The 54,568-nt window shown below is 64.2% G+C and carries 57 protein-coding genes and 1 pseudogene (2 of these 58 running past the window's edge); 36 read left to right on the top strand and 22 right to left on the bottom strand.

Going from position 1 to position 54,568, the window contains the following annotated elements:
• Both FFS12_RS06650 and FFS12_RS06645 read left to right on the top strand, forming a co-directional pair.
• On the top strand, positions 1–268 hold the final stretch of the coding sequence (locus tag FFS12_RS06650) for a site-specific DNA-methyltransferase (RefSeq protein ID WP_137886110.1). 1,334 nt of this gene lie to the left of the window's left edge; only the last 268 of its 1,602 coding nucleotides appear in the window; the start codon falls outside the window, past its left edge; it ends in the stop codon at positions 266–268.
• A 12-nt stretch (positions 269–280) separates the two neighbouring features.
• Positions 281–2,887: a DEAD/DEAH box helicase gene (locus tag FFS12_RS06645; protein ID WP_137886109.1), complete on the top strand. Its 2,607-nt coding sequence runs from the start codon at positions 281–283 to the stop codon at positions 2,885–2,887.
• A 229-nt stretch (positions 2,888–3,116) separates the two neighbouring features.
• Here FFS12_RS06645 and FFS12_RS06640 read toward each other — a convergent pair whose 3' ends face one another.
• From FFS12_RS06640 to trpB, 4 genes are all read right to left on the bottom strand, one after another.
• Positions 3,117–4,076 (bottom strand): HlyD family secretion protein, encoded by a 960-nt coding sequence (locus FFS12_RS06640; RefSeq protein WP_137886108.1) that lies wholly within the window; start codon positions 4,074–4,076, stop codon positions 3,117–3,119.
• Positions 4,077–4,079: 3 nt separating this feature from the next.
• Positions 4,080–4,448 (bottom strand): DUF3302 domain-containing protein, encoded by a 369-nt coding sequence (locus tag FFS12_RS06635; RefSeq protein ID WP_137886107.1) that lies wholly within the window; start codon positions 4,446–4,448, stop codon positions 4,080–4,082.
• A gap of 397 nt (positions 4,449–4,845) precedes the next feature.
• The gene (gene trpA, locus FFS12_RS06630) at positions 4,846–5,655 is read right to left on the bottom strand and encodes a tryptophan synthase subunit alpha (RefSeq protein ID WP_137886106.1); all 810 of its coding nucleotides are present in this window, start codon (positions 5,653–5,655) and stop codon (positions 4,846–4,848) included.
• Positions 5,652–6,866 carry a tryptophan synthase subunit beta gene (gene trpB, locus FFS12_RS06625; RefSeq protein ID WP_171011832.1) on the bottom strand — a complete coding sequence of 405 codons (1,215 nt, stop codon included), beginning with the start codon at positions 6,864–6,866 and terminating at the stop codon, positions 5,652–5,654. Before trpB ends, trpA begins: the two co-directional genes overlap by 4 nt.
• 193 nt (positions 6,867–7,059) lie before the next feature.
• Between trpB and FFS12_RS06620 the strand changes: the two genes are divergently transcribed.
• The 4 genes and pseudogenes from FFS12_RS06620 to FFS12_RS06605 all read left to right on the top strand — a co-directional run.
• Positions 7,060–7,956 (top strand): LysR family transcriptional regulator, encoded by an 897-nt coding sequence (locus FFS12_RS06620; RefSeq protein WP_137886104.1) that lies wholly within the window; start codon positions 7,060–7,062, stop codon positions 7,954–7,956.
• 271 nt (positions 7,957–8,227) lie between these two features.
• Complete coding sequence (locus FFS12_RS06615) at positions 8,228–8,443, top strand: dodecin (protein WP_137886103.1); 216 nt, start codon at positions 8,228–8,230, stop codon at positions 8,441–8,443.
• A 179-nt stretch (positions 8,444–8,622) separates the two neighbouring features.
• A complete protein-coding gene (locus FFS12_RS06610; RefSeq protein ID WP_137886240.1) occupies positions 8,623–8,847 on the top strand; it encodes a DUF1161 domain-containing protein in 225 nt (74 codons plus the stop codon).
• 136 nt (positions 8,848–8,983) lie between these two features.
• Positions 8,984–9,115, top strand: a pseudogene (locus tag FFS12_RS06605) (LLM class flavin-dependent oxidoreductase); the annotation flags it as partial.
• 28 nt (positions 9,116–9,143) lie between these two features.
• Here the strand turns inward: FFS12_RS06605 and FFS12_RS06600 are convergent.
• Positions 9,144–9,569, bottom strand: coding sequence for a hypothetical protein (locus tag FFS12_RS06600; RefSeq protein WP_137886102.1), 426 nt, complete (start codon positions 9,567–9,569; stop codon positions 9,144–9,146).
• A 46-nt stretch (positions 9,570–9,615) separates the two neighbouring features.
• Positions 9,616–10,038 (bottom strand): hypothetical protein, encoded by a 423-nt coding sequence (locus FFS12_RS06595; RefSeq protein ID WP_137886101.1) that lies wholly within the window; start codon positions 10,036–10,038, stop codon positions 9,616–9,618.
• A gap of 289 nt (positions 10,039–10,327) precedes the next feature.
• Here FFS12_RS06595 and FFS12_RS06590 point away from each other — a divergent pair, with 289 nt between their 5' ends.
• A complete protein-coding gene (locus FFS12_RS06590) occupies positions 10,328–11,401 on the top strand; it encodes an aminopeptidase (RefSeq protein ID WP_137886100.1) in 1,074 nt (357 codons plus the stop codon).
• Positions 11,402–11,541: 140 nt separating this feature from the next.
• Complete coding sequence (locus tag FFS12_RS06585) at positions 11,542–11,772, top strand: DUF1161 domain-containing protein (RefSeq protein ID WP_137886099.1); 231 nt, start codon at positions 11,542–11,544, stop codon at positions 11,770–11,772.
• A 143-nt stretch (positions 11,773–11,915) separates the two neighbouring features.
• On the opposite strand, the gene FFS12_RS06580 is transcribed toward FFS12_RS06585, so the two are convergent.
• A complete protein-coding gene (locus tag FFS12_RS06580; protein ID WP_137886098.1) occupies positions 11,916–12,458 on the bottom strand; it encodes a gamma carbonic anhydrase family protein in 543 nt (180 codons plus the stop codon).
• Positions 12,459–12,593: 135 nt separating this feature from the next.
• Between FFS12_RS06580 and prlC the strand changes: the two genes are divergently transcribed.
• From prlC to FFS12_RS06565, 3 genes are all read left to right on the top strand, one after another.
• Positions 12,594–14,642 carry an oligopeptidase A gene (prlC, locus tag FFS12_RS06575; protein WP_137886097.1) on the top strand — a complete coding sequence of 683 codons (2,049 nt, stop codon included), beginning with the start codon at positions 12,594–12,596 and terminating at the stop codon, positions 14,640–14,642.
• Complete coding sequence (locus FFS12_RS06570; RefSeq protein ID WP_137817606.1) at positions 14,639–14,926, top strand: YheV family putative zinc ribbon protein; 288 nt, start codon at positions 14,639–14,641, stop codon at positions 14,924–14,926. The genes prlC and FFS12_RS06570 overlap by 4 nt, the downstream gene beginning before the upstream one ends.
• 102 nt (positions 14,927–15,028) lie before the next feature.
• On the top strand, positions 15,029–16,087 hold the full coding sequence (locus FFS12_RS06565) for a PA0069 family radical SAM protein (RefSeq protein WP_137886096.1): 1,059 nt from the start codon (positions 15,029–15,031) through the stop codon (positions 16,085–16,087).
• Positions 16,088–16,124: 37 nt separating this feature from the next.
• Here FFS12_RS06565 and FFS12_RS06560 read toward each other — a convergent pair whose 3' ends face one another.
• Positions 16,125–16,784 carry a hypothetical protein gene (locus tag FFS12_RS06560; RefSeq protein WP_137886095.1) on the bottom strand — a complete coding sequence of 220 codons (660 nt, stop codon included), beginning with the start codon at positions 16,782–16,784 and terminating at the stop codon, positions 16,125–16,127.
• 373 nt (positions 16,785–17,157) lie between these two features.
• On the opposite strand from FFS12_RS06560, the gene coxB reads away from it, so the two are divergent.
• The 4 genes from coxB to FFS12_RS06540 are packed head-to-tail and all read left to right on the top strand — an operon-like array spanning position 17,158 to position 21,361.
• Positions 17,158–18,282 (top strand): cytochrome c oxidase subunit II, encoded by a 1,125-nt coding sequence (gene coxB, locus FFS12_RS06555; RefSeq protein ID WP_137886094.1) that lies wholly within the window; start codon positions 17,158–17,160, stop codon positions 18,280–18,282.
• 11 nt (positions 18,283–18,293) lie between these two features.
• A complete protein-coding gene (gene ctaD / locus FFS12_RS06550) occupies positions 18,294–19,910 on the top strand; it encodes a cytochrome c oxidase subunit I (protein WP_137886239.1) in 1,617 nt (538 codons plus the stop codon).
• A complete protein-coding gene (locus tag FFS12_RS06545) occupies positions 19,910–20,458 on the top strand; it encodes a cytochrome c oxidase assembly protein (protein WP_137886093.1) in 549 nt (182 codons plus the stop codon). The genes ctaD and FFS12_RS06545 overlap by 1 nt, the downstream gene beginning before the upstream one ends.
• Before the next feature lie 15 nt (positions 20,459–20,473).
• Entirely contained in the window at positions 20,474–21,361 is an 888-nt protein-coding gene (locus FFS12_RS06540) for a cytochrome c oxidase subunit 3 (protein WP_137886092.1), read from the top strand.
• Between the two features lie 63 nt (positions 21,362–21,424).
• Here FFS12_RS06540 and FFS12_RS06535 read toward each other — a convergent pair whose 3' ends face one another.
• Positions 21,425–21,628: a twin transmembrane helix small protein gene (locus tag FFS12_RS06535; protein WP_137886091.1), complete on the bottom strand. Its 204-nt coding sequence runs from the start codon at positions 21,626–21,628 to the stop codon at positions 21,425–21,427.
• A 76-nt stretch (positions 21,629–21,704) separates the two neighbouring features.
• On the opposite strand from FFS12_RS06535, the gene FFS12_RS06530 reads away from it, so the two are divergent.
• The 6 genes from FFS12_RS06530 to FFS12_RS19875 all read left to right on the top strand — a co-directional run bounded on the left by FFS12_RS06530 (position 21,705) and on the right by FFS12_RS19875 (position 26,201).
• Positions 21,705–22,433, top strand: coding sequence for an SURF1 family protein (locus FFS12_RS06530; RefSeq protein ID WP_137886090.1), 729 nt, complete (start codon positions 21,705–21,707; stop codon positions 22,431–22,433).
• The gene (locus FFS12_RS06525) at positions 22,430–23,011 is read left to right on the top strand and encodes a hypothetical protein (protein ID WP_256657289.1); all 582 of its coding nucleotides are present in this window, start codon (positions 22,430–22,432) and stop codon (positions 23,009–23,011) included. The genes FFS12_RS06530 and FFS12_RS06525 overlap by 4 nt, the downstream gene beginning before the upstream one ends.
• A gap of 9 nt (positions 23,012–23,020) precedes the next feature.
• Entirely contained in the window at positions 23,021–24,052 is a 1,032-nt protein-coding gene (locus FFS12_RS06520; RefSeq protein ID WP_137886089.1) for a COX15/CtaA family protein, read from the top strand.
• Positions 24,053–24,135: 83 nt separating this feature from the next.
• A complete protein-coding gene (gene cyoE, locus FFS12_RS06515) occupies positions 24,136–25,035 on the top strand; it encodes a heme o synthase (protein ID WP_137886088.1) in 900 nt (299 codons plus the stop codon).
• A 28-nt stretch (positions 25,036–25,063) separates the two neighbouring features.
• Positions 25,064–25,699, top strand: coding sequence for an SCO family protein (locus FFS12_RS06510; RefSeq protein WP_137886087.1), 636 nt, complete (start codon positions 25,064–25,066; stop codon positions 25,697–25,699).
• A 325-nt stretch (positions 25,700–26,024) separates the two neighbouring features.
• The gene (locus tag FFS12_RS19875) at positions 26,025–26,201 is read left to right on the top strand and encodes a hypothetical protein (protein WP_171011831.1); all 177 of its coding nucleotides are present in this window, start codon (positions 26,025–26,027) and stop codon (positions 26,199–26,201) included.
• Between the two features lie 197 nt (positions 26,202–26,398).
• Here the strand turns inward: FFS12_RS19875 and FFS12_RS06505 are convergent, their stop codons facing one another.
• A complete protein-coding gene (locus tag FFS12_RS06505) occupies positions 26,399–27,778 on the bottom strand; it encodes a PLP-dependent aminotransferase family protein (protein ID WP_137886086.1) in 1,380 nt (459 codons plus the stop codon).
• A gap of 126 nt (positions 27,779–27,904) precedes the next feature.
• On the opposite strand from FFS12_RS06505, the gene FFS12_RS06500 reads away from it, so the two are divergent.
• The 7 genes from FFS12_RS06500 (at position 27,905) to FFS12_RS06470 (ending at position 35,884) form a co-directional block, all read left to right on the top strand.
• Positions 27,905–28,675, top strand: coding sequence for a transporter substrate-binding domain-containing protein (locus FFS12_RS06500; RefSeq protein WP_171011830.1), 771 nt, complete (start codon positions 27,905–27,907; stop codon positions 28,673–28,675).
• Positions 28,676–28,736: 61 nt separating this feature from the next.
• On the top strand, positions 28,737–29,852 hold the full coding sequence (locus FFS12_RS06495) for a succinylglutamate desuccinylase/aspartoacylase family protein (RefSeq protein ID WP_137886084.1): 1,116 nt from the start codon (positions 28,737–28,739) through the stop codon (positions 29,850–29,852).
• A gap of 44 nt (positions 29,853–29,896) precedes the next feature.
• Positions 29,897–32,158, top strand: coding sequence for an arginine/lysine/ornithine decarboxylase (locus FFS12_RS06490; protein ID WP_218568964.1), 2,262 nt, complete (start codon positions 29,897–29,899; stop codon positions 32,156–32,158).
• Positions 32,159–32,310: 152 nt separating this feature from the next.
• The gene (locus tag FFS12_RS06485; protein WP_137886083.1) at positions 32,311–32,997 is read left to right on the top strand and encodes an ABC transporter permease; all 687 of its coding nucleotides are present in this window, start codon (positions 32,311–32,313) and stop codon (positions 32,995–32,997) included.
• 2 nt (positions 32,998–32,999) lie between these two features.
• Entirely contained in the window at positions 33,000–33,710 is a 711-nt protein-coding gene (locus FFS12_RS06480; RefSeq protein ID WP_137886082.1) for an ABC transporter permease, read from the top strand.
• 31 nt (positions 33,711–33,741) lie between these two features.
• Positions 33,742–34,506: an ABC transporter ATP-binding protein gene (locus FFS12_RS06475; protein WP_137886081.1), complete on the top strand. Its 765-nt coding sequence runs from the start codon at positions 33,742–33,744 to the stop codon at positions 34,504–34,506.
• A 58-nt stretch (positions 34,507–34,564) separates the two neighbouring features.
• Entirely contained in the window at positions 34,565–35,884 is a 1,320-nt protein-coding gene (locus FFS12_RS06470) for an OprD family porin (RefSeq protein ID WP_137886080.1), read from the top strand.
• Positions 35,885–35,933: 49 nt separating this feature from the next.
• On the opposite strand, the gene FFS12_RS06465 is transcribed toward FFS12_RS06470, so the two are convergent.
• The 7 genes from FFS12_RS06465 to zur all read right to left on the bottom strand — a co-directional run bounded on the left by FFS12_RS06465 (position 35,934) and on the right by zur (position 41,722).
• Positions 35,934–36,728: a MetQ/NlpA family ABC transporter substrate-binding protein gene (locus tag FFS12_RS06465; RefSeq protein WP_137886079.1), complete on the bottom strand. Its 795-nt coding sequence runs from the start codon at positions 36,726–36,728 to the stop codon at positions 35,934–35,936.
• A gap of 61 nt (positions 36,729–36,789) precedes the next feature.
• Complete coding sequence (locus FFS12_RS06460; protein WP_137817619.1) at positions 36,790–37,464, bottom strand: methionine ABC transporter permease; 675 nt, start codon at positions 37,462–37,464, stop codon at positions 36,790–36,792.
• Positions 37,464–38,471, bottom strand: a complete 1,008-nt coding sequence (locus tag FFS12_RS06455; protein ID WP_137886078.1) for a methionine ABC transporter ATP-binding protein — start codon at positions 38,469–38,471, stop codon at positions 37,464–37,466. Before FFS12_RS06455 ends, FFS12_RS06460 begins: the two co-directional genes overlap by 1 nt.
• A gap of 217 nt (positions 38,472–38,688) precedes the next feature.
• On the bottom strand, positions 38,689–39,546 hold the full coding sequence (locus FFS12_RS06450) for a PA5502 family lipoprotein (protein ID WP_137886077.1): 858 nt from the start codon (positions 39,544–39,546) through the stop codon (positions 38,689–38,691).
• 103 nt (positions 39,547–39,649) lie between these two features.
• Complete coding sequence (gene znuB, locus FFS12_RS06445) at positions 39,650–40,438, bottom strand: zinc ABC transporter permease subunit ZnuB (protein ID WP_137886076.1); 789 nt, start codon at positions 40,436–40,438, stop codon at positions 39,650–39,652.
• Positions 40,431–41,240 carry a zinc ABC transporter ATP-binding protein ZnuC gene (gene znuC, locus FFS12_RS06440; protein WP_137886075.1) on the bottom strand — a complete coding sequence of 270 codons (810 nt, stop codon included), beginning with the start codon at positions 41,238–41,240 and terminating at the stop codon, positions 40,431–40,433. Before znuC ends, znuB begins: the two co-directional genes overlap by 8 nt.
• Complete coding sequence (gene zur / locus FFS12_RS06435) at positions 41,237–41,722, bottom strand: zinc uptake transcriptional repressor Zur (protein WP_137886074.1); 486 nt, start codon at positions 41,720–41,722, stop codon at positions 41,237–41,239. The genes znuC and zur overlap by 4 nt, the downstream gene beginning before the upstream one ends.
• A 63-nt stretch (positions 41,723–41,785) precedes the next feature.
• On the opposite strand from zur, the gene FFS12_RS06430 reads away from it, so the two are divergent.
• The gene (locus FFS12_RS06430; protein ID WP_256657288.1) at positions 41,786–42,703 is read left to right on the top strand and encodes a zinc ABC transporter substrate-binding protein; all 918 of its coding nucleotides are present in this window, start codon (positions 41,786–41,788) and stop codon (positions 42,701–42,703) included.
• A gap of 131 nt (positions 42,704–42,834) precedes the next feature.
• Here the strand turns inward: FFS12_RS06430 and FFS12_RS06425 are convergent, their stop codons facing one another.
• Both FFS12_RS06425 and FFS12_RS06420 read right to left on the bottom strand, forming a co-directional pair.
• On the bottom strand, positions 42,835–43,785 hold the full coding sequence (locus tag FFS12_RS06425) for a homoserine kinase (RefSeq protein WP_137886072.1): 951 nt from the start codon (positions 43,783–43,785) through the stop codon (positions 42,835–42,837).
• Positions 43,786–43,816: 31 nt separating this feature from the next.
• Complete coding sequence (locus FFS12_RS06420; RefSeq protein WP_137886071.1) at positions 43,817–44,101, bottom strand: DUF2782 domain-containing protein; 285 nt, start codon at positions 44,099–44,101, stop codon at positions 43,817–43,819.
• Positions 44,102–44,175: 74 nt separating this feature from the next.
• Between FFS12_RS06420 and polA the strand changes: the two genes are divergently transcribed.
• A complete protein-coding gene (gene polA / locus FFS12_RS06415) occupies positions 44,176–47,028 on the top strand; it encodes a DNA polymerase I (protein WP_137886070.1) in 2,853 nt (950 codons plus the stop codon).
• Positions 47,029–47,309: 281 nt separating this feature from the next.
• Here polA and yihA read toward each other — a convergent pair whose 3' ends face one another.
• Positions 47,310–47,945, bottom strand: coding sequence for a ribosome biogenesis GTP-binding protein YihA/YsxC (gene yihA, locus FFS12_RS06410; RefSeq protein ID WP_137886069.1), 636 nt, complete (start codon positions 47,943–47,945; stop codon positions 47,310–47,312).
• A gap of 194 nt (positions 47,946–48,139) precedes the next feature.
• Here yihA and FFS12_RS06405 point away from each other — a divergent pair, with 194 nt between their 5' ends.
• The 6 genes from FFS12_RS06405 to FFS12_RS06380 all read left to right on the top strand — a co-directional run bounded on the left by FFS12_RS06405 (position 48,140) and on the right by FFS12_RS06380 (position 53,011).
• Positions 48,140–48,430, top strand: a complete 291-nt coding sequence (locus FFS12_RS06405; protein WP_137817632.1) for a cytochrome c5 family protein — start codon at positions 48,140–48,142, stop codon at positions 48,428–48,430.
• A 45-nt stretch (positions 48,431–48,475) separates the two neighbouring features.
• A complete protein-coding gene (locus FFS12_RS06400; RefSeq protein WP_137886068.1) occupies positions 48,476–49,081 on the top strand; it encodes a cytochrome c in 606 nt (201 codons plus the stop codon).
• Positions 49,082–49,254: 173 nt separating this feature from the next.
• Positions 49,255–49,887, top strand: a complete 633-nt coding sequence (locus FFS12_RS06395; RefSeq protein WP_137886067.1) for a thiol:disulfide interchange protein DsbA/DsbL — start codon at positions 49,255–49,257, stop codon at positions 49,885–49,887.
• Between the two features lie 6 nt (positions 49,888–49,893).
• On the top strand, positions 49,894–50,778 hold the full coding sequence (locus FFS12_RS06390) for an endonuclease/exonuclease/phosphatase family protein (RefSeq protein WP_171011829.1): 885 nt from the start codon (positions 49,894–49,896) through the stop codon (positions 50,776–50,778).
• Positions 50,779–50,860: 82 nt separating this feature from the next.
• Positions 50,861–51,613 carry an N-acetylmuramoyl-L-alanine amidase gene (locus FFS12_RS06385; protein ID WP_372239452.1) on the top strand — a complete coding sequence of 251 codons (753 nt, stop codon included), beginning with the start codon at positions 50,861–50,863 and terminating at the stop codon, positions 51,611–51,613.
• Between the two features lie 171 nt (positions 51,614–51,784).
• On the top strand, positions 51,785–53,011 hold the full coding sequence (locus tag FFS12_RS06380; RefSeq protein ID WP_137886065.1) for a nucleoside recognition domain-containing protein: 1,227 nt from the start codon (positions 51,785–51,787) through the stop codon (positions 53,009–53,011).
• Here the strand turns inward: FFS12_RS06380 and FFS12_RS06375 are convergent.
• Together FFS12_RS06375 and FFS12_RS06370 are read right to left on the bottom strand one after the other, a co-directional pair.
• Positions 52,993–54,051 carry a DUF5924 family protein gene (locus tag FFS12_RS06375; RefSeq protein WP_137886064.1) on the bottom strand — a complete coding sequence of 353 codons (1,059 nt, stop codon included), beginning with the start codon at positions 54,049–54,051 and terminating at the stop codon, positions 52,993–52,995. The two genes, FFS12_RS06380 and FFS12_RS06375, sit on opposite strands and share 19 nt — an antisense overlap.
• Before the next feature lie 161 nt (positions 54,052–54,212).
• Positions 54,213–54,568, bottom strand: the 3' portion of a protein-coding gene (locus FFS12_RS06370) for a Na/Pi cotransporter family protein (protein WP_137886063.1). The gene runs 1,303 nt beyond the window's last position; the window shows 356 of its 1,659 coding nt (coding positions 1,304–1,659); its start codon lies beyond the right edge, outside the window — the gene reads right to left on this strand; it ends in the stop codon at positions 54,213–54,215.

The raw sequence follows: 54,568 nt of genomic DNA, 5'->3' as shown, positions 1-54,568 counted from the left end.
CTATCAGGAATGCATTCCGGCCGAGGCCCGCGCGGCGCTGGACAACCCCCGGCATCGCTACTGGTTGGGCGAGGCCAATGGCCAGCGGGTGTTCTTCTGCTACGAGCCCGCGCGCATCACCGCCCTCGATCTCGACCTGCTCGCCGAGCTGATCCAGAGCCCAGGGCCGACGCTGATCTATGCCGACCAGTTGGCGTTGGGCGAAGACTTTATGCGCCGCCACAACCTGCGCTTCAAGAAAATCCCCCGCGATATCACCCGGCTCTAAGGACGCATACGCATGGAACTGAATGCCTACCAGAGCCAGGTAATCGCCGACCTGGAAACCTATCTGCGCCGCTGGCGCGCCTGTGACGACCCGCAGTTGGCCTACCGCGTGCACTGGGACGACCAGGGCGCGCTGAACATGCCGGGTTATCGCAAGGCTCTGCATAACGCGCCGCAGGTGTGCGCCAAGGTGCCAACGGCCGGCGGCAAGACCTTTATCGGCCTGCACGCGCTGGCCAGCATCTTCACCGCGCTGCAACGTCGGCGTGGCGATGCGCGCCTGTGCCTGTGGCTGGTGCCCTCCCTGTCGATTCTCGAGCAGGTGTTGGGCGCCTTGCGCCAGCCCGAGCATCCCTATCGGCAAGCCTTGAACCGCCTGTTCGAGGGCCGGGTGACGGTACTGGACAAGCGCGATCTGCTGGCCGGCGGGCAGTTCTCCCTGGATGAGGCGCAGGACGGCGTGGTGATCGCGGCGCTGACCTACGACAGCCTCAAGGCCAAGAACAAGGACGACCGCAAGCTCTATCAGGAGAACTCCGCGCTCAGCGATCTGGCCGATGGCGCGCTGGCGCTAGACGACAAGATCGATCCGTTTTCGGTACTGGCGGCCATGGCCGGGCTGAATCCGGTGGTGATAGTCGACGAGAGCCACAACGTCACCAGCGGCCTGTCGCAGGACATGCTGCGCCACCTCAACCCGGCCTTCGTCATGGAGCTGACGGCGACGCCGCGCGAAGGCGCCAATATCATCAGCTTCGTCGATGCCATGGCACTGCGCGATCAGCACATGGTCAAGCTGCCGGTGATAGTGCGCAACCTGCCGGATCAGGATTCGGTGCTCAGTCACGCCATCGACCTGCGCGCCCGCCTGGAGGCCGAGGCCCTGGCCGAGCAGGCGCAGGGCGGCGCCTATATCCGGCCGATCGTGCTGCTGCAGGCAGAGAGCAAAACCAAGGATGACGCGCGAACCTTCGAGCGGGTCAAGGCGGACCTGCTGGAGCGTGGCATCGCCGAAGACTGGGTGAAGATCAAGACCGCCGAACGGGATGAGCTGAAAGGCTTGAACCTGCTTTCCCGCGACTGTCGGGTGCGTTTCATCATCACCGTCAACGCCCTCAAGGAAGGCTGGGACTGCCCCTTCGCCTACATCCTCGCGACCCTCGCCGACCGCTCCGCGCCGGTGGATGTGGAGCAGATTCTCGGGCGCATCCTGCGTCAGCCTTACGTTCGCCCGCATGGCCAGGAGCCGCTGAACATGAGCTATGTGCTCACGGCTTCCAGTGTATTCGGCGCCACCCTGGAAAAGATCGTGGCCGGGCTGAACCGGGCCGGTTTCAGCCGCCACGACTTCCGCACCCCGGATGAGCTGGCCGCGCAGGAAACGCCAGAGCCTTCCACCCCGTCGCCTGGTAAAGAGCCGCCGGCACCAAGCCTGCCGCTGTTTGCGGCAACCGGTTCGGCTTCGAGCAGCCCGCCAGGCGCTACTGTCGGCGCGCCGGCCAGCCCGCTCGACAGCGTGGCTAGCACCCTCGGTTTCGCCGCGCAGGCGCAAGCCGAACTGGCCGAGGCCAGTGCCAGCTTGCAAGGTCAGTACCGGCCCCCGGAAGTGAGAAACGCCATGGACCTCTGCCCCGTACGCCCCGTCTTTGCCGATGAGCTTGCTCAACTGCGCTTGCCGCAGTTCTTCCGCCAGGCGCCGGCCGGGCTGGTGTTCGCCGATGAAGACGGCGCGGTGTTGCTGGAGAAGGAGCAGCTGCTCGATCAGGAATTTCGTCTGGCCGACTGCAACGTCAATGACTTCGCCTTGGCGCCGGCCAGCGGCGATCTGATCAAGCTCGACCTGCTGCGTGTCGGTGAGGCGCCGGGGGATTACGAGCCCACTCGTATCCGGCTTAAGGAGCAGGAAATCCGCAAGCTGCGCGATTACCTGGCGAACCTCGACGTGGAGGCCAAGCGTCGTCAATTGACCGGCCTGGTCGGCAACTGGCTCGGCAAGATGCCGCCGCTGGCCGAAAGCGACCTGCGGGCTTATATCGAAAAAATCCTCAAGCGCCTCAGCCCCGCCGAGCTGGATGCGGTGGTGGAACAGCAGCATGCCTACGTGGACAGCATCCGTCAGCGGGTGAAGCGGGAGATGCTCAACTTCGCGCGGCGGCGTTTCCAGCAGTGGATCGACCTACGCAAGATCGACAGCAAAGCCAGCTTCCGCCTGCCGCTGGAAATCAGTCCGCGCCACAAAGCGGCATTTGCCGCCGACAACAGCCTGTATCTGCGTGAGGAGCGCGGCAATGGCCTGGAGGAGCGCATGGCCGACTTTCTGGCCGCGGCCGATAACGTGCACTGGTGGCACCGCAACCCGACGGGCAAAGGCTTCTTCCTCAACGGGCCGATCAACCACTACCCGGATTTTATCGTGCGCCTGCAATCCGGCGTGATCGTGCTGGTGGAAACCAAGGGCGGCGACCGCGACAACTCCGATTCGGAGGCCAAGATCGAACTGGGCCGCCTGTGGGAAAGGTGTGCGGGTTGGGATTACCGCTATCTGATGGTGTTCGAGGGCGCCGCGCCGGAAGGCGCCTATGCCTGGGCCGAGGCCTGCGAACAACTTCGCGGCCTATAAGCTGCTACAGAGTTGGCGCATAGCGGCTAGTCCGCCGTTGACGGTGTAGCGGTGGACAAGGCTTTGCCCTGTCCACCCTACGGCCTGAAGCCCCCCCTACGCCGTCACAACGTTGGGCATCGCTTAATAGGAAAAGGGGTGCAGACAAGACGCCTCCAGACAAGAAAGCCTCGGGTCTCGGCTAAAACGCAAAAGGCACCAAACGGCGCCTTTTGTTCAATCGCAATACTCAGTGGAACGGGAAGATGTAATTCATCCAGGCCGCCATGCGCAGGAGGATCTTGCGCATCACCGCCACATGGTGGAAATGCCGACTGTAGAGCGCCGCCTGCCCGTAGGCGCCGCCCGGCATCAGCTTGCTGTACTGCGCGTATTCGGGGTCGGTGATCTCGATGATTACCGGTACCCGCCCCGGCGGTGGCGAGCCGGTGTAGCTGAGCAGCGTGCCCGAGGGCTGGACCTGCCCTTCGCCGATCACCGCGATCACGTTCTTAACCTTGCCCTTGAACACCTTCCCGGGGATGCCGTCGAAGGCGACTTCGGCCTCGTCGCCCGCCGTCAATCGCAGCTGGCTGTTCTGGCGCATCCAGGCTGCGAAGTAGTGACCCTCATCGGGGATGAAGACCATGGAAGGCCGTAGCGGTAGCTTGGTCGCCATCATCCCCGGGCGCAGCGAGACGTGGGTGACGAAGCCCTTGCTTGGCGCTCGCACCACGGTGTGGTCCAGCTCGAACTGGGCGATGTTGAGCTGTGCCTGTAAGTCCGCCACACGAGCGGTAGCAATATCTTGATCACGGCGGTTGCCGACGTTGCGCTTGAACAGCTCGCTGGCGCGGAAAAGATCAGCCCTGGCCGAGACCATCTGCGCCTTGAGCGATTTCACGCGGTTATCAAAAGGAGTCGGGTCGATGTGAAACAGCACATCGCCCTTCTCCAGTGGCTGGTTGGGTTGCACCGGAACCTCGATTACCAGGCCGCTAACCGCCGGAATCACGGGTACCGAAACGAAATACGAACGCGCCACCTCGGAGTATGGGTGGTTGTAGTTCATGGTGAAGATCAACGCGCCGATGAGCACTACGCCACCGAGGACGGCAGTGGGTACCGTCCACTTGTTCAGCGGGATACGGAAGATCTTGAAGATGGCGATGCAGAATGCTGTGTACGTGAGGATCAGCAAGAGGTCCATGGTTTATATCCCCTCGCCCTGAGTCGGTTCTGCGGGTTCCTGCGGTAGCCCCACGCGCCCTTCAAGCCGGTCCAGGCGCTGCTGTAGCTCAGCCACTTGCTGTTCCAGGTGCATAACATGGTTTTGCGGGGACTTGCCGTCTCCAAACCCCCAGCCACGGTCCTCGCGGTACAACATTGCCCAGATCCACAGGAACGGCCAGATGGCATGCAGGGTGAACAGGCTGACCCAGCCAGCGGCATGGATAGCATCCTGGTGCGGATGATTGCGGTGCACGGCGATTTCATAGGGGATGTCGTGTAGCACGATGATCCCGTAGAACAGTACCAGCCCAACGAAAATCAGCAGACCCAAGGCGAAGTAATCAAGCATGAAAGCTTCCTTTTTCGTTGCTTAAGCTTGAGTGCGTTTCCAGCGACAACGCAGCCACGGCACGACTGACTCCGTGCAGCGTCACTTTTTAGGTATATGGGAAGTCTTCATTATTGCCACTGGAAGCTAAGCATTAATTCATTGGAAACGAACGTCGTTTCACGAGAAAAGAAATAAGTCGTTTGGCTATCAATAACCGCCTGGTAGTTCCAGACATAGCGAAAATGCCCCGACGGTGAAGGAAGCTTCGCCTAGAAATGGCCTCAGGAGAGGCAATGAAGAGCAGATTTTTAACTAACTGAATGTCCTTGGGTCGACTCCAGCCATTGCGGCCAACAAAAAACCGCTGCCCCCTCCCGGGAGCAGCGGTTTTTTTCTGACCTGTGCAGCTAAGCGCTTATACCCGAGCGTTGCGCACACCTTCGGCCAGCGCCGCGCACAGGCTCAGCACGCCCTCCACCGCCTGCTCCGGCGACTCGGCGTTGGCGATCTGGTCGATCAGCGCCGAACCCACCACTACGCCATCCGCCAGGCGGGCGATGGTCGCCGCGTGTTCCGGGGTGCGGATGCCGAAGCCGATGCTGATCGGCAGGTCGGTATGCCGGCGCAGACGGGCGACGGCCTGTTCGACGTGCTCGAGGGTCGCCGAGCCGGCGCCGGTCACCCCGGCCACCGACACGTAGTAGACGAAGCCGGAGCTGCCGTTGAGCACCTTCGGCAGACGCGCATCGTCGGTGGTCGGGGTGGTCAGGCGGATGAAGTCGAGGCCGGCGGCCTGGGCCGGGTCGCAGAGGTCGGCGTTATGCTCCGGCGGCAGGTCGACCACGATCAGGCCGTCCACGCCCGCTTCTTTCGCCTCGGCGATGAAACGCGGCACGCCGTAGTGGTGGATCGGGTTGAAGTAGCCCATCAGCACCAGCGGGGTGTCGCTGTTGCCGGCGCGGAACTCGCGCACCATTTGCAGGGTTTTCGCCAGGTTTTGCTTGGCCGCCAGCGCGCGGATGTTGGCCAGCTGAATCGCCGGGCCGTCGGCCATCGGGTCGGTAAAGGGCATGCCCAGTTCGATCACGTCGGCGCCGGCCTGCGGCAAGCCCTTGAGGATCGCCAGCGAGGCGTCATAGCCCGGGTCGCCGGCGGTGATGAAGGTCACCAGGGCGGCACGGTTCTGTTCTTTCAGTTCGGCAAAGCGCGTCTGCAGGCGGCTCATACGACGGACTCCTTCTGTTCTTGCATATGGTGCATGACGGTCTGCATGTCCTTGTCGCCACGGCCGGAGAGGTTGACCACCATCAGGTGCTCCTTCGGCAGCGTGGGCGCGCGCTTGAACACCTCGGCCAGCGCGTGGGCGCTTTCCAGGGCCGGGATGATGCCTTCCAGGCGGCAGCACTGGTGGAAGGCGGCGAGCGCCTCCTGGTCGGTGATCGAGGTGTATTCGACCCGGCCGATCTCGTGCAACCAGGCGTGTTCCGGGCCTATGCCGGGGTAGTCCAGCCCCGCCGAGATGGAATGCGCGTCGATAATCTGGCCGTCGTCGTCCTGCAGCAGGAAGGTGCGGTTGCCGTGCAGCACGCCGGGTACGCCGCCGTTCAGGCTGGCCGCATGCTTGCCGGTTTCGATGCCATAGCCGGCGGCTTCGACACCGATGATCTGCACGCTGGCGTCGTCGAGGAAGGGGTGGAACAGGCCCATGGCATTCGAGCCACCGCCAATGCAGGCGACCAGGCTGTCGGGCAGACGGCCTTCTTGCGCCTGCAGCTGCTCGCGGGTTTCCTTGCCGATCACCGCCTGGAAGTCGCGGACCATCGCCGGGTACGGGTGCGGGCCGGCCACGGTGCCGATCAGATAGAAGGTGCTGTCGACGTTGGTCACCCAGTCGCGCAGGGCCTCGTTCATCGCGTCCTTGAGGGTGCCGGTGCCGGCAGTGACCGGGATCACCTCGGCGCCCAGCAGCTTCATGCGGAAGACGTTGGCCTGCTGGCGGTCGATGTCGGTGGTGCCCATGTAGATCACGCAGTCGAGGCCGAAACGCGCGGCCACGGTGGCGGTGGCCACGCCGTGCATGCCGGCGCCGGTCTCGGCGATGATGCGTTGCTTGCCCATGCGCCGGGCCAGGAGGATCTGGCCGATGCAGTTGTTGATCTTGTGCGCGCCGGTGTGGTTCAGCTCTTCGCGCTTGAGGTAGATCTTCGCGCCGCCGCAGAACTCGGTCAGGCGCTCGGCGAAGTACAGCGGGCTCGGGCGGCCGACGTAATCGCGTTGGAAATAGGCCAGCTCTTCGAGGAAGGCGGGATCGACCTTGGCCGCTTCGTATTCGCGGGCCAGGTCATGGATCAGCGGCATCAGGGTTTCGGCGACATACTGGCCGCCGAAGGCACCGAACAGGCCATTGGCGTCGGGGCCGTTGCGCAAAGAGGTCATGGGTATGCTCCTGTGAAGTCGGGCGCTGAATGGATTTCAGCCAGCCCCTGCATCTGTAGGAGCGCCCCATGGGCGCGAACCTGGCTCGCGGGCATGGCCCGCTCCTACAACAATGTGCACAGGATAAAGCTGTGTGGCGTGCGGCAAAAGCGATAAGATCGCCCTAACCTGTCAGTAAAACTCACGGATTTTCATGTCTCGCGACCTCCCCCCGCTGAATGCCCTGCGCGCCTTCGAGGCCGCCGCCCGCCTGCAGAGCGTGAGCCAGGCGGCGGTCGAGCTGAACGTCACCCACGGCGCGGTGAGTCGGCAGATTCGCCTGCTCGAAGAGGATCTGGGGCTGGCCCTGTTCATCAAGGACGGGCGCGGCCTAAAACTCACAGATGCAGGGCTGCGCCTGCGTGAAGCCAGCGGCGCGGCGTTCGCGCGCCTGCGCACGGCCTGCGCCGAGCTGAAGCAGCAGAATGCCGATGCGCCTTTCGTCCTCGGTTGCCCCGGCAGCCTGCTGGCGCGCTGGTTCATTCCGCGCCTGGATCGGCTCAACCGCGAATTGCCCGAGCTGCGTTTGCACCTGTCGGCCAGCGAGGGCGAGCTCGATCCGCGCCGGGCCGGCCTGGATGCCACCCTGTGGTTCGCCGAGCCGCCGTGGCCGGCGGATATGCAGGTCTTCGAGCTGGCGGCCGAGCGCATCGGCCCGGTGATCAGTCCGCGCTATGGGCGCTTTGCCGAACTGCATGGCGCAGCGCCTGCCGCGTTGCTCGGCGAACCCTTGCTGCACACGGCTTCTCGCCCGCAAGCCTGGCCAACCTGGGCCGCGAGCAATGGTTTGGCCGCCGGGGCGCTCAAGCTCGGCCAGGGCTTCGAACACCTGTACTTCTTGCTAGAGGCCGCCGCCGCCGGTCTCGGGGTGGCCATCGCGCCACAACAACTGGTGGCGGATGATCTGGCGGCCGGGCGCCTGGTCGCACCCTGGGGCTTTGTCGAAACCTCGGCCAAGCTGGCGCTGTGGGTGCCGGCGCGGACGCTGGATAAGCGCCCGCAACACTTGGCCGCTTGGCTGCAAGCCGCCCTCAGCCCGCCGCAGGGTTAGGTCGTCGCCGGCTGATGAGGGTCTGTTTTAGCGCGCTAGTTCAGGGCATTTTGGCCGTGTAAGTCACGGTTTCGCAGCTGCGGCAGGGCCTTCTCCAGCCGGCTGAGTGCGACGCCCGGACAGCGTCAAAAATCTGCCCGAGGCCGCGCGGTTGGTGGGCCGAGCTATTTCGTGGCGTTGGGTTTGCCGCGCTTTTCTCCGTCGACTAGTGTCCATGAATGAAGGCAACGCATGAGCGCTGACCTTTTTCAGCGGCACAGGAGATGCGTCTATGTCGAACCACCACACCTACAAGAAAATCGAACTGATCGGCTCGTCGCCTATCAGCATCGAGGAGGCGATCAATAACGCCTTGGCGGAGTGCGCCAAGTCGGTACGCAACATGGATTGGTTTGAAGTCGTCGAGACTCGGGGGCATATCGAAAACGGCAAGGTGGGCCACTACCAGGTGACGCTCAAGGTCGGCTTTCGGATCAGTAATAGCTAGAGCTGTCGCAAAACTGTCGGCGCGCTTGGGCTGGGCTGATCTCGGCTGGCTCGTGTAGAGGCGGCGGGCTGAATACGGCCTGCGCGCTGTTTACCTGGGGTACGCTGTTCTGCCAAGCGTTCAGGTGAACGCTTGTTCTTACCGATTGGATTTAGACAAACGAGGGAGCGTTATTAATGATGAAGAAACTGATGTTGGCCGTTGGCCTGTTGACCCTGGCCAGTTCGGCCTTCGCCAGCACTAAGCCGTGCGAAGAGCTGAAGGCGGAGATCGACGCGAAGCTGAAAGCCAAGGGCGTGGCCTCCTACAGCCTGGAGGTCGTTGCAAAAGGCAGTGTGACCGACAAGCAAGTGGTCGGCAGTTGCGACGGCGGCAGCAAGGAGATCGTCTACCAGCGCAACTAAGAATCTTCTAAGAGCCTGAACAGGTTCTAAGTCGCTTTTGTAGCCGCAGCCGGCATCGTCTAGGTGACGCCGGCTTTTTATTGCCTGGCGCTTACCTGCAGGTGCCTCTGGCAGCGCAAAGTGCCTTCTGGCTCGAGGCGGCTGGATTCCCCTCCGCGCCAAGCTGGAGCTGTTGTTGGAGCAGACCGACGCCGATGAGCTGATCTTCACCGGCGCTAGGTACGACCTCGCCGACCGCTTACGCTCCTACGAAATCCTCGCGCAGTTGCGCTGGGATCAGCCTTGCGGCCAGCGGTTCAAAAGGGCTGGCAGCGCAGCACTTCGGCGCGCGCAAGCAGCCGGTGCTGGGCGTCGTACAGCCAACCCTGGGCTCTAGTCACCAGCGGCCGCACTTCCAGGCGATAGTGTTGGCCAGCGGCGAAGTCATGACGCAGCCGCAGGTGACAGGTGATCTGCAGCGGCTCGGACATCTGATCCATGCCGCCACCGCCACCGCCACCGCTCGCCTCGAATTGGAAACGTACTTCCAGCTCATGCTGGCCGGGGCTGACTTGGAAGTAGCGGCCGTCGTTCACGCGCTTATCGTCGAGCCTGTTGGCCATCAGCGTATAGCCGGCTGTGGCATACAGATCGACCCACGCTTGCTGGGGATCGGGTTTGGGCAACGGGCCGGCGCAGGCCCCGAGGGTGAGCGCTAGCAGCATGTAGGGTAGAGGGCGCATAGGCGTCTCGCGAGATGAATCCTTCCTATCAGCATAGCGTTTGCGCTTAGCGGCCGCCGCAGCCGGTCTCCCGGGCGCGCGCCAGCAGCCGATGCCGATCGTCGTAAAGCTTGGCCCAGGGGCGGAAGCCAATACTGCCGGCTTCCAGGCGATAGCGTTGGCCGGCGGCGAACTGCGGATAATTCAACTCCAACTTGCAGTCGCGCTGATGCGCTGGGCTGTTGGGCCCGATATTGCTGGCGTCGACCGCGAACTGGAAGCGCACTCGCAGTTCATGCTGACCGGGGCTGACCTGAAAGTAGCGGTCATCGTCCAGGGGCTTGGCGTCGACCCGATAGGCCTGTAGTTCGCTCTCGGCGTCGGTGTGCAGATCGATCCAGGCTTGGCTGGGATCGGGCGTCGGCATAAAGCGCAGAAAGGCGCAGCCGCCGAGGGTGAGCAGGCTAGTGATGAGCAGAAAAGCGCGCATGCTAGGACTCCGGCCTGAGTCAGGCAGTGGTGGGCAGATGGGATAGCAGCCGACGCTGGAGCGCTTGCCCGAGATGCGCTAGGTTCTGTACGAACAGTGCCTGCTCTCGGTGAGGCTGCGTTAAAAAGTGGCTCGGCCGACCGTTAGGGAGAACGTCCGAAGGACGGCCCGTAGGGCGAGCGAAGCGAGTCATGCTCATTTACAGCTCGTAAACTCCGCGTCCTCGCCACTTTTTGCCTTGCCTGACCTTCGCTCGGCTGACTTTTCGTACTGAACCCAAGGTCGCGCGATGCCGCACTGTCTATCCTGGTTACTCGACCCCCCGAACCCGCGCTGGGTTCCGTTGCTGCTGGCCTTGGGGCTGAGTGGTTGTTCCCATGCCGGTTATTACACGCAACTGCTCAGCGGCCAGCTCGAGCTGTTGCAGCGCCGCGAGCCGGTCGCCGAGTTGCTGGCCGACCCCGCGCGCGATCCTGTGCTACGCCAGCGGCTGGCGCTGGCGCAAGCGGCGCGGGCGTTTGCCAGCGCCCGCCTGGGCTTGCCGGATAACCGCAGCTATCGGCTGTATGCCGATCTCGCTCGACCCTTCGTGCTGTGGAATCTGTTCGCCACCCCGGAGTTTTCCCTGGCGCCACAGACCCAGTGCTTTCCCATCGCCGGTTGCGTGGCCTATCGCGGCTTCTATGAGCAGAACCGCGCGCGCGGTGCGGCGGCGTTGCTCCAGCAGCAGGGGTTGGACACCTACGTTGCCGGGGTGGAGGCCTATTCGACGCTCGGTTGGTTCGACGATCCGCTGCTCAACACCATGCTGCATTGGGATGACCAGCGCCTGGCCGCGGTGATCTTTCACGAGTTGGCGCACCAGCAGTTTTATCTGCCGGGCGACACGGCGTTCAACGAGTCCTATGCCAGCTTCGTCGAGGCCGAGGGCCTGCGCCAATGGCGTGCCGCGCGTGGCTTGCCGGTGCCGGCGGACAACCGCGAGCGGCAGCGGGAGCAGTTCGGCGCGCTGGTGCTGGCCAGCCGCGCACGGCTGGAAACCCTGTATGCCAGCGGCCAGAGCGAGGCCGAGTTGCGCCACGGCAAGGCCGTCGAATTCGAGCGCCTGCGCGCGGAGTACCGCCAACTGCGCGCGCGCGAATGGGCCGGTGTGGGGCGCTATGACGGCTGGATCGACAGCCCGCTGAACAATGCCAAGCTGTTGCCCTTTGGCCTATATGAGCAATGGGTGCCGGCGTTTGCGAAGCTGTTCCGGCAAGTGCAGGGTGACTGGCCGGCCTTCTATGCACGGGTCAAAGGCCTCGGCGAGTTGCCCAGCGCGATGCGCGAGCAGGCGCTGAAGAATCTGCAGGCCGAACGTTAGTGTGCTGTGCACAGTAATTCAGGCGAACTCGGTGGGTTGCCGCGCGGTCCAAATTTTTGAGCATAGCGGCCAAGCACTGGCCAACCGCCTCGCTCACGCGGACGCGGTCAAGGACTGTTGCAATCACAGGAAGCTGCACCATGAAAAAATTAGCTGTTGCCGTGCTGATCAGCCTGCTCGCCGCCCCCGTGCTGGCCGCGCCGAAATCCTGCGAAGAGCTCAAGCAGGAGATCGAAACCAAGATCCAAGCCGCCGGGGTCACCAGCTACACCCTGGAAATCGTCAGCAACGATGAAGTGCATGACCAGAGCATGGTGGTCGGCAGCTGCGAAAACGGCACGAAGAAGATCATCTACCAGAAGAACGGTTAAGCGGCGGCCAACAGACAGTGCCTTTGCGCTTGTAGGAACTGCAAGCGGCCTGCAACAGCGGTGGGCCGGTCAGGTGCCGCCGGGGTCAAAAAGGATGTTCTGGTAGTGCATGGAGCAACCTGGTGACGAAGAGGGGGAAGGCATTACTGGTCGTAACCCTCGGCGATATGCAGGTCCTTGAGCTTCACGTAATTCGCCGCGCTGTAAGTGAAGAAGGCCTTTTCCTTGTCGGTCAGCGGCCGTGCCTGTTTCACCGGGCTGCCGACGTACAGGTAGCCGCTCTCCAGGCGTTTGCCCGGCGGCACCAGGCTGCCGGCGCCGAGGATCACCTCGTCTTCGATCACCGCGCCGTCCATCACCGTCGAGCCCATGCCGATCAGGATGCGGCTACCCAGCGTGCAGCCGTGCAACAGCGCTTTGTGGCCGATGGTCACGTCATCGCCGATCAGCAGCGGGAAGCCGTCCGGGTTGAACGGCCCGGCGTGGGTGATGTGCAGCACGCTGCCGTCCTGCACGCTGGTGCGTTGACCAATCCTGATCCGGTGCATATCGCCGCGGATCACCACCAGCGGCCAGACCGAGCTGTCGGCACCCACCAGCACGTCGCCAATGACCACGGCCGAGGCATCGACGAACACCCGCTCGCCCAAGCTAGGAGTGCTGCCCTGATAACTGCGAATTGCCACGATAGAAACCTCTTAAGCTGCGGTAAGCCGCGATTGTAATTAAGATGACGCCCATTCTGTTTTGAAACTCGCCGGGGAGCGTCGCCCACCGGCGTGGGTCAGAACATCCTTCTATGCCCAAACAGGTGAACCGCCGTGAGCGAGAACAACCCCTTACTGCAATCCTTCGACCTGCCGCCTTACTCGTCCATCCGTCCAGAGCATGTCGAACCGGCCATCGATTCGATTCTGGCCGAGAGCCGTGCGGCGATTGCCGAACTGCTGGCCAAGCAACCCGCGACCCCGACTTGGGACGGCCTGGTGCTGGCGCTGGACGAGCTGGGTGAACGCCTGGGCCGCGCCTGGAGCCCGGTCAGCCACCTCAACGCCGTGTGCAACAGCGCCGAACTGCGCCAGGCGTACGAGGCGTGCCTGCCCAAGCTGTCCGAGTACTGGACCGAGCTGGGGCAGAACCGCGGTTTGTTTGAAGCCTACGAGGCACTGGCGCAGAGCCCGGCCGCGAGCGGTTTCGAGGTGGCGCAGACGACCATTCTCGAACACGCCCTGCGCGACTTCCGCCTGTCCGGCATCGACCTGCCGCCCGCCGAGCAGCAGCGTTACGGCGCGATCCAGATGAAACTCTCCGAGCTGGGCAGCCACTTCTCCAATCAACTGCTCGACGCCACCCAGGCCTGGACCAAGCACGTCACCGATGCAGCCGTGCTCGCCGGGATTACCGACTCGGCCCAGTTGCAGATGGCCCAGGCGGCCAAGGCCAAGGACCTCGACGGCTGGCTGATCAGCCTGGAATTCCCCAGCTACTACGCGGTGATGACCTACGCCGATAATCGCGCGTTGCGCGAAGAGGTCTACGCCGCCTACTGCACCCGCGCCTCCGACCAGGGGCCGAATGCCGGGCAGCACGACAACGGCCCGGTGATGGCCGAGATCCTCGACCTGCGCCAGGAGTTGGCGCAGCTGCTCGGCTTCGCCAGCTACGCCGAGCTGAGCCTGGCGACCAAGATGGCCGACAGCAGCGAGCAGGTGCTGAACTTCCTCCGCGACCTGGCGCTGCGCAGCAAACCCTTCGCCGCCCAGGACCTCACCGAGTTGCAGGCTTTCGCCGCCGAACAAGGTTGCGCCGATCTGCAGAGCTGGGACGTCGGCTACTACAGCGAGAAGCTGCGCCAGCAGCGCTACAGCATTGCCCAGGAAACCCTGCGCGCCTACTTCCCGATCGACCAGGTGCTGACCGGCCTGTTCGCCATAGTGCAGCGCCTCTACGGCATTCAGATCGCCGAGCTACAAGGCTTCGACAGCTGGCATGCGGACGTGCGTCTGTTCGAGATCAAGGAACACGGCCAGCATGTCGGGCGCTTCTTCTTCGACCTCTACGCCCGCGCCAACAAGCGCGGCGGCGCCTGGATGGACGGCGCCCGCGACCGTCGCCGCTCGGCCGCGGGGAGCCTGATCAGCCCGGTGGCCAACTTGGTCTGCAACTTCACCCCGGCGGTCGGCGAGCAGCCGGCGCTGCTGACCCACGATGAAGTCACCACCCTGTTCCACGAGTTCGGCCACGGCCTGCACCACCTGCTGACCCGCGTCGAGCACGCCGGTGCTGCGGGCATCAACGGCGTGGCCTGGGATGCGGTCGAGCTGCCCAGCCAATTCATGGAGAACTGGTGCTGGGAGCCAGAAGGCCTGGCGCTGATCTCCGGCCACTACCAGAGCGGCGAAGCGCTGCCGCAGGACCTGCTGGACAAGATGCTGGCGGCGAAGAACTTCCAGTCCGGGCTGATGATGGCGCGGCAGCTCGAGTTCTCGCTGTTCGACTTCGAACTGCACGCCACTCACGGTGATGGCCGCAGCGTGCTGGAGGTGCTGGAAGGCATTCGCGCCGAGGTCTCGGTCATGCGCCCGCCGGCGTACAACCGCTTCCCCAACAGCTTTGCGCACATCTTCGCCGGCGGTTATGCGGCGGGTTACTACAGCTACAAGTGGGCCGAAGTGCTGTCCGCCGATGCCTTCTCCAGGTTCGAGGAGGAAGGGGTGTTCAACGCCGACACCGGCCGCGCCTTCCGCGAGGCGATCCTGGCGCGCGGCGGTTCGCAGGAGCCGATGCAGCTGTTCGTCGACTTCCGCGGTCGCGAGCCGTCGATCGACGCGCTGCTGCGCCATCTCGGCCTGAGCGCGGAGGCAGCATGAGCGACGCCCCGGTGAACATCGGCAAGAAACGCTTTATCGCCGGCGCCGTGTGCCCGGCGTGCAGCGAGCTCGACAAGATCCAGATGTGGGACGTGGATGGCGTGCCGCACCGTGAGTGCGTCGCCTGCGGTTATGCCGACACCCTCAACGCACAAGGCCAGTCGGTGCCGAAGGAACTCGGCACGCGGGTCAACGTCAGCGCCGTGAAGAAACCGGCCGATCCCAAGGTGCAGGCGGTGCAGTTCTTCCCCAATCCGAAGCTGAAGAAACCGTCCGGCGAGTGAGCCGCGCCTTTCCTGCGGGAATGAGCGCAATCCGATAGACGCGCAGCGACAAGCCGGCAATTAGCTGTATATTTATACAGCTAATTGCCGGAGCCTTTCGCCATGTCTACGTCTCTTCCGCCGCGCGGCCGCGGTACCGCCAGCAACCCTCACAACCGCTTCGCCCCGACCCGCTCGGTGGCCGAGGACGATGGCTGGTTTCAGGAAGTGCCGCCGTCGCGCGCCACCGAAGTGCGGCTGGAAACCGCGAAAACCATCATCACCCGCAACCAGTCGCCGGACTTGCCGTTCGACCGCTCGCTCAACCCGTACCGCGGTTGTGAACACGGCTGCATCTACTGCTACGCACGGCCCAGCCATGCCTATTGGGACATGTCGCCGGGGCTGGACTTCGAGACCAAGCTGATCGCCAAGAGCAATGCGCCGGCCTTGCTCGAACAACAGCTGTCCAAGCCGGGTTACCTGTGCGCACCGATCAACCTGGGCTCCAACACCGACCCCTATCAGCCGATCGAGCGTGAGCACCAACTGACTCGGCGTACGCTTGAAGTGCTGCTGCGTTATCGCCATCCGCTGACGATAGTGACCAAGGGCTCGCTGGTGCTGCGCGACCTGGATCTGCTCAGCGAGTTGGCCAAGCAGCGGCTGGTGGCGGTGATGATCAGCCTGACCACCCTCGATGACGAGTTGAAACGCATCATGGAACCGCGCGCGGCCGCACCCTCGGCTCGTTTGCGCGCCATTCGGGTGCTGCGTGAGGTGGGGGTTCCGGTTGGTGTGCTCTGCTCGCCGATGATTCCGCTGATCAACGATAGCGAGCTGGAGCAACTGCTGGCGGCGGCTAAAGGGGCCGGCGCGCAGAGTGCGGCCTATATGTTCCTGCGCCTGCCGCGCGAAGTGGCGCCGTTGTTCGAGGAGTGGCTGGCGGCGCACTTTCCCGAGCGCGCCGAGCATGTCTTGAGCCTGGTGCGGCAGAGCCGTGGCGGTGAGCTGTACGACAGCCGCTTCGGCACGCGGATGCGTGGCGAAGGGCCATTCGCCGAGCTGTTGGCGCAGCGCTTCAAGCTGGCGCTCAAGCGCCTGGGCCTGAACCGACGTGAGGGTTTCAATCTCGATTGCTCGCGCTTTTGCCCGCCGGGCGGGCAGATGGCGCTGTTGTAGAGGCTGTGTTGCAGAGGCTTTAGTGCTAGCGGCGCAATTAGCCCGCCACGCGCTGCGCTTGATCGAGCTCCAGCTCGACGCCGAGTTGGCGTGACAGGCACGGCCAGAGTTTCCAGGCGGCCTCCGTTGTCGGGCTGGTCAGGCGTTCGCGGTAGGCCTGCACCGAGTCCTGGGCGAACATCGCAGCGTCCAGCATGCCTTCGACCGTATGCTGGACGGCTTCGTCCAGTTGGTTGGCGAAGGGTTCACCGATCAACTGGTGGGCGATCAGATTGGCCACCGTGGTATCCAGCGGGATCAACGGCTGGCCGAGGTGGGTGATGTAGCGATCATTCACTTCCTCGACCAGACGATGGGCCAAATACGCTTCGCCGAGCAGGCCGTCGAGACCTTCATGGCCGGCCATCAGCGCCGGCGGCTGGAGGAAAAACTGCTCGGCCACCTTCAGCACCGGTTTGATCTGCGCCTCGATCCCGGCCTCACGCGCCACTTGATTGGCGGCATCCAAGACCTCCGGCACCTGCTCCACGTAGGCGGCGACGAAGCGCGTCAAGACCCCTGGGGCATCGCTGGCCGGCAGGCGGATGGCGGGGTGTAGGCGCAGCAGTTTTCCCTCGAGTCGGCGCGCGAGGTGACCGCTGGTGGCTTCGTGTTGGTGCGCGCGTTGAATCAGTTCGCGCAGGGCGGCGGTGTTCATGACAGCTCCTGACATAAGGACATGGGTGAGAAACGAACAAAGACCATAGCTCGCCAGACGTTGTGGCTAAGATGCGATTGTCATAATTATTTAATGGTTATGCGAGCGCGTTATATCGGCTGTTCGCGACTGTTCTCCAGCCGCAGCAACCGGGGGCGTTTAGGACAAGCCTTCGGCGGCTTTGGCCATTTGCGTTTCGACGTTGCCAGGATGAAGTCGCCGTCTATACTCCGATTCGAAAGGCGTCACCTGATGGAACCGGACTGAGCTACGGCAAGGCGAGGTTGCGGCAGTTAAAGTCGGTTTTTAGCAGCCGCTCCCTTGGCCGCAGGCACAGCCGGCGGGATAACAAGAACGATAAGGGGAACCCGCAATGATGCGACATCCACGAGTCTGGGTGGGACTCCTGCTGTGGTCGGTATTCAGCCAAGCGCAGGCCGCCTGGACGGTGAATATGGCGCCTGGCGCCACGGCGGTCAGCCACGCAGTGTTCGATTTGCACATGACCATCTTCTGGATCTGCGCGGTCATCGGTGTAGTGGTGTTCGGCGCGATGTTCTGGTCGATGCTCGTCCATCGGCGCTCCACCGGTCAGGTGGCGGCGCACTTCCACGAAAGCACGACGGTAGAGATTCTCTGGACCGTGGTGCCCTTCGTGATCCTGGTGGCCATGGCGATTCCGGCGACCAAGACGCTGATCGACATCTACGACAGCAGCGAGTCGGGGCTGGATATCCAGGTCACCGGCTATCAATGGAAGTGGCAGTACAAGTATCTGGGCCAGGACGTTGAGTTCTTCAGCAACCTGACCACCCCCGCCGAACAGATCAATAACCAAGCGCCCAAAGACGAGCATTACCTGCTGGAAGTCGACCAGCCATTGGTGGTGCCGGTGGGCACCAAGGTGCGGTTCCTGATTACCGCCGCCGATGTGATCCATTCCTGGTGGGTGCCGGCGTTGGCGGTGAAGCGCGATGCGATCCCCGGCTTCGTCAACGAAGCCTGGACGCGGATCGAGCAACCCGGCCTCTACCGTGGGCAGTGCACCGAACTGTGCGGCAAGGACCACGGCTTCATGCCGATCGTGGTCGAAGCCAAGTCGAAGGAAGATTTCGCCACCTGGCTGGCCGCGCGCAAGGAAGAAACGCTCAAGCTCAAGGAGCTGACCAGCAAGGAATGGACTCGCGAAGAGCTGGTTGCGCGGGGTGACAAGGTCTACCACACCACCTGCGCCGCCTGTCACCAACCCGAAGGTCAGGGCCTGCCGCCGATGTTCCCGGCGCTTAAGGGCTCGAAGATCGCTACCGGGCCGAAGGAAGACCATCTGAAGATCGTCTTCAACGGCAAACCCGGAACCGCCATGGCCGCGTTCGGCAAGCAACTGTCGGAAGTCGATATCGCCGCGGTGATCACCTACGAGCGCAACGCCTGGGGCAACAACGTCGGTGACATGGTCGCCCCGAAAGATGTGTTGGCCCTCAAACAGGCTGAGGAATAGGAATAATGACTATGAATGCCGTGAACGAGCATCCCGAGCATAGCCACCTGAGCAGCGAGCAGGACCACCATCACCACGGGCCGGCTAAGGGGCTGATGCGCTGGGTATTGACCACCAACCACAAGGACATCGGCACGATGTACCTGTGGTTCAGCTTTGCGATGTTCCTGCTCGGCGGTTCGATGGCCATGGTCATCCGCGCCGAGCTGTTCCAGCCCGGCTTGCAGATAGTCCAGCCGGAGTTCTTCAACCAGATGACCACCATGCATGGCCTGATCATGGTCTTCGGCGCGGTGATGCCGGCCTTCGTCGGCCTGGCCAACTGGATGATCCCGCTGATGGTTGGCGCCCCGGATATGGCCCTGCCACGGATGAACAACTTCAGCTTCTGGCTGCTACCGGCGGCGTTCACGCTGCTGGTCAGCACCCTGTTCACTGCCGCTGGCGGGCCGAACTTCGGCTGGACTTTCTACGCGCCGCTGTCCACCACCTACGCCCCGGAAAGCGTCACCTACTTCATCTTCGCCATCCACCTGATGGGCATCAGCTCGATCATGGGCGCGATCAACATCATCGCCACCATCCTCAACCTGCGTGCCCCCGGCATGACCCTGATGAAGATGCCGCTGTTCGTCTGGACCTGGCTGATCACCGCCTTCCTGCTGATCGCGGTGATGCCGGTACTGGCGGGTTGCGTGACCATGATGCTGATGGACATCCATTTCGGCACCAGCTTCTTCAGTGCCGGCGGCGGCGGGGATCCGGTGCTGTTCCAGCATGTGTTCTGGTTCTTCGGCCACCCCGAGGTGTACATCATGATCCTGCCCGCCTTCGGTGCGGTCAGCGCGATCATTCCGGCCTTCTCGCGTAAGCCGCTGTTCGGCTACACCTCGATGGTCTATGCCACGGCGAGTATCGCCTTCCTGTCGTTCATCGTCTGGGCGCACCACATGTTCGTGGTCGGCATTCCGCTGGTGGGCGAGCTGTTCTTCATGTATGCCACCCTGCTGATCGCCGTACCTACTGGGGTCAAGGTGTTCAACTGGGTGAGCACCATGTGGCAAGGCTCGCTGACCTTCGAGACGCCGATGCTGTTCGCCGTGGCCTTCGTCATCCTGTTCACCATCGGCGGTTTCTCCGGGCTGATGCTGGCCATCGCTCCGGCGGATTTCCAGTACCACGACACTTACTTCGTGGTGGCGCACTTCCACTATGTATTGGTGCCGGGGGCGATCTTCGGGATCTTCGCTTCGGCCTATTACTGGCTGCCGAAGTGGACCGGCCACATGTACGACGAGACCCTCGGCAAGCTGCACTTCTGGTTGTCGTTCGTCGGCATGAACATGGCCTTCTTCCCGATGCACTTCGTCGGCTTGGCGGGCATGCCGCGACGGATTCCGGACTACAACCTGCAGTTCGCCGACTTCAACATGATCTCCTCGATCGGCGCCTTCAGCTTCGGCGCCACGCAGTTCCTCTTCCTGTTCATCGTCATCAAGTGCATCCGTGGCGGCAAAGCCGCGCCGGCCAAACCCTGGGATGGGGCAGAAGGCTTGGAGTGGACGGTGCCCTCGCCGGCGCCTTACCACACCTTCACGACGCCACCGGAAGTTGAAGTGAGCCATTGATGAGCGAAGCCCTGAGCACAGGTCGCCTGGTTACCCGCCTGCTCATGCTGGTGGTGGTGATGTTTGCCTTTGGTTTCGCTCTGGTGCCGATCTACGACCAGATGTGCAAGGCGTTCGGCATCAATGGCAAAACGGCCGGGGCCTATGCGGGCACGCAGACCGTGGACGAGCAGCGCCAAGTGCGTGTGCAGTTTCTCGCCACCAATGCCGCCGACATGGTGTGGGCGTTCCGTCCCGCGGCCGACGCTTTAGTCGTGCATCCCGGGGCGGTCAACGAGATGAAGTTTATCGCGCAGAACCCGACCGACAAGCCGATGACGGCCCAGGCCATTCCCAGCGTGGTGCCGTCGGAGGCGGCGGCGTATTTCCACAAAACCGCATGCTTCTGTTTCACCCAGCAGGTGCTGCAACCGGGTGAGCGTATCGAGATGCTGGTGCGTTTCATCGTCGACCGTGACCTGCCCAAGGATGTGTATCACCTGACCCTCGGTTACACGCTGTTCGATATCACTGCACGTCATCCGCCGGTTGCCAGCAACGGCGGATAACCAAGGAGAACAATAATGGCAACCCACGAGCAGTATTACGTTCCGACCCAGAGCAAGTGGCCGATCATCGCCACAATCGGCCTGCTGACCACGGTGTACGGTCTTGGCACCTGGTTCAACGACCTGAAAGCTGCGCGCGCCGACTCCAACGGCCCGCTGATCTTCTTCGTCGGCGGCCTGTTCCTCGCCTACATGCTGTTCGGCTGGTTCGGCACCGTGATCAAGGAAAGCCGCTCCGGCCTGTACAGCGCGCAGATGGACCGCAGCTTCCGCTGGGGCATGAGCTGGTTCATCTTCTCCGAGGTGATGTTCTTCGCCGCCTTCTTCGGCGCGCTGTTCTACGTGCGGGTGCTGGCCGGGCCCTGGCTCGGCGGCGACGGGGCCAAGGGCGTGGCGCATATGCTCTGGCCGAGCTTCGAGTTCGCCTGGCCGCTGCTGAACAACCCGGATTCCAAACTGTTCCCGCCGCCCAGGGAAGTGGTCTCGCCCTGGGATCTGCCGCTGCTCAACACCATCCTGCTGGTCAGCTCCAGCGTCACCGTGACCATAGCCCACCATGCGCTGCGCAAGGGTCATCGCAAACCGCTGAAGCTGTGGCTGGCGCTGACCATCCTGCTGGGGCTGACCTTCCTGGCATTCCAGGCCACAGAATATGTCGAGGCTTACCACGAGCTGGGCCTGACCCTGGGCTCGGGCATCTACGGCGCCACCTTCTTCATGCTCACCGGCTTCCACGGTGCCCACGTGACGCTGGGGACGATTATTCTGACGGTGATGCTGGTGCGCATCCTGCGCGGGCACTTCGATCCGGAGCACCATTTCGGCTTCGAGGCAGCCGCCTGGTACTGGCACTTCGTCGATGTGGTGTGGATTGGCTTGTTTACCTTCGTCTATGTGCTTTAACGGGAGCGCTGAGCGGTGAGCCACAGGCTGCAAGCAAAGGCGCTCGCAGCTTGTCGCTTATAGCTACCAGGGCGCGTGGCTTACCAACTGCCCGCTATAGAAACCCCAGGCGATCAACGCCAGGGTCAGGGCGGCCAGGGTGACCCGCACGGTCAGGGCATTGACCAGCCGTGAGCTGTGGCCTTGATCCTTGACCAGAAAGAACAGACCGCTGAACAGACTGACTAGGGTTGCCAATAGCATGAAGATGATCGCCGCTTTGAGCATGGCGTGACTCTCGGATGTGGGGAAGGGGAATGCAGTTCAGTATAGCCAGTCACAGGGGTGGATTCGGGAGGGCCGCATGAGCCGCTTTCGTCCCGGTCTGGCGCCAACTCTGGTGGTGTTGGCGCTGCTGCCGCTGCTGATTGCCCTAGGCTTCTGGCAGTTGTCCCGCGCGGCGGAAAAGCGCGCCCTGCTGGCCAGTTATGACGCCCGTCGCAGCGCCAACCCTATCGATATCGTCGAGTTGGAGCACAGCGCTGATCCGGCTTATCGGCGCGTGCATTTGTACGGCCATTTCGATGAGCAGCACAGCCTGTTACTGGACAACCGCACCCGTGCCGGACAGGTCGGCATCGAATTGCTGCAACCCTTCTACGATCAGGCCAGCGGTCTCTGGTTGTTGCTCAACCGTGGCTGGCTACGCTGGCCAGATCGGCGCACGCCACCGGTCTTCAACACTCCCGATACGGCCCTGAGCTTGGTTGCCTGGGTCTATGTGCCGCCGGGCGCGACCTTCCAACTGCAAGCCGACCCACCGAGCCGCAAGTGGCCGCGGCTGATCACCGCAGTTGAGCCGCGCGCGGTCTGGGAGCAGTTGGGGCGCGCCGGGCTACCCTATGAGCTGCGTCTGGAGCAGGGGCCTGCGGCCTACCAGGCCGACTGGGCCGTAGTTGCCATGGGGCCGGAAAAACACCAGGGTTATGCCGTGCAATGGTTTGCCCTCGCGGTAGCCCTGATCGGCCTGTTTATTTATCTCGGATTGCACTCTGTATCGGGTAGTGCACAACACGCAGGAGAATCGTCATGAATCCAGCCATAAGCATGCCTGATGCTCCGCCTAGCCGTCGTCGGGGGCGCTGGCAGCTGTTGCTCCTGCTGGCGCTGACTATCGGCCCGATGGTGCTGGCGACAGCCATGTACCAATGGCGGTTCTGGGTGCCGGATGGGCGTAATTATCACGGTGAGCTGATCGGCAATGGTCAAAGCTGGGCTGACTTGGGGGTGCAGTCTGGCGAAGACACCCGCTGGCAGATCTTGGTGACCGCCCCGCAAGACTGCGCCGAAGACTGTCGTCAGCTGGTCTACCTGGCGCGGCAAATTCAGATCGGCCTCGGCCGCGAAGCCTCGCGCGCCAGCCATGCCCTGGCCACTGCGCAGCCGCTGACGGATGACTACAGCGCCGAGCTGGCGCGCGACTATCCCAGGCTCGAGCGCTTCTCGCTGGATGCACAGACCTATGGCCAGGCCACCGGAGGCGGCAGCGCTGCGCAGCTGTGGATCGTCGATCCCCACGGCAACCTGGTGCTGCGCTATGACGCCAAGGTCAAAGGCAAAGCAGTGCTGAATGACCTCCTTCATCTGCTGAAACTGTCGAATATCGGCTAAGGAAGCGTTATGGCCAAACCCGGATTTCGCCTCGCCCTGCTGGCTACCGTGCTGGCCGTGGTGGTGGTGCTGCTCGGCGCCTACACCCGGCTGACCCATGCCGGCCTCGGCTGCCCGGACTGGCCCGGCTGCTACGGCTTTATCGGCGTGCCGCAGACCGAGGTGCAGCTGGCTCATGCCGAGCTGCATTACCCGCAGGCGCCGGTGGAGGCGCAAAAAGGTTGGAACGAGATGGTGCACCGCTACTTCGCCGCTAGCCTCGGCGTGCTGATTCTCGGCTTGGCCATCCTCGCGCTGCGCCGGCATGGTCAGCCGGGCCAGCCGTTGAAGCTGCCCCTGCTACTGCTCGCCGTGGTGATCGCCCAGGCGGCCTTTGGCATGTGGACTGTGACCTTGAAGCTCTGGCCCCAGGTGGTCACCGCCCACCTGCTCGGGGGCTTTACCACCCTGGCCTTGCTGTTTCTCCTGACTCTGCGCCTATCCGGCACTTTCGCGCCGTTGCCAGTGCTGCCTGCCCGACTGCGCTGTTTGGCGGCGTTGGGGCTGCTGCTGGTGATCGGGCAGATTGTCCTGGGTGGCTGGGTGAGCTCCAACTACGCGGCGGTGGCCTGCATCGACCTGCCCACCTGCCATGGTCAATGGTGGCCGGCGATGGACTTTGCCAACGGCTTCCACCTGACCCAGCAGATGGGCCCCAATTACCTCGGTGGCCAGTTGGATAGCGATGCGCGCACCGCCATTCATCTGACTCACCGTCTCGGTGCCCTGGCGGTGATGTTGGTGCTGCTGGCACTGGCCTGGCAACTGCGCAATGCAGGGTTTTCGCGTCTGGCCGGGTTGCTGCTGTTGGCCCTGGCCGTGCAGATCAGCCTGGGTGTGAGCAACGTGTTACTGCACCTGCCGCTGGTCGTCGCCGTCGCCCATAACGGCGGTGGCGCGGCGTTGCTGCTGGTGCTGGTGCTGGTCAATTACCGGCTGCGCGCCAACCTAGGTCAGCTGCAGCAGAGGTCCGCAGGCTGGGTCAGCCGCACCACGGCGTAACCCTCAATAGATAGGTCGAGTGAAACGCTGGGTTAGGTCCTTCGGCCTGACCCACCCTACGCATAACAAGAAGGAGAGACGCCATGGCCACTCTACTCAGCGAACAGCACAGCCAAGCCCTCTGGCGCGACTATTTGGAGCTGACCAAGCCCAAAGTCGTGGTGCTGATGCTGATCACCTCCCTGGTCGGCATGTTCCTCGCGACTCGCGCCGGGGTGCCCTGGACCGTGCTGCTGTTCGGCAACCTGGGCATCGCGCTGTGCGCGGGCGGCGCGGCGGCGGTCAACCATGTGGTGGATCGGCGCATCGACGCGCTGATGGCGCGCACCCATAAGCGTCCGCTCGCCGAAGGCCGGGTGTCTCCCGCCGCGGCATTGGCTTTCGCGCTGTTCCTGTCGGTCGCCGGGCTGGTCATTCTGCTGGCCTTCACCAATGAGCTGACGGCCTGGCTGACCCTGGCCTCGCTGCTGGGCTACGCGGTGCTCTACACTGGTTTTCTCAAGCGTGCCACGCCGCAGAACATCGTGATCGGTGGGTTGGCTGGCGCTGCACCACCGCTGCTCGGCTGGGTGGCGGTGACCGGGCATCTGAGTGCGGAGCCGCTGCTCCTGGTGCTGATCATCTTCGCCTGGACGCCGCCGCACTTCTGGGCCCTGGCCATTCACCGCAAAGCGGAATACGCCAAGGCCAACATCCCGATGTTGCCGGTGACCCACGGCGAGCATTACACCAAGGTGCATATCGTCCTTTACACCCTGGTGTTGCTGGCGGTCAGCCTGCTGCCCTATGTCATCCACATGAGTGGGATGCTCTACCTGGTTTGCGCCGTGGGTTTAGGCGCCCGCTTTCTGCACTGGGCCTGGGTGCTGTACCGTGACAGCCAGCCACATGCGGCGATTAACTGCTTCAAGTACAGTATCTACTACCTGTTTCTGTTGTTTATCGCCCTGCTGGTCGACCACTACCTGCTGCTGAATCTCTGAGCGGCTGAACTTCTGAATTGTTGAGCCTATGACCCGTACCCAAATCACCGTTTTCGTTCTCGTGGCCTTCGTTGCGCTAGTGCTGGGCCTGACCGTGCATAAGGTGCTCAATGGCAGGAGCCAAGGGGATACGGCGGCGCTGATCGATGCCGGCATCATCCTGCTGCCACAAAGCCGCAGCCTGCCGGCGCTGAGCCTGATCGACCAGGACGGCCGGCCGGTCGCCGTCGATCAGCTCAAGGATAAATGGAGCCTGCTGTTCTTCGGCTACACCTTCTGCCCGGACATCTGCCCGACCACCCTCGCCCAGCTGCGCGAGCTGCAAGCCCTGCTGCCCGAGGCCGCACGCCAGCAGCTGCAGGTGATCCTGGTCAGCATCGATCCGCAGCGCGACACCCCGCAGCAGCTCAAGCAGTACCTCGGTTACTTCGACCCGACTTTCCAGGGCCTGACCGGCGAGTTGCTGAGTATCCAGAAGCTGGCTAACGCGGTGAGCATCCCGTTCATCCCGGGCGATACCACGAAGGAAAACTACACCGTCGACCACAGCGGCAACCTGGTCATCATCGGCCCGGATGGCCGTCAGCGCGGCTTTATCCGCGCTCCGCTGAACAACCAAAAACTCAAGGAACAACTGCCGGGCTTGCTGACCGGCGAAGGTTGAGCCTCACGGCACAGCACGGCTCGGCCCTGGCGCAGCCTTCCCCCCGGCCAGGGCGACGGCCCTGAGCCGCACCTCAAGCACCACGGTCCGCGCGCCTCAGCGGCCCTGACGGAGCGCTCGACAAGGCGCGCAAGCGTTGGCGTTTACTGGTGGCTTGAATGCGACAGTACAGGGATTTGACCCAGTACTGTCGCCACCCTGCTGTACATGGCCAGCCCCAGGTTATGTGGATAGATTCCTCGCACAACAATAAAAGTGAGGACAGGCTATGCGCACCACCCAATGAGCAGGACTGCTACTGATACCGGCAACATTCGCCCTGTGCATGCCCGCACAGGCTGTCGAGCAAGCCAGCGACCCCGCGGCATTAACCGCCGCCCAGATTCCCAGCGCACAACTACACCAACTGGTGGACGACTTCTTTCAGCGGGATCTGGCGCTCAACCCCCGGAATGCGCCCGCCCGTGGAGTGAATGCCTACAACGGCCAGTTTGGCGACTAGCTGTCGGATCACTACCTGAGCAGCCAGAAGGCGCTGGAGGCCAACTACCTGGCCCGGGCCCAGGCCGAACTGGGCGACAAGTTCGATCTGCGCCTGTTGCACGACAACCTGATCAACAACGGCACCCTGCCCCTGGCCGTGTTGAGTCAGAAGACCCAGGACTGGATCGAGTCGCAGCGCTAAGCCGCGGCCGGCCCTCAGCCCGCCGTGGCCTCGGCGAGGAAGCGCCAGACGGCCGGATCCTCGCCGAAGGCCACGTTGAAGCGCAGCCAGGGCGTGGCCTCCAGACCGGGGCGGAAGATGCAGCCGGGCGACAGCAGGATGTTCTGCTTGAGCCCGGCGCGGGTCAGCGCCACCGGGTCGAAGTCGGCCTGACCGTTGTTGATCCACAAATAGGGCGTCGGCGCGGCGGGCGCCCAGCAGTGCCAGCCCAGTCGTTGCAGTTGCTGGCGAGCGGCCAGTTGGGCCTGCAACAGGCGCTCGCGCAGCCTCTGGCAGCGTTTGCGCTGGGTGCCGTCGTTGAGCATCTGTAGCGCCAACTGCTCGCACAGTTGCGAGCTGTACAGCCCGGTGGTCATCTTGTAGTGCTGCAGGGCTTCGGCCACCGCCGGCTCGGCGGCGACGAAGCCGACCCGCAGCGAGGCCGCCAGGCTCTTGGAAAAGCTGCCGATGTGAATCACCCGCTGCAGGTTGTCCAGCGCCGCCAAGGGCGGCTGGTTGTCCGGCGCCAATTGGCCGGACACGTCATCTTCGACTATCCAGCAGTCATGGGCGTCGGCCAGTTGCAGCACACGGTGGGCCACCGCCGGGCTGTAGCTGGCACCGGTGGGGTTCTGCAGCCAGGGGTTGGTGAAGAACGCCTTGGGCTGGTGGGTCTGCAGCAGTTCGCCGAGTTTCTCCACGTCCGGGCCCTGGGGGGTCCAGGGCACGCCGACTATCTTGATCTTGTGATCGCGCAGGTTGGACAGCAGGTTGATATAGCCGGGGTCGTCCACCAGCACGCAGTCGCCGGGGTGCAGCAGGGCGCGAATCACCAGATTGAGCGCCTGGCTGGCGCCGTGGGTGAGCACTATCTGGTCGCTGTGCACGGGCACGCCGCGGTCACTGAGGTAGCGCTGCAGCCATTGGCGCAGGCCCAGGTTGCCGCGCGACTCGCCGTACTCGGCAAGCAGCCCGCTCGAGCGGCCGAGGGCGCGCAGGGCCAGATGCAGCCCGGGTTCATCCAGCCAGGCATCCGGCAGGCCGCCGCTGCCCGGCTGCAGGGCATCGGTATCCGGATGAAAGGCATCGTCCAGCAGCCAGTACACATCCGCCAATGGCGCCGAACTGCGTTGTTGCTCCTTGTTCGCCGAGGTCTGCGGCACGAAGAAGCCCTCGCCCTTGCGCGCCTCGACATAGCCCAGCGCCACCAGGCGATCGTAGGCCTGCACCACGGTGAAGGTGCTGACGTCGAACTCCTTGGCGGCGGCGCGGATCGATGGCAGGCGGGCACCCGGCGACAGTTGGCCATGCTCGATCAGGCCCGAGAAGTGCTCGACCAGTTGACCGATCCGCGATGACTTTCGAGCGACTTCCATGGGGATGTACAGCCTTTTCGACCACTACAGGTGCGGCCATTTTAGGGACTGCTGTGTATGGAAAGAAAGCGCAGAGGGCGTAGTTTGGCCCTGCGGTCACAAGTATTCTTCAGAGGAACCATGCAGATGCGCAGAATAAAAAAAGTCCTTCTCGGCGTCATGTTGTTGGGTAGCTGCGCCGCCGCGCAGGCCGAACAGGCGGTGGTGCGGATTGCCACCGAAGGGGCTTACCCGCCGTACAACTTCGTCAATCCAGATGGCAGCCTGGGCGGCTTCGATGTGGATATCGCCAATGCCCTGTGTGCCGAGATGAAGACCCAGTGCAAGTTGGTCAAGCAGGATTGGGACGGCATCATCCCCGGCCTGATGGCGAAGAAATACGACGCCATAGTCGCCTCCATGGCGATCACCCCGGAGCGCCAGCAGAAGGTGGCCTTCTCCGACAAGTACGAAGGCGGCTACTCCATGCTGTTCGGCGGCAAGAGCCTGACCGACAGCAGTCCGGCGGCTCTGCAGGGCAAGGTCATCGCCGTGCAGAAGGGCTCGATCCAGGAAAACTTCGCCAAGGACTACTACGAAAAAGCCGGCATCAGCCTGCGCCGCTACCCGGACACCCAGACCGCGCTGATGGACCTCAACGCCGGCCGCGTGGATGCCGTGGTGCTGGAAGTCGGCATCATCTACGACGCCCAGAAAGACCCTAATCTGGCCGCCTATCAGGGTTTCGGCGAGAGGTTCCAGGACCCCAAATACTTCGGCACCGGCTCCGGTATCGCCGTGCGCAAGCAAGACCAGGTCCTGCTCGGGCAGATCAACCAGGCGCTCAAGACCATCCTCGCCAACGGCACCTACCAGCAGATCAACGACAAGTACTTCCCGTACAACCAGTACGAGTAATGCCTTGGTTCCTGGTGCCGGCCCTGCCGCACCAGGCTGATCCGCCAGTCTGGAATTTCCCATGTATCAGCAACGACATGCCCTCGTCGCGCAATCCCTCGGTGCGCCGCGCGAAGTCATCAGCCTGCATTTCGGCCCCCAGGGCCAGGGCAAGAAGGTTTATCTGCAGGCCGGCCTGCATGCCGATGAGCACCCCGGCATGCTGGTCCTGCATCACCTCAAGAGCCGCCTGCTGGAGCTGGAGGCCGCCGGCCGCCTGACCGGCGAGGTGGTACTGGTGCCGATCGCCAATCCGATCGGCCTGGGCAACTACCTGTTCGGTCGCCAGCTGGGTCGCTTCGAGCTGTCCAGCCGGGAGAACTTCAACCGCCATTACCTCGACCTGGCCGAACTGGTGCGCGAGCGGGTCGCCAGCCAGCTGGGCAGCGATGCCGCCACCAACGTGGCGCTGATCCGCCGTTGCATCGGCGAGCGCTTGCAGGCCATCGAGGCGCGCACCGAGCTTGAGTCGCTGCGCCTGACCCTGATGGGCCTGGCCTGCGCTGCCGATTACGTGCTCGATGTGCACTGCGACAGCGATGCCATGGTGCACCTCTACGTGCACAGCGAGCAGCAGGCGCAAGGCCGGGTACTGGCCGGCTACACCGGCGCCCATGCCACCCTGCATGCCCTTGAGCAGGGCGGCAACTCCTTCGACGAGGCCTTCACCGCGGTCTGGTATGCCCTGCAGCAGGCCTTCCCGCAGCACCCCATTCCGCTGGCGAGCTTTGCCGCCACAGTCGAGCTGCGCGGCATCAACGATGTCAGCCACGAACTGGCGCTGGCCGATGCCGATGCGCTGCTGGCCTACCTCGGCCACCTCGGCATAGTCGCCGGCGAGGCGCCGCCGGTGCCGGCGCCGTTGTGCGAGCCGACGCCCTTGTCCGGGGTGGAGGTGCTCAATGCCCCGCACGCCGGGGTGGTGGCCTACCGCACGGCGATCGGCAGCTGGGTCGAACCAGGCACCGCCCTGGCCGACGTGATCGACCCCCTCAGCGGCCGGGTCAGCACCCTGCACAGCAGCATCGCCGGGATGTTCTACGCCCGGGTGATCGAGCGCTTCACCGAAGCCAACACCGAGCTGACCTTCGTCGCCGGCCGCGAGCCGCTGCGCGAGGGTTGCCTGCTGGGCGCGTAACGATTTCGTCCGGCCCGGCCGGACAGGCGACAGGAATAACAAGAATGACCATGAAGTTTCGTTTCCCGCTGGTGCTGATCGGCCAGCACATGCGCGCGGACACCGCCACCGGCGAGAGTGTGCGTGCCCTCGCCGCCGCCATCGAACACGCCGGCATCGAGGTGCAATGGCTGGATCACTACGACGATCTGTCGGCGCTGGCCCAACAGCAGAACCGCGCCAGCGGCTTCGTCGTCGCCCTCGACGATGCCGACCTCGGTAACGATAAGGTCGATGGGGTGGTTGCCGGCCTGGGCGACTTCGTCGCCACCGTGCGCCAGCGCAACAACGACATTCCGATCTTCCTCTACGGCCAGACCCGTACCTCGCAACACCTGCCCAAGGAGATCCTCAAGGAGCTGCATGGCTTCATCCACATGCACGAGGACACCCCCGAGTTCGTCGCCCGCTACATCCTCCGCGAGGCGCGCGCCTATGTGGAGGCGCTGACCCCGCCGTTCTTCCGCGCCCTGCTCAACTATGCCCAGGACGGCTCCTACTCCTGGCACTGCCCCGGCCACTCGGGCGGCGTGGCCTTCCTCAAGAGTCCAGTGGGCCAGGTGTTCCACCAGTTCTTCGGCGAGAACATGCTGCGCGCCGATGTGTGCAACTCGGTGGACGAGCTCGGTCAGCTGCTCGACCACACCGGCCCGGTGGCGGCCAGCGAGCGCAACGCGGCGCGCATCTTCGGCTGCGACCACCTGTTCTTCGTCACCAACGGCACCTCGACCTCGAACAAGATGGTCTGGCACTCGGCGGTGGCGCCCGGCGACATCGTGGTGGTGGACCGCAACTGCCACAAGTCGATCCTCCATTCGATCATCATGTGCGGCGCGATTCCGGTGTTCCTGATGCCGACGCGCAACCACTTCGGCATCATCGGGCCGATACCGCTCTCCGAGTTCGAGCCGGCCAGCATCGCCCGCAAGATCGCCGCCAACCCCTTCGCCCGCGAGGCCCTGGCCGCCAACCCGGGGCGCAAGCCGCGCATCCTGACCATCACCCAGAGCACCTACGACGGTGTGCTCTACAACGTCGAGCAGATCAAGGCGACCCTGGCCGACAGCATCGACTGCCTGCACTTCGACGAGGCCTGGTTGCCCCACGCGACCTTCCACCCCTTCTACCGCGACATGCATGCCATAGGCGAGGGCCGGCCGCGCAGCGACACCTGCCTGGTGTTCGCCACCCAGTCGACCCACAAGATGCTCGCCGGCCTCAGCCAGGCCTCGCAGATCCTGGTGCAGGACGCCAAGCAGCGTAAGCTCGACCGCGCGCGTTTCAACGAGTCGTACCTGATGCACATCTCCACCAGCCCGCAGTACGCCATCATCGCCAGCTGCGACGTGGCGGCGGCGATGATGGAGGCGCCGGGCGGCACCGCCCTGGTCGAGGAGTCGCTGCGCGAGGCCCTGGACTTCCGCCGTGCCATGCGCAAGGTGGCCAAGGAATACCAGGGCTCCTGGTGGTTCGGCGTGTGGGGGCCGGAACGGCTCTGCGACGAGGGCCTCGGCCGCCGCGAGGACTGGCTGCTGGGGGCCAACGAGCGCTGGCATGGCTTCGGCAACCTGGCCGAGGGCTTCAACCTGCTCGACCCGATCAAGGCCACCCTGATCACCCCCGGGCTGGACGTCAGCGGCGAGTTCGCCGAGGAAGGCATCCCGGCGGCCATAGTCACCAAGTACCTGGCCGAGCACGGCATCATCGTCGAGAAGACCGGGCTCTACTCGTTCTTCATCATGTTCACCATCGGCATCACCAAGGGCCGCTGGAACACCCTGGTGACCGAGCTGGAGCAGTTCAAGGACGCCTTCGATGCCAACAGCCCGCTGTGGCGGGTGATGCCGGCCTTCGTCGACAAGCACCCGCACTACCGGCAGCTCGGCCTCAAGGACCTCTGCCAGCAGATCCACGGCGTCTACCGCGAGCACGACATCGCCCGCCTGACCACCGAGATGTACCTGTCGGACCTGCTGCCGGCGCTCAAGCCCACCGATGCCCATGCTCGCATGGCCCGCGGCGAGGTCGAGCGGGTGGCGCTGGACCAGCTGGAAGGGCGCATCACCGCGATCCTGCTGACCCCTTACCCGCCGGGCATCCCGCTGCTGATTCCGGGCGAGCGCTTCAATCGGGTGATAGTCGACTACCTGCGTTTTGCCCGGGTGTTCAACACGCGCTTCCCGGGTTTCGAGACGGATGTCCACGGCCTGGTCAAGGGCGAGGTGGATGGGCAGCCGGGCTACTACGTCGACTGCGTCAGGGACTAAAGGGCTCGCGCAGAGCGCACAAGGATGTGCCCGGCCGGCTGGCCACGGAAACTTTCGTCAAGCGTGTCGGCACAGGCTCCCGAGGGGTTGTTCGGGGCGGCTGGCGGGGACTTTTTTGCTGGGTGGCGCGCCGAGTGCGCGCAGGAGGAAACATGCTTAACGGTTACTTGCCGGCGATTCTCGCCGGTGTCGTCACCACCCTGGAGGTGGCGCTGCTGGCGCTGTTGCTGGCCATTCTGCTGGGGCTGCTGGGGGCCGTCTTGAAGCTGTCGCCCTTCGCCTGGCTGCGCTGGCCGGCGCAGTTGTACACCACCCTGATGCGTGGCGTACCGGATCTGGTGGCCATGCTGCTGCTGTTCTACGGCCTGCAGATCTTCTTCAATGCCTTCACCGAGGCTTACGGCCTGCCGCAGTGGGATATCGATCCCTATGTCGCCGGAGTCGCCACCCTGGCGCTGATCTACGGCGCCTACTTTTCCGAGACCTTCCGCGGCGCCTTTCTGGCGGTGCCCGGCGGGCAGCTGGAGGCCGGCTTCGCCTATGGCATGAGCCGTGGTCAGGTGTTCCGCCGGGTGCTGTTCCCGCAAATGATGCGTTTCGCCCTGCCCGGCATCAGCAACAACTGGCTGGTGCTGCTCAAGAGCACCGCCATAGTCACCATGATCGGCCTGCAGGACATGACCTGGATGGCCGACCAGGCCGGCCGCGCCACCCGTCAGCCGTTTCTCTTCTACCTGTTGGTGTGCCTGCTCTATCTGGCCCTGACCGCCTGTTCGCAATGCGCCCTGGGCGCCTTGAACAAGCGCTATTCCCTGGGCGTACGGCACGCGGAGCTTTGACCATGCTCGAACTACAACCGCAAATCATCCTGAGCAATCTGCCGCTGTTTCTTCAAGGGTTGTTGCTGACCCTGAAACTCACCGGCTACTCGCTGCTGATCGGCCTGCTGCTGGCCATGCCGCTGGCACGCCTGCGGGTGGCGCGCAACCGCAACCGCTGGCTGAGCCAGACGGTCTGGGCCTTCACCTACTTCTTCCGCGGCACGCCCATGCTGCTGCAACTGCTGGTGCTCTACTACGGCCTGGCGCAGTTCGAACTGGTGCGTCACAGCCCGTTCTGGGAGTACCTGCGCGAACCCTACTGGTGTGCGCTGATCGCCTTCAGCCTGAACACCTGCGCCTACACCACCGAGATCTTCGCCGGCTCCATGCGCAACATTCCCCACGGCGAGATCGAGGCCGCCCGCGCCTATGGCATGGGGGCGCTGACCCTGCTGCGCCGGATCATCCTACCCTCGGCCCTGCGCCGCGCCATTCCGTCCTACAGCAACGAAGTCATCCTGATGCTGCAGGGCTCGTCGATCGCCAGCGCGGTGACCCTGATGGACCTCACCGGCGCCGGGCGCAGCATCTACTCGGAGTATTACGCGCCCTTCGAGGCCTTCATCTTCATCGGCCTGGTGTACCTGGTGCTGACTTTCGCCCTGGTGGGCCTGTTCAAGCTGCTGGAGCTGCGCTACCTGGCCTATCTGGCGCCGCGCCCCCAGCGCTGATGCTGGCGCGATTCGAATAAGAGGAACAAGCATGAAAACCCTAGTCGTCGACAACATCCGCAAGCAATACGGCAGCAAGGAAGTGCTCAAGGGCGTGTCGCTGAGCGCCGAAAAGGGCGATGTGATCAGCATCATCGGCTCCTCCGGCTCGGGCAAGAGCACCTTCCTGCGCTGCATCAACTTCCTGGAAAAACCCAACGCCGGCGCCATTCGCCTGGGCGCGGAAGAGATCCGCCTGGGCACTAACCGCCACGGCGAGTTGCAGGTGCTCGACCAGAAGCAGCTGCAACGGGTGCGTACCAAGCTGGCCATGGTGTTCCAGCACTTCAACCTGTGGTCGCACCTGACGGTGCTGGAGAACGTCATCGAGGCGCCTCTCCACGTGCTCGGCCTGAGCCGCGCCGCGGCCATCGCCCGCGCCGAGAAGTACCTGCACAAGGTCGGCCTGGACGACTTTGCCCAGGTCTATCCGGCGCACCTGTCCGGCGGTCAGCAGCAGCGGGTGGCGATCGCCCGGGCGCTGGCCATGGAGCCGGAGGTGCTGCTGTTTGACGAGCCGACCTCGGCCCTCGACCCGGAGCTGGTCGGTGAGGTGCTCAAGGTCATGCAGGGCCTGGCCGGCGAGGGCCGCACCATGATCGTGGTGACCCATGAAATGGCCTTCGCCCGCGAGGTCTCGACCCAGGTGATCTTCCTGCACAACGGCCAGATCGAAGAGCAGGGCCACCCCAGCGCAGTCTTTACCCAGACCAAGAGCGAACGGCTGCGCCAGTTCCTCAGCGGCGCGCTGAAGTAGCCCGGCCGCAGGCCACCGATCCGATCGCATAACAACAACAAGTGAAAGGAGCAAGTCCATGCATGTCATGAAGTACAGCGCCCTGGCGTTGGCCATCCTCGCCGGCAGCCCGCTGGCACAGGCCAGCGAACAGTCCGAAGGCCAGGGTCTGATCGACGACAGTCACCTCAATCTGCTCAACCGCAACCTCTACTACAACGACGACAACCGCGCCTCCGGGGCCGAGCAGAGCAAGGCCGAGGAGTGGGCGCAGGGCGTGCTGGCCACCTTCGAGTCGGGCTTCAGCCAGGGCAGGGTCGGTTTCGGCGTGGATGCCCACGGCATGTTCGGCATCAAGCTCGACAGTGGCCGCGGCCGCGCCGGCAGCGGCCTGCTGCCGGAGGACGGCGGCCACTGCAACGCCGAGGGACTGTGCGGTTCCCAGGACAGCTACGGCGAGGCCGGTGGTGCGCTGAAGGCGCGCCTGTCCGACACCACCCTGAAAGTCGGCGAGATGTTCGTCCACACCCCAGTGTATGACACCGGCGACACCCGCCTGCTGCCGGAAACCAGCACCGGCATCCTGCTGACCAGCAAGGAGATCGCGGATCTGGAGCTGACCGCCGGCCACTTCACCGCGGCCAACCGGCAGAACTCGACCAACAGCGACGATGTCTTCTTCGGCTACGGTGAGAATGTCGCGTCCGACGGCGCCATGGACTTCCTCGGCGCAACCTACAGCTTCTCCGATGCCACCAGCGCCAGCCTGTTCGCCAGCGAACTGGAGGACTACTGGCGGCAGTACTACGTCAATCTGAGCCATGGCATCGAGCTGGCCGATGAGCGGAGCCTGGCGCTCAATTTCAACCTGTACCGCACCAATGACTACGGTCAGGCCAAGGCCGGCGACATCGGCAACACCTTCTGGTCGCTGGCCGGCACCTACACCCTGGGCGCGCATGGCTTCACCCTGGCCTACCAGCAGGTGGATGGCGACACGCCGTTCGACTACGTGACCAACTGGGGCATCTACGTGGCCAACAGCTACTACTCGGACTTCAACGGCCCCAACGAGAAGTCCTGGAAGCTGCAGTACGACCTGGATATGGGCGGGCTGGTGACTCCGGGGCTGTCGGCCTTCGCCGTCTACCTCAAGGGCTTCGACATCGATGGCCGCCAGATCGACGCCGACAGCGCCTACTTCGCCGACTGGGGCGGTATGGACGACGAGAAGCACCACGAGCTGGATCTCGGGCTGAAGTACGTGGTGCCGCAGGGGCCGGCCAAGGATCTCAGCTTCTACCTGGTGCAGCAGGTCAACCGGGGCACCAGTGGTCAGTTCGACGGTGACCAGGACCGGCTGCGCCTGTACGTCGAGTATCCGTTGGAGATCTTCTGAGCCAGCGCGCAAAGACGACAAAGCCCGCGCTTGAGCGGGCTTTCGGCAGTCAGAACGCCGGTACTATCGCACCCTGGTACTTCTCCAGGATGAATTGCTTCACCTCTGGGCTGTTCAGCGCCTTGGCCAGTTTCTGCAGGGCGGCGGAATCTTTGTTGTCCGGGCGTGCGACCAGGATATTGACGTAGGGCGAGTCGCTGCCCTCGATGGCCAGGGCGTCCTTGGTCGGATTCAGTTTGGCTTCCAGCGCGTAGTTGGTATTGATCAACGCCAGGTCGACTTGGCCGAGCACGCGCGGCAGGGTCGCGGCCTCCAGCTCGCGCACCTTGATGGCTTTCGGGTTCTCGACGATGTCCTTGGGCGTGGCGGTGATGCTGGTGTTGTCCTGCAGCTTGATCACGCCGACTTTGTCCAGCAGCAGCAACGCCCGGCCGCCGTTGGTGGCGTCGTTGGGGATCACTACGCTGGCGCCCTGCGGCAGTTCGCTCAGGCTCTTGAACTTGCTCGAGTAGGCGCCGAAGGGTTCGACGTGGACACCGGCGACGCTGACCAGCTGGGTGCCTTTGCTCTTGTTGAACTCATCCAGGTACGGCTGGTGCTGGAAGAAGTTGGCGTCCAGGCGCTTCTCGGCCACTTGCACGTTCGGCTGCACGTAGTCGGTGAAGACCTTGACCCTCAGTTCGACGCCCTGCTGGGCCAGGGCCGGCTTGATGAACTCGAGGATTTCCGCGTGCGGCACCGGGGTGGCGGCGACGGTCAGGGTTTCGCCGGCCTGGGCGGCCAAAGCCGCGGCAGCATTGGAGAGCGCCGCCACGGCGGCGAAGGCAGCTAGCAATTTTTTCATCGTGTGCTCCTTGTGGGATGTCAGTCGGGGCGGCGGATAGCCGCTGATGTAGCCGAGGTTGTTATTTCCTGGAGAAGTGCACCACCAGCTTGTCGCCGAGGCTTTGCAGAATCTGCACCAGCACCAGCAGCAGTACGACGGTGACCACCATCACGTCGGTCTGGAAGCGCTGATAACCGAAGCGGATCGCCAGGTCGCCGAGGCCGCCGGCGCCGACCACGCCGGCCATCGCCGTGTAGGACACCAGCGTGATGGCGGTGACGGTAATGGCGGCGAAAATGCCTGGGCGGGCTTCCGGCAGCAAGGCATTCAGGATGATTTGCTGGGTGCTGGCGCCCATCGCCTGGGTCGCCTCGATGATCCCGCGATCGACCTCGCGCAGCGCGGTTTCCACCAGCCGCGCGAAGAAGGGTGTGGCGCCGACCACCAGTGGCGGAATGGCGCCGGCCACGCCCAGCGAGGTGCCGGTCAGCAGCACAGTGAAGGGGATCATCACGATCAGCAGGATGATGAACGGCAGCGAGCGCAGCACGTTGACCACCAGCGAGAGCAGCGCATACAGCGCCTTCTGCTCGAACATCTGCCGCGGCCCGGTGAGGAACAACAGCACGCCCAGTGGCAGCCCCAGCAGGATGGTGAACAGCAGCGAGCCGCCGAGCATCAACAGGGTGTCGAGGCTCGCCAGCCAGATCTCATACCAGTCGACGTGGGTGAAGAAGGCCAAAAGAGCATCCATCAGCGCAGTACCTCCACATGCACGTCGGCAGCCTGGAAGCGCGCCAGGGCCTGCTCGAAACTGCCACCGGTCAGGGCCAGTGTCAGTTGACCGTAAGGGGTTTGCTTGATGCGGTCGATGCGCCCGGCGAGGATGCTGTAATCCACCCCGGTCTCCCGCGCCACGGTGCCGAGCAGCGGCGCATAGGTCGCTTCACCCTGGAAGGTCAGGCGCAAGATGCGCCCCGGGACATGGGCGAAATCGTCGCGCTGCTCGCTCTCATCGATCTGTTCGTCTTCCAGCACGAAGCGCTTGGTGGTCGGCTGTTGCGGATGCAGGAACACTTCAGACACCGGGCCTTGCTCGACTATCACCCCGGCGTCCATCACCGCCACGCGATCGCAGACCCGGCGGATCACGTCCATCTCGTGGGTGATCAGCACTATGGTCAGGTTCAGCTCGCGGTTGATCTGCGCCAGCAGCTCCAGCACCGAGGCCGTGGTTTGTGGGTCGAGGGCGCTGGTGGCCTCGTCGCACAGCAGGATCTTCGGCTGGGTCGCCAGCGCGCGGGCGATGCCGACGCGCTGTTTCTGCCCGCCGGACAGTTGCGCCGGGTACTTCTTCGCGTGCTCGCCGAGGCCGACCCGTTCGAGCAGCTCGGCAACCCGTTGCTCGATGTCGCGGCGCGACAGCTCGCCGGCCAGCTTCAAAGGCAGGGCGACGTTGTCGGCGACGCTTTTCGAGGCGAGCAGATTGAAGTGCTGGAAGATCATCCCGACCTGTTGGCGGAAGCGCCGCAGGCCCTTGGCGTCCAGCGCGGTGACGTCTTCACCGTCGATCTGGATGCGTCCGCCGGACGGCTCTTCGAGGCGGTTGATCAGGCGCAGCAGGGTACTCTTGCCGGCGCCGGAGTGGCCGATGATGCCGAACACTTCACCGCGGGCGATGCTCAGGTCGGTGGGCTGCAGGGCCGGAATGTCGCGCCCACTGACGCGGTACGCCTTGTGGACGTGGTGGAAGTCGATCACGGGTTAAACCTTTTGGGTTTTTCGGTCTGCCGGGTAGGCATGAGGGGGCGCTAGTCTAGCCGGCACTTAATAGGCCGCAAAAATCTTTATAGGCCTATGGCTATAGCGAAAGCGTATTAGGGCCGACGCAAGAGCGATCCATGACCGCGAGACCAAGCCAACAAGCCAATATGAGCTCTCGGGTCGGTCGCGGCCATGGGCCGCTCCCACGCCTTCGTCAACCCTTGCGCTGCGGGCTGAGCAGCAGGCGCGGCACTTGCCCCGGCTTGATTAGCTGCGACAGGCGCGGGCTGAAGTTCGGGTCGATTTTCTTGATTCGCGCCGAGAGCAAGGCGGCCACCCAAGGGAAATCCTTGGCCTGGCGGACTTCGATGCGCACCGTGCAGTTAAACGCCACGACATCGGCGGCGACCGCATCGAGCAGGCTGCGCAGGCGTTCGTTGTCCTGGGTGTCCAGCATCGGCAGGGGGATCGCGCTGCTGCTGGCCGCCGGGTCGATCAAGCGGGCCAGCGGTTTGCTCGGCGGCACGGCGGGCGTTGTCGTCGGCGCGGTGCTGGGCGGTTGGCTGGCGGCGGCTTGGCGCTCGGCGGCCAGGCGCTGTTGCCGGGCCTGTTCGGTACGCGCGGCCGCGTCACTGGCGGCGGCTTGCACCGCGCGGCTGCGGGCCTGCTCGGCGGCGCTCAGCTCGGCGGTACGCGCCTGGGCGATGGCGCTATCCAGGCCGGTGGTCAGTGCCGGGGCTTGCGGCATAAAACCGCGGGCATGGCTCAGGGCCTTGGCGGCGCTATCCAGATCGCCTTGTTGCAGCGCGTTCTGGCCTTGCTGCAGATAGGCCTCGGCCAGCTGGCGCTGGTACTGTTCCAGGCGGGTATCGCCGACGGCGCGCTGTTGCAACGCGCCGAGTTGGCTTTCGGCCTCGCTCAGTTGGCCGCTGGCCAGGCTCTGGTCCAACTGGCGGAACGCCGTGATCAGCTCATCGGTCGGCACCACAGTGTTGTTCGACGGGCTCTGGCATGCGGCTAACAGCAGGGAAATCGCCACAATGGGCAGACAACGGGAGGCGAACGGCTTCATTCCTGCAACTCTCAGATGGCGCAAAACACGCGAGTCTACACCCCGTGAGGGGCTGGAACCAAACCTCGGCTGGCGTGCGCCTTGGCGCCGTGCTCCGTCGCCGCTACGCGGTACGGCGCGGCAGAGCGAAGCTCAACAGGAACAGCGCCGCCGCCGCGACCACGATCGACGGCCCGGCCGGCGTGTCCTTGAACCAGGACAGCGCCAAGCCTGCGCAGACGGCCAGCAAGCCCAGCAGGCTGGCGCCGCAGGCCATCTGTTCCGGCGTGCGGGCATGGCGTTGGGCGGCGGCGGCCGGAATGATCAGCAGTGAGGTAATCAGCAGCACGCCGACAATCTTCATCGCCACGGCAATCACCACCGCGATCAACAGCATCAACGCCAGGCGCAGGCTGGCGATGGGCAGGCCCTCGACCTTGGCCAGTTCCTCATGCACGGTGACCGCCAGCAGCGGCCGCCACAGGGCGGTCAACGTCAGCAGCACCAGCGCGCTGCCGCCGAGAATCCAGGCCAGATCGCCGGGACTGACGGCGAGCAGGTCGCCGAACAGGTAGCCCATCAGGTCGATCCGCACGTCGCGCATAAAGCTCAGTACCACCAGGCCCAGTGACAAGGTGGTCGGCGCGAGAATCCCCAGCAGGGTGTCGGAGGCCAGCGGTTGGCGCTGTTGCAGGGTGACCAGCAGCACCGCAAGCAGCACACAGCCGACCGTCACTGCCAGGGTCGGGCTGACGTCGAGCAGCAGGCCGAGGGCCACGCCGAGCAGCGCGGCATGCGCGAGGGTGTCGCCGAAATAGGCCATGCGCCGCCAGACCACGAAGGAGCCCAGCGGCCCGGCGACCAGCGCCAGGGCCAAACCGGCGAGCAGGGCGTTGAGGAGAAAATCAGGCATGGTTGCAGCCATCTCCATGAACATGGGGCTGCACCTGGCCCTGGATGCTCAGGCCGGCGGGCGTCGGCTCATTGACCACGGCGCCGTGCAGGTCATGGGCGTGGTCGTGGCGGTGGTGGTAGATCGCCAAATCCTGGGCGTCCTGACCAAACAGTTCGACGAAGGCCGGGTCGCCACTGACCTGTTCCGGATGGCCGGAGCAGCAGACATGCCGGTTCAGACAGACCACCTGATCGGTGGTGCTCATCACCAGATGCAGGTCGTGGGAGACCATCAGCACGCCGCAGCCGTGGCGGTCGCGCAGGCGGGTGATCAGCCGATACAGATCGGCCTGGCCGGCCACATCGACGCCTTGTACCGGTTCGTCGAGCACCAGCAGCTGCGGTTCGCGCAGCAGCGCGCGGGCTAGTAGCACGCGCTGCAGTTCGCCGCCGGAGATGCCTTGCAGCGGGCTGTCGATCACCTGTTCGGCGCCGACTTCGGCCAATGCGGCCAGTGCGCGCGGACGATCGACGCCCGGCACCAGGCGCAGAAAGCGCAGCACCGAGAGCGGCAGGGTGGCGTCCACATGGAGCTTCTGCGGCATATAGCCGATGCGCAGTTTCGGCTTGCGCCAGACGCTGCCGACCTCGGTTTTCAGCAGGCCGAGCACGGCGCGCACCAGGGTGGTCTTACCGGCGCCGTTGGGGCCGATCAGGGTGACGATTTCCCCCGGGTGCACGCTGAGCTGCACATCCTTCAGCACGCTCTGCCCGGCGAAGCTGACGCCAACGCCCTGAAGGCGGATCAGTGCATTGCTCATTCGGCTTTCCGGCAGCCGGCGCACAGGCCGACGACTTCGACCGTCTGGCCTTCCACCGCAAAGCCAACGGCGTTGGCGCTGGCGACAATCGCTGCGCTGATCGCCAACTGTTCCAGCTCGATCGCCGCGTGGCAGCTGCGACAGATCAGGAACTGGCCTTGATGGGCGTGTTCCGGGTGGTTGCAGCCGACGAAGGCGTTGAGCGAGGCGATGCGATGCACCAGACCGTTTTCCAGCAGGAAATCCAGCGCCCGATAGACAGTCGGCGGCGCGGCACGCCGGCCATCTTCTTCGGTCAGCACGCCGAGAATGTCGTAGGCGCCCAGCGGCTTGTGGCTCTGCCAGACCAGCTCCAGCACCCGCCGACGCAGGGTGGTCAGGCGCAGACCCAGGCGGGCGCAGATGGCGTCGGCTTCTGCCAGGGCGTTATGCACGCAATGGGAGTGATCGTGGGGGCGGGAAGCCAGGGGGGTCAGGATCATGGGCGGCGACGGCTGGTGAAAGAGACGTTATTCTATAACTCTTTCGCTGCGGAGTGTGCTCCCGTGTCGCGTTTGCTCGCCCTGCTGTTTTTTGTCCTCTGCGCGGCTTCGGCCCAGGCGCAGGTGCGCCTGCTGACCAGCATCAAGCCCCTGCAACTGATTGCAGCGGCGGTGCAGGAGGGGGTCGGCACGCCAGAGGTGTTGCTGCCACCGGGCGCCTCACCGCACCACTATGCCTTGCGCCCGTCGGATGTGCGGCGAGTGCGCGAGGTCGAGCTGCTGTATTGGATCGGCCCGGATATGGAAGGCTTCCTGCCCCGCGTGCTGCAGGGCCGCAGCCTGCCCAGCGTGGCCGTGCAAGGCTTGCCGGGTTTGAGCCTGCGGCATTTTGGCGAGGATTCGGCGGCGCATGCGGAGGCTGCGGATGCTGCGGATGAGCACGATCATGAACACCGCCCAGGCACGCTGGACGCGCATCTGTGGCTGCTGCCGGCCAATGCGCGGGTGATCGCCGCGCGGATGGCCGCCGACCTGGCGGCCGCCGACCCGGCCAATGCCGCGCGCTATCAGGCCAACCTCGAGGCGTTCGGCGAGCGCCTGACGGCCTTGGATCAGCGCTTGCAAGCGCGTCTGGCCGGCATCGCCGGCAAGCCCTACTTCGTGTTCCACGAAGCCTACGATTATTTCGAGGCCGCCTATGGCCTGCAGCACGCTGGGGTGTTCAGCGTGGCCAGCGAGGTGCAGCCGGGGGCGCAGCATGTCGCGGCGATGCGCGCGCGTTTGCAGCAGGTGGGTGCGACCTGCGTGTTCAGCGAGCCGCCGCTGCGCCCGCGGCTGGCGCAAACCCTTAGCGCCGGTTTGCCGGTGCGCCTGGCTGAGTTGGATGCCATGGGTGCTGCGTTGCCGGTGGAGGCCACGGGCTATGAGGCATTGCTGGAAAACCTGGCCAGTGGCCTGGCCGGTTGCCTGGAAGACTTGTAGGTGGCGTGAGTGCCGGCCCATCGGGCAGGCAAGTGGCGGCGCCTGGCGGCACTTGTAGCCAGCGTAGGGCGGCCTCGCCGCGCAGCGGCAGCCCGCCGCATTTGGCGCACTGCCCTGCGGGCGAGTGCGCCCTACAGCGCGAACGGCAGCGGCAAGCTGACCTGCTGGCGCTGCGCCAGGCGCCGCTGGAACTCCGCCGGATCATGGATCAGCACCGCCTGGCCGGCGAAGGATTCGGCGGCGATCAGCCGGGACAGCCAGAAGCGCACGCAGGCAATGCGCAGCAGGGCCGGCCAGAGTTCCGCTTCGGCTGGCGTGAAGGGCCGCAGCGCGGCATAGGCGCCGAGCAGGGCGCGGGCACGCGGGGCATCGAGACTGCCGTCGGCCGTCGAACACCAGTCATTCAGGGCAATGGCCAGGTCGTAGAGCATCGGCCCCGAACAGGCGTTATAGAAGTCGATCAGCCCGGCCAGGTGGGTGCCGTCGAACAGCACGTTGTCGCGAAACACGTCGGCATGCAGGTTGGCCCGCGGCAGTGCTTGGATCTGGGTCTTGAGTGCGCTGATCTCGGCCAGCGCGTCACGCAGCAGCGGCAGCTCCTGTTCCGGCAGTTGCAGCGCCAGGCTTGGGCCTTCGCTGAGCATCCAGTCCAGGCCGCGATCGCTTTTGCGCTCCAGCACCCGCGCGTGGGTGGCCAGATGCATACGTGCCAGCAGGTTGCCGACTTCGCTGCAGTGGTGGGCATTCGGTTGGCTGACATGCTTGCCGGGCAGGCGCGGCTGGAGCAGCGCCGGCTTCTCCGCCAGGCTGCGCAACGCCTCGCCAGCGGTGGTGCGCAGGGCATAGGGCACCGGCAGGCCGGCGGCGTGCAGCACGTCGAGCAGTTCGATAAAGAACGGCAGATCCTGGATCGGGCCGCGCTCCACCAGGGTCAAGACGAACTCGCCCTGCTCCAGGCTGATAAAGAAGTTGCTGTTCTCGCTACCGGCGCTGATGCCTTGAAAGTCGCGCAGGCGGCCGAGCCCGTAGGGCGCGAGAAAAGCTTCCAGCTCGGTACGTTCGAGGGGCGTGAATACGGACATGGTCAGACCTAACGGCTAAATGGGCTGGCGCTTACCAGCTGAAAATTTCCCAGGAGGGAATCAGCATGTCGGGGTAATCCGAGCGGATGAAATTGCCGTCGCTGCCGTCGGCCCGCACCAGAAAATACGGTTTGCCGCCTTTCGGGATGACCTTGATGGCGTACAGAAAGCCATTGACCCGGTATTCCTGGATGGTCTTGTCGCCGTCTTGGCGAATGGTCACATCCGGTTCGGCGGACACTGGCTCCTCGGCGAAGGCAGCGACCGGGCTGAGCGCTAGCAAACTGGCCAGCAACAGGCGGTTGAGTGTGCGCATGGTAACCTTGTCCCTTTGTCGTCAATGGTTCGGTCATTCTAGCGCCGGCCCCGTCGAAAAGGTTGATTCTGCGCATGTCACAAGCTCCCTTAGTCCTGGTGGACGGTTCGTCTTATCTGTATCGCGCTTTCCACGCCTTGCCGCCGCTGACCACGTCCAAGGGCCTGCCTACGGGCGCGGTCAAGGGCGTGTTGAGCATGCTCAAGAGCCTGCGCAAGCAGTACCCGGACAGCCCCTTCGCGGTGGTGTTCGACGCCAAGGGCGGGACCTTCCGTGACGAGCTGTATGCCGAGTACAAGGCCAATCGCCCGTCGATGCCGGATGAGTTGCGGGTGCAGGTCGAGCCGCTGCATGCCAGCGTGCGTGCCCTCGGGTTTCCATTGCTCTGCGTCGAGGGGGTAGAGGCCGATGATGTGATCGGCACCCTGGCCCGGCAAAGCGCCGCCGCCGGCCGTGACGTGGTGATCTCCACCGGCGACAAGGACATGGCGCAGCTGGTCTGCCCGCACGTTACCCTGGTCAACACCATGACCGGTAGCCGCTACGACATGGATGGCGTGAAAGAGAAATTCGGCGTCGGTCCCGAGCTGATCATCGACTACCTGGCGCTGATGGGCGACAAGGTCGACAACATTCCGGGGGTGCCCGGGGTCGGTGAAAAGACCGCGTTAGGGCTGCTGGTGGGGGTCGGCGGTGGTCTGGACGTGCTCTACGCCAACCTCGACAAAGTCCCGGGGCTGCCGATTCGCGGCGCCAAGACGCTGCCGGCCAAACTCGCCGAACACCGCGAGATGGCCTACCTGTCCTATCAACTGGCGACGATCAAGCTCGATGTGCCGCTGGATGTGCAGATCGACGACTTGCACCCTGGCGCCGCGGATAGTGCCGCCCTGGCCGAGCTGTATGCCGAACTGGAATTCAAGAGCTGGCAGGAGGAGGTGCAGCGCGAGGCCAAGGCGGCCGGCGCCGAGTCGATCCGCGCCGGAGGCCTGTTCGATCAGGCGGCGCCGGCTGCACTGAGCAGTCCGGCCAGTGTGGAACAGCCCGCTGCCGGCGAAGCAGCGGATAGCCCGCAGAGCCCCGCGCCAGCCGAAACTCAGTACGAAACCCTGCTCGAGCCCGCGCGTTTCGAGGCCTGGCTGGACAAGCTGAAACAGGCCGAGCTGTTCGCCTTCGACACCGAGACCACCGGCCTCGACGCGCAACAGGCGCAACTGGTCGGCGTCTCCTTCGCGGTCACTGCCCATGAAGCCGCCTATGTGCCCCTGACCCACTCCTATATGGGCGTGCCGGCGCAGCTCGATCGCGACACGGTGCTCAAGGCGCTCAAGCCGCTGCTGGAAGACCCGCGCAAAGCCAAGGTCGGGCAGCACGCCAAGTACGACATCAACGTGCTGGCCAATTGCGCCATCGGCGGCGACCCGCAGAACGGCATCAATGTGCAAGGCGTGGCCTTCGATAGCATGCTCGAATCCTATGTGCTGGACTCGACCGCCACCCGCCACAACATGGACAGCCTGGCGCTGAAATACCTCGGCCATAGCACCATCCATTTCGAAGCGATTGCCGGCAAGGGCGCCAAGCAGCTGCGCTTCGACCAGATCGCTCTGGAGCAGGCCGGTCCCTACGCCGCCGAAGATGCCGACGTGACCCTGCGGCTGCATCAGACCTTGTGGCAGAAGCTTACGGCCGTGCCGAGCCTGGCCAAGGTGCTGACCGAGATCGAAATGCCGCTGGTGCCGGTGCTGGCGCGGATCGAGCGGCAGGGCGCGCTGGTCGACGCCAAGCTGCTCGGCATCCAGAGCCATGAACTGGGCGAGAAGCTGGTGCAATTGGAGCGCGAAGCCTTCGCCATCGCCGGTGAGGAGTTCAACCTCAGCTCGCCCAAACAGCTCGGCGTGATCCTCTACGAGAAGCTCGGTCTGCCGGTGTTGAGCAAGACCGCCAAAGGCCAGGCTTCGACCGCCGAGGCGGTGCTCGCCGACTTGGCCGAGCAGGATTACCCGCTGCCCAAGGTGCTGATGCAGTACCGCTCGCTGAGCAAGCTGAAGAGCACCTACACCGACCGCCTGCCGGAGCAGATCAACCCGCGGACCGGGCGTATCCACACCTCCTACCATCAGGCGGTGACGGCGACCGGGCGGCTGTCCTCCAGTGACCCGAACCTGCAGAACATCCCGATCCGCACCGCCGAAGGCCGGCGCATTCGCCAGGCCTTCATCGCTCCGGCCGGCTACAAGCTGCTGGCGGCCGACTATTCGCAGATCGAGCTGCGGATCATGGCCCACCTGGCCCAGGACGCAGGGCTGCTGCACGCCTTCCGCAATAACCTCGATGTCCACCGCGCGACGGCGGCGGAAGTCTTCGGCGTCGAGCTGGAGCAGGTCACCACCGACCAGCGCCGCAGCGCCAAGGCGATCAACTTCGGGCTGATCTACGGCATGAGCGCTTTCGGGCTGGCCAAGCAGATCGGCGTCGACCGTAAGCAGTCGCAGGCCTATATCGACCGTTACTTCGCGCGTTATCCGGGGGTGTTGGCCTATATGGAGCGCACCCGCGAGCAGGCGGGCGAGCAGGGCTATGTCGAGACCCTGTTCGGGCGCCGCCTGTATCTACCGGAGATTCACTCGAAGAACGCCGGCCTGCGCAAGGGCGCCGAGCGCACGGCGATCAACGCGCCGATGCAGGGCACCGCCGCGGACATCATCAAGCGCGCGATGGTCGCGGTGGACAATTGGCTCGGCGAATCCGGGCTGGATGCCAAAGTCATACTGCAGGTGCACGATGAATTGGTGCTGGAGGTGCGTGAGGATCTGCTCGAGCCGGTGCGTGAGCAGATCCGCCAGTGCATGAGCGGCGCCGCCGAACTGGCGGTGCCGCTGTTGGTCGATGTCGGGGTCGGCGCGAATTGGGATGAGGCGCACTAATCGGCAGAATCGGGCTGCGGCATATGGTCGCAGCGCTGTCGGCGTTTTAAAACTTTAGGGGCTTAGCTGAAGCCTGCTTATTGCGAAGAGGTTTTAAAAAGCCTCTGAACTTTCTGCCGGAGGCGGGAGTCACAGCTTAAGAATGGCTGATGAAGCCCTTCGGTGCTCCTAATGTGGTGTTAAGTGTTGGCAGATCTCTGAACCCCGCCCTAGCGGTTCAGACCTTAAACCCCGAGCCTCTCCCTCCCCATATGATGCTCGGGGTTTTTTTTGCCTGCGATTTACTCTGCGGGCGTGCGCTCTTCCAACTGCAGCCAGCGCGCTAGCACGGCTTGCGCCTCTTCGATGCCTTGGCGTTTCGGCGCCGAGAACAGCTGAATACTGATCCCCTCGCCCCAGCCTTTACGCAGATCCTGCTGCACCTTGAGCAGGGCGTTTTTCGCCGCGCCGAAGGCCAGTTTGTCGGCCTTGGTCAGCAGGATGTGCATGGGCATCTGGCTGGCGGCGGACCAGTCGAGCATCAGCCGGTCGAACTCGGTCAGCGGGTGGCGGATGTCCATCATCAGCATCAACCCAGACAGGCTGCGGCGGCTGCCCAGGTAAGCTTCCAGGTGGCGCTGCCAGTGCAGTTTGAGCGGGATCGGCACCTTGGCGTAGCCATAACCGGGTAGATCGACCAGGCGGCGCTCGTCGTCCAGGCGGAAGAAGTTCAGCAGCTGGGTACGCCCAGGGGTCTTCGAGGTGCGCGCCAGACTGGCGTGGGTCAGGGTGTTCAGGGCGCTGGATTTGCCGGCGTTGGAACGCCCGGCGAAGGCGACTTCGTAGCCTTCATCGTCCGGGCACTGGTCGACTTTGGCGGCGCTGATCATAAAGGCAGCCTGTTGGCACAGACCGATGATGGGATTCTTAGGTTGCATCGAATTTTCCGGTGAGGGCGGTGCCAGCGGTTGGCCCGGCATGCGGTGTCGTTTCCGTTTCAGTGACGCCAGTATATAATGCCGCAGATTTTGTGTGCGCTTTGTCCCGCGCCTGGACAGGTATTTGCGGGAACGATTTAGAGATTCTGCGCATAAGAACGCAGGACGCTTTCCTCCCTGATGAGGTCGATCTGATGAAGATGTTGCTGCTGGCTGCCGGTGCCCTAGTGTTGTCCTTGAACGTTCAGGCGGCCCAGGACCCGGAGGCGGTGTACAACCGCGCTTGTGCTGCTTGCCATAACGGACAGCTGCCAATGGCGCCGAAAAAAGGCGACAAGGCCGCCTGGGAGCCGCGTTTGGCCCAAGGCATGGACACGCTGGTGCAGCACGTCACCAAAGGTTTTAACGCCATGCCGCCAGGCGGCCTGTGCACCGACTGTAGCGCCGAGGATTACCAAGCCGTCATCGAATGGATGAGCAAGTAAGCTCGCGTTGATTTTCTCTCCCCTTAGCCGTAATTGGATTAGCTGATGAACAAAGTACTCGTGAGTCTGCTGTTGACCCTGGGCATCTCCGGTATGGCTCACGCCGCAGGCGACGCTACTGCCGGTCAGGGCAAAGCCGCTGTGTGTGGCGCCTGCCACGGGGCCGATGGCAACAGCCCGGCGCCGAACTTCCCGAAACTGGCGGGCCAGGGCGAGCGTTACCTGCTCAAGCAAATGCACGACATCAAGTCCGGCAACCGTCAGGTGCTGGAAATGACCGGTCTGCTGACCAATGTCAGCGATGAAGACTTGCAGGACATCGCGGCGTACTTCGCCAGCCAGAAGATGAGCGTCGGCGCGGCCGATCCCAAACTGGTTGCGCGGGGTGAAGCGCTGTTCCGCGGCGGCAAACTCGATCAAGGCATGCCGGCCTGCACCGGTTGCCACTCGCCCAATGGCGCGGGCAACGCCGCGGCAGGCTTCCCGCAACTGGGCGGTCAGCACGCGACCTACGTGGCTAAGCAGCTGACTAATTTCCGCGAAGGCGAGCGTACCAACGACGGCGACAGCCTGGTCATGCGCAGTATCGCGGCCAAACTGAGCAACAAGGACATCGCCGCAGTGTCCAGCTATATCCAGGGCTTGCACTAAGAACAGGCTCTAAAGCCAAGGCGGTATCAGGCACGGATGAGCGGAAGGAAAAGGGTGGCGAAGGCCACCCTTTTTCATTGGCGCCGCCGTTACAATGGCGGGAACCAGCCTCAAGGCCGTCGGTCGAAATTTAGTTCGCCAGGGGGCGAGTCTTATCTGCCAAGGAGTAAAGCATGCGTAACCTGATTTTCAGTGCCGCCCTCGCGACTGCGAGCCTGTTCGGGATGACCGCCCACGCTGCGGAGCCGATTCAAGCGGGCAAGCAGTATGTCGAGCTGAGCAGCCCGGTCCCGGTCTCCAAGCCTGGCCAGATCGAAGTGGTGGAACTGTTCTGGTACGGCTGCCCGCATTGCTACCATTTCGAGCCGACCCTCAATCCGTGGATCGAGAAGCTGCCGGAAGACGTCAACTTCATCCGCATCCCGGCCCTGTTCGGCGGCCTGTGGAATGTCCACGGCCAGCTGTTCATCACCCTCGAGTCGATGCAGGTCGAGCACAAGGTTCACGCCGCGATCTTCGAGGCCATCCAGAAGGACGGCAAGAAACTCGCGACTCCCGAGGAGATGGCCGAGTTCCTCGCCACCCAGGGCATCGACAAGGAGAAGTTCCTCGGCACCTACAACTCCTTCGCCGTGAAGGGCCAGATGGAGAAGGCCAAGAAGCTGGCCATGGCTTATCAGATCAGTGGCGTGCCGGTGTTGATCGTCAACGGCAAGTACCGTTTCGACATCAGCTCTTCCGGTGGCCCGGAGCAAGCGCTGGATGTGGCCGATCAGCTGATCGCCAAAGAACGCGCCGCGCAGTAAGCGGCCATGCTGCGCCGTTGGGGTAGCGAACGTGTGGCTGGCTTGCGCAACCCGCAGGTCAACCCGCACTGCATGGATTCCAGCGGCCTGCCCGCGGACGGTCGACTGCGGCTGCTCAGTTTCAATATCCAGGTGGGCAATAGCACCGAGCGCTACCGGCATTACCTGACCCGCGGTTGGCAGCATCTGCTACCGCATCCGGAGCGCGCCGCTAATCTGCAACGCATCGGTGCGCTGCTCGGCGACTACGATCTGGTCGCCTTGCAAGAGGTAGATGGCGGCAGCCTGCGTTCGGGCTACGTCAATCAGGTCGAACACCTCGCCCAACTGGGCGCCTTTCCCTACTGGTACCAGCAACTCAATCGCAATCTCGGGCACCTCGCGCAGCACAGCAATGGGGTGCTCAGTCGCTTGCAGCCGACGCTCTTGGAGGATCATCCGCTGCCCGGCCCGCCTGGGCGGGGGGCGATCCTGTTGCGCTTCGGCGAAGGCGTCGAGGCGCTGGTGGTGGTGATGATGCACCTGTCGCTGGGGCCGCGGACGCGTACCCGGCAACTGGCCTATATCCGCGAGCTGATCGGCGGTTATCGGCATCAGGTGCTGATGGGCGACATGAACACCCATGCCACCGACCTGCTGCTGCATTCGCCGTTGCGCGATCTGGGGCTGTTGGCGCCGCAGGTGGAGGCGACCTTCCCCAGTTGGCGGCCGCGGCGCTGCCTCGACCATATCCTGCTGAGTTCCAGCCTGACCTTGGAGAGCGTGCGGGTGCTGGCTCAGCCGATTTCCGATCATCTACCGGTGGCGGTCGAGATTCGCCTGCCCGAGAGCCTCGGCCGCGCTGCGCCAGCGAGGCCGAACACGGCCCTTGCGGATCGCCGGCATGACTGACGCCGCCCGGTGCTGGAAAGTTGTTGGATAACGTGCAGAGCCTCTTGCTTATCAGCCGATGAAAATCTTCTCGCTTGTTCTCATGCTTGCCCTGCTGGCCGGTTGTGCCAGCGGTCCGCGGATCGACACCAGCCACCCTTCGGTCAATCAAGACAGCCGCGTGCAGTTCGTCATCCTGCATTACACCTCGACCGGGCTTGCGCGCTCGTTGCAGTTGCTGACCCAGGGCGAAGTCAGCAGTCACTACCTGATCGGCGCCGCACCGCCGACCATCTACCGGCTGGTCGATGAAAGTCGGCGCGCCTGGCATGCCGGTGAAAGCGAGTGGCAGGGCCGCACCTGGCTGAATGCTAGTTCGATCGGCATCGAGCTGGTCAATGAGGGCTATGAGGACACCCCGAATGGGCGGGTTTGGCACCCCTATTCGGAGGCGCAGATCGAGGCGCTGATCGCCCTGCTCAAGGACCTCGTCAAGCGCTACAACATCGAGCCCAGACACATCCTCGGCCACAGCGACATTGCCCCGCTGCGCAAGCTCGATCCGGGGCCGCTGTTTCCTTGGCAGCGCCTGGCCGCTGCCGGGCTGGGAGTCTGGCCGGATGCCCAGGCGGTGGCCCGGCAGCAGGCGTTGTTCGCGCTCAAGCTGCCGAGCATCGGCTGGTTCCAGCAACAACTGGTGACCCTGGGGTATGCCGCGCCGCAGACCGGCGAGCTGGATGTGGCCACCCGCCATATGCTGGCCGCGTTCCAGCTGCACTACCGGCCGACGCGCTTCGATGGCGAGCCGGATGCGCAAACCGCCGCACTGCTGCTGACCCTGAACCGGCAGCGCTGAGGCTCGGGGCCTGACGCCAGGGGCGTCGCACCAGGTTGGCACTGCGTTGTGACTTAATTGGCCGGGCTGCCGAGCAGCACTTATTCCCCTGGCTAATCCCGGGGCCTTGGCGTTTCTGGCGTCGGGCTGGCCCGCACCGCTATCATCCGCGGCAAACCAGGGGGACTGATCATGCTCAACGGCTTATGGCTGAGCTTTTTCGTAGTGGCCGCAGTGGCTGCAGTGGTGCGCTGGATCGGCGGCGATCCGGGCGTCTTCGCCGCGATGGTCGAAAGCCTGTTCGCCATGGCCAAGCTGTCGGTGGAGGTGATGGTCCTGCTGTTCGGCACCCTGACCCTCTGGCTGGGCTTTTTGCGCATCGCCGAGAAGGCCGGCCTGGTGGATGTGCTGGCGCGGCTGCTCGGCCCGCTGTTCGCCCGCCTGATGCCGGAGGTGCCGCGGGGGCATCCGGCGCTTGGGCTGGTCACCCTGAGTTTCACCGCCAATGGCCTGGGGCTGGACAACGCCGCCACGCCGATCGGCCTGAAAGCCATGAAGTCCCTGCAGGAGCTGAACCCCAGCGCTACCTCCGCGAGCAACGCGCAGGTGTTGTTTATGGTGATGAACGCCTCCTCGTTCGTCCTGCTGCCGGTGTCGATCTTCATGTATCGGGCCCAGGCGGGAGCCGAAGACCCGGCCCTGGTGTTTCTGCCTATCCTGCTGGCCAACAGCGTGTCCACCCTGAGCGCGCTGCTCGCGGTGGCCTTGATGCAGCGCCTGCGGCTCTGGGACCCGGTGATGCTGGCCTGGTTCGGCGGTGGCGCGCTGCTGCTCGGCGGTTTTATGGCGATCCTCGCCGGCCTGTCCGCGACCGCGCTGACGGCGCTGTCCTCTCTGCTCGGCAACCTCACGCTGTTCGGCCTGATCCTGAGCTTCCTGCTGATGGGCGCGCTGAAACGGGTGCCGGTCTACGAGAGCTTCGTCGAAGGCGCCAAGGAAGGTTTCGAGGTGGCGAAGAATCTGCTGCCCTACCTGGTCGCCATGCTCTGCGCGGTGGGCGTGCTGCGCGCGTCCGGCGCGCTGGATGTGCTGCTCGACGGCATTCGCTGGTGCGTCGAGGGCCTGGGTTGGGACACCCGCTTCGTCGAGGCGCTGCCCACCGGCCTGGTCAAACCTTTTTCCGGCAGCGCGGCGCGCGCCATGCTGATCGAGACCATGCAGAGCCAGGGCGTCGACAGTTTCCCGGCCCTGGTCGCGGCGACCATGCAGGGCAGCACCGAGACCACCTTCTACGTGCTGGCCGTGTACTTCGGCTCGGTCGGCCTCCAGCGTGCTCGCCACGCGGTCGGCTGCGCGCTGTTCGCCGACCTGGTGGGGGTGCTGGCCTCGATTGCGGTCTGCTACTGGTTCTTCGGCTGAGCGGTTGAGGGCGATGCAGGCACGGCCTGCTCAATCACTTCGAAGCGCAGCACGCCAATCACCTGGCCATCCTCGGTCAGCACCCGCACCTCCCAGTCGCCGCCGAGCCGCGCGGGGAAGTTCTGCTTGTGCGTCCAGGCGCGGTATCCCGCCTTGCGGCCACCGTGGATATCCAGGGCGATGCGATCCACCTCCACGCCGTCGTGGCGCCAGACATGGTAGATGCGTTCCGCCAGGCCGCGCGGCGCGTTGATCGCGGTGTAGGCATACAGCCCCTGGGCGCGCATCCGCTCGGCCGTCACCCGGGTGAGGCCTTTGCCCGGCGAGCGGCTGTGGTCATCCAGTTGCGTGGTCACCGCCACCTCGGTCAGCCACAGCGTGGCCGGCGGTACCCACGAGCGCGCCAGCCAGCCCACGCCACCCAGGGCCAGGGTCAGCCCGATCAAGGCCAGCCCGCGCCACCAGCGCTGCACCGGGAAGGTCACCAGCAGGCTGGGGAACGACAGCAGCACCGCGGTGCCCAGGGCCAGCTTGTAACTTTGCGCGGTGGTCAGGTGCAGAATGATCGGCAGCGCCGTCAGCAGCGCGGCGAACAGCGTCAGGGTGTGCAGCGCTAGATACAACCAGCGGCGCGGGGCGAGCCACTTGTTGTACAGCGGGTCGATGATGGTGATCAGCCCGGCGCCGGCCAGCAAGCCGGTGAACAGCGACTGGCCGCTGTTCCAGGTGGTGGTGATGAGGAAGAAGGGCAAGACGAAGAACAGACTCTCCTGGTGGATCATCTGCGTCGCATAGCGCAGCAGCGGTTGCGGTATCGTGCGGCCGAACAGGCGCGCGATTATCCGCGTGAACAGGCTTTCCAGCGTCAACCAGAGCCAACTGACCAGCAGCGCCAGGGCGATCAGCGTGGCGAGTTTCGCCTGCCGGTCGACCAGGATGAAGCTGCACACCCCGGAGACGAAGCCGAATGCCGCCACGACCCCCGGGTAGCGTTGCGTGAGGGCGATGAGGCTGAGCAGGCGGGTCTTCCAGATAAGCATGGGCGGTTCGCGTTGAGGGGCAGCAGAAACACGGCAGGTGCGCAGGATACTGATCACCCTCGGCGCTGAGAAGGATGTTGCTGGCCCGCCGGTCACTCAGGCGGCGGAGATGCCATAGTTTGTTTACGCGGCAGCGCCGAGCGAGCCGAGCGCTGTTGGGTTCATGGCGAGTGGATTTCATCCAGCAGCGCCGTATCCGCCAGCGCCCCGGCCTCCTGGGCCTCCAGCACCGCATAGGCGCTGCCGCAGAACAGCGAGTTGAGCCGCTTCATATCGGCGATCAGTTCCAGGTGCAGCGAGCTGGTCTCGATGCTCTGCACCACCTGGCGATGCAGGCGATTGACGTGGGAGTGCGCCAGGCGCCGCTCCTGGGCGCGGAAGCGGCGCTTCTCGCGCAGCAGTTGGCGGGCACTTTCCGCATCGCCGGAGAGGAACACCGAGAGGCCCAGGCGCAGGTTGGCCATCAGTTGCAGGTGCAGGCTGGCCAGTTCCTCCAGGCCGCTGTCGGAGAACGAGT

Origin of the sequence: Pseudomonas sp. 2FE (assembly GCF_005503735.1) — a bacterium.
Lineage (GTDB): Bacteria > Pseudomonadota > Gammaproteobacteria > Pseudomonadales > Pseudomonadaceae > Aquipseudomonas.
Note: the sequence above shows the minus strand (reverse complement) of the source record. Positions and strands in the feature narration are given on the sequence as shown.

Excerpts from the sequence above, each read along its gene's own strand:
- FFS12_RS06645 (WP_137886109.1), top strand. The coding sequence starts at position 281 with ATGGAACTGAATGCCTACCAGAGCCAGGTAATCGCCGACCTGGAAACC.
- FFS12_RS06640 (WP_137886108.1), bottom strand. The coding sequence starts at position 4,076 with ATGGACCTCTTGCTGATCCTCACGTACACAGCATTCTGCATCGCCATC.
- FFS12_RS06635 (WP_137886107.1), bottom strand. The coding sequence starts at position 4,448 with ATGCTTGATTACTTCGCCTTGGGTCTGCTGATTTTCGTTGGGCTGGTA.
- trpA (WP_137886106.1), bottom strand. The coding sequence starts at position 5,655 with ATGAGCCGCCTGCAGACGCGCTTTGCCGAACTGAAAGAACAGAACCGT.
- trpB (WP_171011832.1), bottom strand. The coding sequence starts at position 6,866 with ATGACCTCTTTGCGCAACGGCCCCGACGCCAATGGCCTGTTCGGTGCC.
- FFS12_RS06620 (WP_137886104.1), top strand. The coding sequence starts at position 7,060 with ATGTCTCGCGACCTCCCCCCGCTGAATGCCCTGCGCGCCTTCGAGGCC.
- FFS12_RS06615 (WP_137886103.1), top strand. The coding sequence starts at position 8,228 with ATGTCGAACCACCACACCTACAAGAAAATCGAACTGATCGGCTCGTCG.
- FFS12_RS06610 (WP_137886240.1), top strand. The coding sequence starts at position 8,623 with ATGAAGAAACTGATGTTGGCCGTTGGCCTGTTGACCCTGGCCAGTTCG.
- FFS12_RS06600 (WP_137886102.1), bottom strand. The coding sequence starts at position 9,569 with ATGCGCCCTCTACCCTACATGCTGCTAGCGCTCACCCTCGGGGCCTGC.
- FFS12_RS06595 (WP_137886101.1), bottom strand. The coding sequence starts at position 10,038 with ATGCGCGCTTTTCTGCTCATCACTAGCCTGCTCACCCTCGGCGGCTGC.
- FFS12_RS06590 (WP_137886100.1), top strand. The coding sequence starts at position 10,328 with ATGCCGCACTGTCTATCCTGGTTACTCGACCCCCCGAACCCGCGCTGG.
- FFS12_RS06585 (WP_137886099.1), top strand. The coding sequence starts at position 11,542 with ATGAAAAAATTAGCTGTTGCCGTGCTGATCAGCCTGCTCGCCGCCCCC.
- FFS12_RS06570 (WP_137817606.1), top strand. The coding sequence starts at position 14,639 with ATGAGCGACGCCCCGGTGAACATCGGCAAGAAACGCTTTATCGCCGGC.
- FFS12_RS06565 (WP_137886096.1), top strand. The coding sequence starts at position 15,029 with ATGTCTACGTCTCTTCCGCCGCGCGGCCGCGGTACCGCCAGCAACCCT.
- FFS12_RS06560 (WP_137886095.1), bottom strand. The coding sequence starts at position 16,784 with ATGAACACCGCCGCCCTGCGCGAACTGATTCAACGCGCGCACCAACAC.
- coxB (WP_137886094.1), top strand. The coding sequence starts at position 17,158 with ATGATGCGACATCCACGAGTCTGGGTGGGACTCCTGCTGTGGTCGGTA.
- ctaD (WP_137886239.1), top strand. The coding sequence starts at position 18,294 with ATGAATGCCGTGAACGAGCATCCCGAGCATAGCCACCTGAGCAGCGAG.
- FFS12_RS06545 (WP_137886093.1), top strand. The coding sequence starts at position 19,910 with ATGAGCGAAGCCCTGAGCACAGGTCGCCTGGTTACCCGCCTGCTCATG.
- FFS12_RS06540 (WP_137886092.1), top strand. The coding sequence starts at position 20,474 with ATGGCAACCCACGAGCAGTATTACGTTCCGACCCAGAGCAAGTGGCCG.
- FFS12_RS06535 (WP_137886091.1), bottom strand. The coding sequence starts at position 21,628 with ATGCTCAAAGCGGCGATCATCTTCATGCTATTGGCAACCCTAGTCAGT.
- FFS12_RS06530 (WP_137886090.1), top strand. The coding sequence starts at position 21,705 with ATGAGCCGCTTTCGTCCCGGTCTGGCGCCAACTCTGGTGGTGTTGGCG.
- FFS12_RS06525 (WP_256657289.1), top strand. The coding sequence starts at position 22,430 with ATGAATCCAGCCATAAGCATGCCTGATGCTCCGCCTAGCCGTCGTCGG.
- FFS12_RS06520 (WP_137886089.1), top strand. The coding sequence starts at position 23,021 with ATGGCCAAACCCGGATTTCGCCTCGCCCTGCTGGCTACCGTGCTGGCC.
- cyoE (WP_137886088.1), top strand. The coding sequence starts at position 24,136 with ATGGCCACTCTACTCAGCGAACAGCACAGCCAAGCCCTCTGGCGCGAC.
- FFS12_RS06510 (WP_137886087.1), top strand. The coding sequence starts at position 25,064 with ATGACCCGTACCCAAATCACCGTTTTCGTTCTCGTGGCCTTCGTTGCG.
- FFS12_RS19875 (WP_171011831.1), top strand. The coding sequence starts at position 26,025 with ATGCCCGCACAGGCTGTCGAGCAAGCCAGCGACCCCGCGGCATTAACC.
- FFS12_RS06505 (WP_137886086.1), bottom strand. The coding sequence starts at position 27,778 with ATGGAAGTCGCTCGAAAGTCATCGCGGATCGGTCAACTGGTCGAGCAC.
- FFS12_RS06500 (WP_171011830.1), top strand. The coding sequence starts at position 27,905 with ATGCGCAGAATAAAAAAAGTCCTTCTCGGCGTCATGTTGTTGGGTAGC.
- FFS12_RS06495 (WP_137886084.1), top strand. The coding sequence starts at position 28,737 with ATGTATCAGCAACGACATGCCCTCGTCGCGCAATCCCTCGGTGCGCCG.
- FFS12_RS06490 (WP_218568964.1), top strand. The coding sequence starts at position 29,897 with ATGACCATGAAGTTTCGTTTCCCGCTGGTGCTGATCGGCCAGCACATG.
- FFS12_RS06485 (WP_137886083.1), top strand. The coding sequence starts at position 32,311 with ATGCTTAACGGTTACTTGCCGGCGATTCTCGCCGGTGTCGTCACCACC.
- FFS12_RS06480 (WP_137886082.1), top strand. The coding sequence starts at position 33,000 with ATGCTCGAACTACAACCGCAAATCATCCTGAGCAATCTGCCGCTGTTT.
- FFS12_RS06475 (WP_137886081.1), top strand. The coding sequence starts at position 33,742 with ATGAAAACCCTAGTCGTCGACAACATCCGCAAGCAATACGGCAGCAAG.
- FFS12_RS06470 (WP_137886080.1), top strand. The coding sequence starts at position 34,565 with ATGCATGTCATGAAGTACAGCGCCCTGGCGTTGGCCATCCTCGCCGGC.
- FFS12_RS06465 (WP_137886079.1), bottom strand. The coding sequence starts at position 36,728 with ATGAAAAAATTGCTAGCTGCCTTCGCCGCCGTGGCGGCGCTCTCCAAT.
- FFS12_RS06460 (WP_137817619.1), bottom strand. The coding sequence starts at position 37,464 with ATGGATGCTCTTTTGGCCTTCTTCACCCACGTCGACTGGTATGAGATC.
- FFS12_RS06450 (WP_137886077.1), bottom strand. The coding sequence starts at position 39,546 with ATGAAGCCGTTCGCCTCCCGTTGTCTGCCCATTGTGGCGATTTCCCTG.
- znuB (WP_137886076.1), bottom strand. The coding sequence starts at position 40,438 with ATGCCTGATTTTCTCCTCAACGCCCTGCTCGCCGGTTTGGCCCTGGCG.
- znuC (WP_137886075.1), bottom strand. The coding sequence starts at position 41,240 with ATGAGCAATGCACTGATCCGCCTTCAGGGCGTTGGCGTCAGCTTCGCC.
- zur (WP_137886074.1), bottom strand. The coding sequence starts at position 41,722 with ATGATCCTGACCCCCCTGGCTTCCCGCCCCCACGATCACTCCCATTGC.
- FFS12_RS06425 (WP_137886072.1), bottom strand. The coding sequence starts at position 43,785 with ATGTCCGTATTCACGCCCCTCGAACGTACCGAGCTGGAAGCTTTTCTC.
- FFS12_RS06420 (WP_137886071.1), bottom strand. The coding sequence starts at position 44,101 with ATGCGCACACTCAACCGCCTGTTGCTGGCCAGTTTGCTAGCGCTCAGC.
- polA (WP_137886070.1), top strand. The coding sequence starts at position 44,176 with ATGTCACAAGCTCCCTTAGTCCTGGTGGACGGTTCGTCTTATCTGTAT.
- yihA (WP_137886069.1), bottom strand. The coding sequence starts at position 47,945 with ATGCAACCTAAGAATCCCATCATCGGTCTGTGCCAACAGGCTGCCTTT.
- FFS12_RS06405 (WP_137817632.1), top strand. The coding sequence starts at position 48,140 with ATGAAGATGTTGCTGCTGGCTGCCGGTGCCCTAGTGTTGTCCTTGAAC.
- FFS12_RS06400 (WP_137886068.1), top strand. The coding sequence starts at position 48,476 with ATGAACAAAGTACTCGTGAGTCTGCTGTTGACCCTGGGCATCTCCGGT.
- FFS12_RS06395 (WP_137886067.1), top strand. The coding sequence starts at position 49,255 with ATGCGTAACCTGATTTTCAGTGCCGCCCTCGCGACTGCGAGCCTGTTC.
- FFS12_RS06390 (WP_171011829.1), top strand. The coding sequence starts at position 49,894 with ATGCTGCGCCGTTGGGGTAGCGAACGTGTGGCTGGCTTGCGCAACCCG.
- FFS12_RS06385 (WP_372239452.1), top strand. The coding sequence starts at position 50,861 with ATGCTTGCCCTGCTGGCCGGTTGTGCCAGCGGTCCGCGGATCGACACC.
- FFS12_RS06380 (WP_137886065.1), top strand. The coding sequence starts at position 51,785 with ATGCTCAACGGCTTATGGCTGAGCTTTTTCGTAGTGGCCGCAGTGGCT.
- FFS12_RS06375 (WP_137886064.1), bottom strand. The coding sequence starts at position 54,051 with ATGCTTATCTGGAAGACCCGCCTGCTCAGCCTCATCGCCCTCACGCAA.